The organism is Streptomyces sp. NPDC042201 (assembly GCF_055582185.1).
This window is the reverse complement of the sequence record NZ_JBVJDS010000022.1, coordinates 1-57671: the sequence shown is the minus strand read 5'-3', so window position 1 is coordinate 57671 and position 57671 is coordinate 1. Positions and strand designations below refer to the sequence as shown.

47 protein-coding genes and 6 pseudogenes (1 of these 53 running past the window's edge) are annotated in these 57671 nt (G+C 67.9%); 13 read left to right on the top strand and 40 right to left on the bottom strand.

Going from position 1 to position 57671, the window contains the following annotated elements; all coding sequences use genetic code 11:
- From ACZ6MZ_RS33795 to ACZ6MZ_RS33785, 3 genes are all read right to left on the bottom strand, one after another.
- Positions 1-1296 carry the 5' portion of a flavin-containing monooxygenase gene (locus ACZ6MZ_RS33795; RefSeq protein ID WP_469356398.1) on the bottom strand. The gene continues 531 nt to the left of window position 1, outside the view, so only the first 1296 of its 1827 coding nucleotides appear in the window; the start codon lies at positions 1294-1296; the stop codon falls past the left edge of the window.
- 208 nt (positions 1297-1504) lie between these two features.
- Positions 1505-2209 carry a response regulator transcription factor gene (locus tag ACZ6MZ_RS33790; protein WP_469356426.1) on the bottom strand — a complete coding sequence of 235 codons (705 nt, stop codon included), beginning with the start codon at positions 2207-2209 and terminating at the stop codon, positions 1505-1507.
- Positions 2210-2316: 107 nt separating this feature from the next.
- Positions 2317-2850 (bottom strand): MarR family winged helix-turn-helix transcriptional regulator, encoded by a 534-nt coding sequence (locus ACZ6MZ_RS33785; protein WP_469356396.1) that lies wholly within the window; start codon positions 2848-2850, stop codon positions 2317-2319.
- Positions 2851-3007: 157 nt separating this feature from the next.
- Here ACZ6MZ_RS33785 and ACZ6MZ_RS33780 point away from each other — a divergent pair, with 157 nt between their 5' ends.
- Positions 3008-4447, top strand: coding sequence for an MFS transporter (locus ACZ6MZ_RS33780; protein ID WP_469356394.1), 1440 nt, complete (start codon positions 3008-3010; stop codon positions 4445-4447).
- A gap of 217 nt (positions 4448-4664) precedes the next feature.
- Here ACZ6MZ_RS33780 and ACZ6MZ_RS33775 read toward each other — a convergent pair whose 3' ends face one another.
- Positions 4665-5864, bottom strand: coding sequence for an ROK family transcriptional regulator (locus ACZ6MZ_RS33775; protein WP_469356392.1), 1200 nt, complete (start codon positions 5862-5864; stop codon positions 4665-4667).
- Positions 5865-6029: 165 nt separating this feature from the next.
- Here ACZ6MZ_RS33775 and ACZ6MZ_RS33770 point away from each other — a divergent pair, with 165 nt between their 5' ends.
- The 6 genes from ACZ6MZ_RS33770 to ACZ6MZ_RS33745 are packed head-to-tail and all read left to right on the top strand — an operon-like array spanning position 6030 to position 14860.
- Positions 6030-7520, top strand: coding sequence for a sugar ABC transporter ATP-binding protein (locus tag ACZ6MZ_RS33770; protein WP_469356390.1), 1491 nt, complete (start codon positions 6030-6032; stop codon positions 7518-7520).
- Positions 7517-8533: an ABC transporter permease gene (locus tag ACZ6MZ_RS33765; protein WP_469356388.1), complete on the top strand. Its 1017-nt coding sequence runs from the start codon at positions 7517-7519 to the stop codon at positions 8531-8533. Before ACZ6MZ_RS33770 ends, ACZ6MZ_RS33765 begins: the two co-directional genes overlap by 4 nt.
- Positions 8534-8553: 20 nt before the next feature.
- Positions 8554-9558 carry an ABC transporter permease gene (locus tag ACZ6MZ_RS33760; protein WP_469356386.1) on the top strand — a complete coding sequence of 335 codons (1005 nt, stop codon included), beginning with the start codon at positions 8554-8556 and terminating at the stop codon, positions 9556-9558.
- The gene (locus ACZ6MZ_RS33755) at positions 9555-10796 is read left to right on the top strand and encodes a substrate-binding domain-containing protein (RefSeq protein ID WP_469356384.1); all 1242 of its coding nucleotides are present in this window, start codon (positions 9555-9557) and stop codon (positions 10794-10796) included. The genes ACZ6MZ_RS33760 and ACZ6MZ_RS33755 overlap by 4 nt, the downstream gene beginning before the upstream one ends.
- Before the next feature lie 31 nt (positions 10797-10827).
- Positions 10828-11694 (top strand): sugar phosphate isomerase/epimerase family protein, encoded by an 867-nt coding sequence (locus ACZ6MZ_RS33750; RefSeq protein WP_469356382.1) that lies wholly within the window; start codon positions 10828-10830, stop codon positions 11692-11694.
- A 46-nt stretch (positions 11695-11740) separates the two neighbouring features.
- Positions 11741-14860, top strand: coding sequence for a ThuA domain-containing protein (locus tag ACZ6MZ_RS33745; protein ID WP_469356380.1), 3120 nt, complete (start codon positions 11741-11743; stop codon positions 14858-14860).
- A 75-nt stretch (positions 14861-14935) separates the two neighbouring features.
- Here ACZ6MZ_RS33745 and ACZ6MZ_RS33740 read toward each other — a convergent pair whose 3' ends face one another.
- The 14 genes and pseudogenes from ACZ6MZ_RS33740 to ACZ6MZ_RS33675 all read right to left on the bottom strand — a co-directional run bounded on the left by ACZ6MZ_RS33740 (position 14936) and on the right by ACZ6MZ_RS33675 (position 31333).
- Positions 14936-15808, bottom strand: coding sequence for a hypothetical protein (locus ACZ6MZ_RS33740; protein WP_469356378.1), 873 nt, complete (start codon positions 15806-15808; stop codon positions 14936-14938).
- A gap of 458 nt (positions 15809-16266) precedes the next feature.
- Positions 16267-16554, bottom strand: coding sequence for a DUF7848 domain-containing protein (locus ACZ6MZ_RS33735; RefSeq protein ID WP_469356376.1), 288 nt, complete (start codon positions 16552-16554; stop codon positions 16267-16269).
- Positions 16547-16897, bottom strand: a complete 351-nt coding sequence (locus ACZ6MZ_RS33730; RefSeq protein WP_469356374.1) for a hypothetical protein — start codon at positions 16895-16897, stop codon at positions 16547-16549. Before ACZ6MZ_RS33730 ends, ACZ6MZ_RS33735 begins: the two co-directional genes overlap by 8 nt.
- Before the next feature lie 143 nt (positions 16898-17040).
- The gene (locus ACZ6MZ_RS33725) at positions 17041-17391 is read right to left on the bottom strand and encodes a hypothetical protein (protein WP_469356372.1); all 351 of its coding nucleotides are present in this window, start codon (positions 17389-17391) and stop codon (positions 17041-17043) included.
- 69 nt (positions 17392-17460) lie between these two features.
- A complete protein-coding gene (locus tag ACZ6MZ_RS33720; RefSeq protein ID WP_469356370.1) occupies positions 17461-17625 on the bottom strand; it encodes a hypothetical protein in 165 nt (54 codons plus the stop codon).
- Positions 17626-17762: 137 nt separating this feature from the next.
- Positions 17763-17909 (bottom strand): hypothetical protein, encoded by a 147-nt coding sequence (locus ACZ6MZ_RS33715; RefSeq protein WP_469356429.1) that lies wholly within the window; start codon positions 17907-17909, stop codon positions 17763-17765.
- A pseudogene (locus ACZ6MZ_RS33710) lies at positions 17910-17990 on the bottom strand (helix-turn-helix domain-containing protein); the annotation flags it as partial.
- A 718-nt stretch (positions 17991-18708) separates the two neighbouring features.
- Positions 18709-19269 carry a hypothetical protein gene (locus ACZ6MZ_RS33705; RefSeq protein ID WP_469356368.1) on the bottom strand — a complete coding sequence of 187 codons (561 nt, stop codon included), beginning with the start codon at positions 19267-19269 and terminating at the stop codon, positions 18709-18711.
- A 352-nt stretch (positions 19270-19621) separates the two neighbouring features.
- Positions 19622-19786, bottom strand: coding sequence for a hypothetical protein (locus tag ACZ6MZ_RS33700; RefSeq protein WP_469356366.1), 165 nt, complete (start codon positions 19784-19786; stop codon positions 19622-19624).
- The gene (locus ACZ6MZ_RS33695) at positions 19787-20077 is read right to left on the bottom strand and encodes a hypothetical protein (protein ID WP_469356364.1); all 291 of its coding nucleotides are present in this window, start codon (positions 20075-20077) and stop codon (positions 19787-19789) included.
- Positions 20078-20331: 254 nt separating this feature from the next.
- A complete protein-coding gene (locus tag ACZ6MZ_RS33690; RefSeq protein ID WP_469356362.1) occupies positions 20332-20823 on the bottom strand; it encodes an SUKH-4 family immunity protein in 492 nt (163 codons plus the stop codon).
- Positions 20824-20890: 67 nt separating this feature from the next.
- On the bottom strand, positions 20891-27385 hold the full coding sequence (locus ACZ6MZ_RS33685; RefSeq protein WP_469356425.1) for an RHS repeat-associated core domain-containing protein: 6495 nt from the start codon (positions 27383-27385) through the stop codon (positions 20891-20893).
- A gap of 274 nt (positions 27386-27659) precedes the next feature.
- Positions 27660-30137: a laminin G domain-containing protein gene (locus tag ACZ6MZ_RS33680; protein ID WP_469356360.1), complete on the bottom strand. Its 2478-nt coding sequence runs from the start codon at positions 30135-30137 to the stop codon at positions 27660-27662.
- Positions 30138-30208: 71 nt separating this feature from the next.
- Positions 30209-31333: a hypothetical protein gene (locus ACZ6MZ_RS33675; protein ID WP_469356358.1), complete on the bottom strand. Its 1125-nt coding sequence runs from the start codon at positions 31331-31333 to the stop codon at positions 30209-30211.
- Between the two features lie 983 nt (positions 31334-32316).
- Here ACZ6MZ_RS33675 and ACZ6MZ_RS33670 point away from each other — a divergent pair.
- The gene (locus ACZ6MZ_RS33670) at positions 32317-33372 is read left to right on the top strand and encodes an alpha/beta fold hydrolase (protein WP_469356356.1); all 1056 of its coding nucleotides are present in this window, start codon (positions 32317-32319) and stop codon (positions 33370-33372) included.
- 82 nt (positions 33373-33454) lie between these two features.
- Here the strand turns inward: ACZ6MZ_RS33670 and gap are convergent, their stop codons facing one another.
- The 3 genes and pseudogenes from gap to ACZ6MZ_RS33655 form a co-directional block, all read right to left on the bottom strand.
- Positions 33455-34453 (bottom strand): type I glyceraldehyde-3-phosphate dehydrogenase, encoded by a 999-nt coding sequence (gap, locus tag ACZ6MZ_RS33665; protein WP_469356355.1) that lies wholly within the window; start codon positions 34451-34453, stop codon positions 33455-33457.
- Positions 34454-34555: 102 nt separating this feature from the next.
- Complete coding sequence (locus ACZ6MZ_RS33660; RefSeq protein WP_469356353.1) at positions 34556-35512, bottom strand: GlxA family transcriptional regulator; 957 nt, start codon at positions 35510-35512, stop codon at positions 34556-34558.
- A gap of 142 nt (positions 35513-35654) precedes the next feature.
- A pseudogene (locus tag ACZ6MZ_RS33655) lies at positions 35655-36386 on the bottom strand (barstar family protein); the annotation flags it as partial.
- Between the two features lie 227 nt (positions 36387-36613).
- Between ACZ6MZ_RS33655 and ACZ6MZ_RS33650 the strand changes: the two are divergent.
- Positions 36614-36769, top strand: coding sequence for a hypothetical protein (locus ACZ6MZ_RS33650; protein WP_469356351.1), 156 nt, complete (start codon positions 36614-36616; stop codon positions 36767-36769).
- A complete protein-coding gene (locus ACZ6MZ_RS33645) occupies positions 36757-37278 on the top strand; it encodes a TOPRIM nucleotidyl transferase/hydrolase domain-containing protein (protein WP_469356349.1) in 522 nt (173 codons plus the stop codon). Before ACZ6MZ_RS33650 ends, ACZ6MZ_RS33645 begins: the two co-directional genes overlap by 13 nt.
- Here ACZ6MZ_RS33645 and ACZ6MZ_RS33640 read toward each other — a convergent pair.
- The 4 genes from ACZ6MZ_RS33640 to ACZ6MZ_RS33625 form a co-directional block, all read right to left on the bottom strand.
- Positions 37205-38008 (bottom strand): SAM-dependent methyltransferase, encoded by an 804-nt coding sequence (locus tag ACZ6MZ_RS33640; RefSeq protein ID WP_469356347.1) that lies wholly within the window; start codon positions 38006-38008, stop codon positions 37205-37207. The two genes, ACZ6MZ_RS33645 and ACZ6MZ_RS33640, sit on opposite strands and share 74 nt — an antisense overlap.
- 279 nt (positions 38009-38287) lie before the next feature.
- Positions 38288-38428, bottom strand: coding sequence for a hypothetical protein (locus ACZ6MZ_RS33635; RefSeq protein WP_469356345.1), 141 nt, complete (start codon positions 38426-38428; stop codon positions 38288-38290).
- Positions 38419-38787: a hypothetical protein gene (locus ACZ6MZ_RS33630; protein ID WP_469356343.1), complete on the bottom strand. Its 369-nt coding sequence runs from the start codon at positions 38785-38787 to the stop codon at positions 38419-38421. Before ACZ6MZ_RS33630 ends, ACZ6MZ_RS33635 begins: the two co-directional genes overlap by 10 nt.
- 5 nt (positions 38788-38792) lie before the next feature.
- A complete protein-coding gene (locus ACZ6MZ_RS33625) occupies positions 38793-39065 on the bottom strand; it encodes a hypothetical protein (RefSeq protein WP_469356341.1) in 273 nt (90 codons plus the stop codon).
- Positions 39066-39385: 320 nt separating this feature from the next.
- Here ACZ6MZ_RS33625 and ACZ6MZ_RS33620 point away from each other — a divergent pair.
- A pseudogene (locus ACZ6MZ_RS33620) lies at positions 39386-39625 on the top strand (telomere-associated protein Tap); the annotation flags it as partial.
- A 60-nt stretch (positions 39626-39685) separates the two neighbouring features.
- Here ACZ6MZ_RS33620 and ACZ6MZ_RS33615 read toward each other — a convergent pair.
- From ACZ6MZ_RS33615 to ACZ6MZ_RS33575, 9 genes and pseudogenes are all read right to left on the bottom strand, one after another.
- Positions 39686-40660, bottom strand: a complete 975-nt coding sequence (locus tag ACZ6MZ_RS33615; RefSeq protein ID WP_469356340.1) for a TIGR03560 family F420-dependent LLM class oxidoreductase — start codon at positions 40658-40660, stop codon at positions 39686-39688.
- 361 nt (positions 40661-41021) lie between these two features.
- Positions 41022-41615 (bottom strand): hypothetical protein, encoded by a 594-nt coding sequence (locus ACZ6MZ_RS33610; protein WP_469356338.1) that lies wholly within the window; start codon positions 41613-41615, stop codon positions 41022-41024.
- Between the two features lie 20 nt (positions 41616-41635).
- On the bottom strand, positions 41636-42052 hold the full coding sequence (locus ACZ6MZ_RS33605; protein ID WP_469356336.1) for a hypothetical protein: 417 nt from the start codon (positions 42050-42052) through the stop codon (positions 41636-41638).
- The gene (locus ACZ6MZ_RS33600) at positions 42052-42258 is read right to left on the bottom strand and encodes a hypothetical protein (RefSeq protein ID WP_469356334.1); all 207 of its coding nucleotides are present in this window, start codon (positions 42256-42258) and stop codon (positions 42052-42054) included. The genes ACZ6MZ_RS33605 and ACZ6MZ_RS33600 overlap by 1 nt, the downstream gene beginning before the upstream one ends.
- Positions 42259-42957: 699 nt before the next feature.
- The gene (locus tag ACZ6MZ_RS33595; protein ID WP_469356332.1) at positions 42958-45273 is read right to left on the bottom strand and encodes a glycogen debranching protein; all 2316 of its coding nucleotides are present in this window, start codon (positions 45271-45273) and stop codon (positions 42958-42960) included.
- Positions 45274-45683: 410 nt separating this feature from the next.
- Positions 45684-45860 (bottom strand): annotated as a pseudogene (locus ACZ6MZ_RS33590) (integrase core domain-containing protein); the annotation flags it as partial.
- Positions 45861-45891: 31 nt separating this feature from the next.
- Positions 45892-46173 carry a DNA-binding protein gene (locus ACZ6MZ_RS33585; RefSeq protein WP_469356331.1) on the bottom strand — a complete coding sequence of 94 codons (282 nt, stop codon included), beginning with the start codon at positions 46171-46173 and terminating at the stop codon, positions 45892-45894.
- Positions 46173-47309 (bottom strand): IS256 family transposase, encoded by a 1137-nt coding sequence (locus ACZ6MZ_RS33580; protein WP_469356329.1) that lies wholly within the window; start codon positions 47307-47309, stop codon positions 46173-46175. The genes ACZ6MZ_RS33585 and ACZ6MZ_RS33580 overlap by 1 nt, the downstream gene beginning before the upstream one ends.
- Before the next feature lie 465 nt (positions 47310-47774).
- Entirely contained in the window at positions 47775-48965 is a 1191-nt protein-coding gene (locus ACZ6MZ_RS33575) for a cytochrome P450 (protein WP_469356327.1), read from the bottom strand.
- A gap of 62 nt (positions 48966-49027) precedes the next feature.
- Here ACZ6MZ_RS33575 and ACZ6MZ_RS33570 point away from each other — a divergent pair.
- Positions 49028-49599: pseudogene (locus tag ACZ6MZ_RS33570) on the top strand (transposase family protein).
- A gap of 118 nt (positions 49600-49717) precedes the next feature.
- Here ACZ6MZ_RS33570 and ACZ6MZ_RS33565 read toward each other — a convergent pair.
- From ACZ6MZ_RS33565 to ACZ6MZ_RS33550, 4 genes are read right to left on the bottom strand one after another with little or no spacing between them, the layout of a single operon-like run.
- Entirely contained in the window at positions 49718-50827 is a 1110-nt protein-coding gene (locus tag ACZ6MZ_RS33565; protein WP_469356325.1) for a TIGR03857 family LLM class F420-dependent oxidoreductase, read from the bottom strand.
- A complete protein-coding gene (locus ACZ6MZ_RS33560) occupies positions 50824-51882 on the bottom strand; it encodes a prenyltransferase/squalene oxidase repeat-containing protein (protein ID WP_469356323.1) in 1059 nt (352 codons plus the stop codon). Before ACZ6MZ_RS33560 ends, ACZ6MZ_RS33565 begins: the two co-directional genes overlap by 4 nt.
- A complete protein-coding gene (locus ACZ6MZ_RS33555; protein WP_469356321.1) occupies positions 51879-53267 on the bottom strand; it encodes a cytochrome P450 in 1389 nt (462 codons plus the stop codon). Before ACZ6MZ_RS33555 ends, ACZ6MZ_RS33560 begins: the two co-directional genes overlap by 4 nt.
- A 37-nt stretch (positions 53268-53304) precedes the next feature.
- Positions 53305-54564, bottom strand: coding sequence for a cytochrome P450 (locus ACZ6MZ_RS33550; RefSeq protein WP_469356319.1), 1260 nt, complete (start codon positions 54562-54564; stop codon positions 53305-53307).
- A 1312-nt stretch (positions 54565-55876) separates the two neighbouring features.
- On the opposite strand from ACZ6MZ_RS33550, the gene ACZ6MZ_RS33545 reads away from it, so the two are divergent.
- A complete protein-coding gene (locus tag ACZ6MZ_RS33545; protein ID WP_469356317.1) occupies positions 55877-56164 on the top strand; it encodes a hypothetical protein in 288 nt (95 codons plus the stop codon).
- A gap of 65 nt (positions 56165-56229) precedes the next feature.
- Here the strand turns inward: ACZ6MZ_RS33545 and ACZ6MZ_RS33540 are convergent, their stop codons facing one another.
- Both ACZ6MZ_RS33540 and ACZ6MZ_RS33535 read right to left on the bottom strand, forming a co-directional pair.
- Positions 56230-57183: a TauD/TfdA dioxygenase family protein gene (locus ACZ6MZ_RS33540; RefSeq protein ID WP_389789742.1), complete on the bottom strand. Its 954-nt coding sequence runs from the start codon at positions 57181-57183 to the stop codon at positions 56230-56232.
- Positions 57184-57327: 144 nt separating this feature from the next.
- Positions 57328-57522: pseudogene (locus ACZ6MZ_RS33535) on the bottom strand (IS701 family transposase); the annotation flags it as partial.
- Positions 57523-57671: the final 149 nt, after the last annotated feature.

Here is a 57671-nt window from a genome sequence, read left to right as displayed (position 1 = left end):
GCCCTCGGTGATGCGCTCGACACCGCGCCCGGCCGTGTCGACCAGCGTGACATTGGCCCGGTTGAACGTGGGCAGGTAGGTGTCGCTGAACGTGGGGCGCTTGCACATGTAGCGGTACCAGGGCTTGAGTGCCTCCGCCGTTGCCCGGTCCTCGACGACGGCGTCCACCCGGGCACGTATCTCGTTCATCTTCTTGAAGTCGGCCAGCTCGGCCAACTCGGCCACGCGGCCTCGCTGCTCGGGCGACAGCTCCTCGCCGCCGCTGCTCGGCATGAGGCTCTGGAGCAGACGGGCACTGGTGGTCCAGCGGTCGGACACCATGTCCTCGTCCGCGCCGCCGCCGGCGACCTGGGCGAGGAAGTTGTCCCGGCGGCGCCGCTGCCAGCCGGGCGTCAGCGCCCCGGCCCACTCGGGATCCGTGGGGCGGTTGTCGCGTACGTCGACCGAGGACGGCGTGCGCTGGAACACGTAGAGGTGCTGGGCGTCGCGCCCCAGGTGCGGCACGCACTGGATGGCGGTCGCGCCGGTGCCGACGACGGCGACACGCTTGTCAGCGAGCTTGTGCAGACCGCCGTCCGCGTCACCGCCGGTGTACTCGTAGTCCCAGCGGCTCGTGTGGAACGTGTGCCCGCGGAAGGTCTCGATGCCTGGGATGCCGGGGAGCTTCGGCCGGCTGAACGGTCCGCTGGAGACCACCACGTAGCGCGCCCTCATACGGTCGCCGCGGTCGGTGCGGAGGGTCCACTCGCACGCGGTCTCGTCCCAGCGGAGTTCGGTCACCTCCGTCCGGAAGCAGACGTCACGGTAGAGATCGAACTGCCGCCCGATCGCCCGCGCGTGCTGCCTGATCTCCTCGCCCGGCGCGTACTTCATCCTCGGCACATGGCCGACCTCTTCGAGCAGCGGCAGATAGATGTACGACTCGATGTCACAGTGGATCCCCGGATACCGGTTCCAGTACCAGGTTCCGCCGAAGTCCCCGGCCTTCTCGATCACCCGGATGTCCCGCATACCCGCCTGACGCAGCCGGGCGCCGGCGACCAGGCCGCCGAACCCGCCACCGATGATCGCGACCTCGACCCGGTCGTCGAGGGGCTCCCGGTCGGGCACGGGCTCCGCGTACGGGTCGTCGACGTAGTAGCCGAACTCTCCGGTGGTACGGCGGTACTGCTTGCTGCCATCGGGGCGGATCCGGCGGTCGCGCTCGGCCCGGTACCGCTCGCGCAGGGCGGCCGGGTCGAATCCGAGTGCCTCCGGGTCCGCGCCGTCCGCCGTACCTGCCGGTGTCTCGGCCATATCACTCCTCGGTGGGGACTCCGCCGGAGCGGAGATCGGGGAAGGGGGCCGGAGGCCTCCGTGCCTGGACACCGATACAACCGGAGCGGACTGACACCATCCGGCCGGATACCTGACAACAAGCTGACGTGACGACGATCACACGCGCGATACGGCGTCGGTGATACCCAGGTCCACCAACGCGCGGGCCGGTCGGCGGCCGGACCGGTCAGCGGCCGAGCCGGTAGCCGAAACCCCTGCGGGTATGGATCAGCGGCGGTTCCTTGCGGTCGACCTTGCGCCGGAGGCGGGAGACGAGCTTCTCGATGGCGTTGTCGGCGCGGCCGTCGCCCCAGACGTGGCGGCAGATCTGTTCCTTCGAGAGGACTTGGTCCGCGTTGACCAGCAGATGACGCAGCAGCCGGTACTCCGCGGGAGTGAGATCGAGCGCCCGCGGCCCGCGCCACGCCTGGCAGATGTCGTCGTTCAGGACGAGGTCGCCGTAGTACGGCCCCCGCCGCACCGGGCCGCGGCCACGGCCGCGCAATAACACCTTCGCCCTGGCCAGGACCTCGGCGATCCGGAACGGCATGGTGACGTAGTCCTCCTGGCCGGGCCCCAGTTCGGGAACGAGGTGGTCCAGGTACTCGCACACGGTCAGGAAGAGCACCGGCGGGCGGTCGGCGTCGGGGCGGCGCCCGCGGGCGAGAGCGTTCAGGTCCGGCAGCGTCGCGTCGAGGACCACCAGGTCGAAGCGGTGTCCCGCGATCCGCGCAAGGCCCTCCGTACCGGTGCGCGCCGTTCCGACCCGATAACCCGCCAGCTCCATGGTGGTCGAGAGCAGTTCGGCGATTCCCTGGTCCCCGACGACGAGCAGGACGTGCTGCCCGGCCCCACGAACCGCCGACGGTTTCTCGCCGATGCTCCCGCGCATCTCGTACACCTCGCACATCCCGTACATCGAAGGACCACGTCGCGTAAGGCTCACACTTCACGTCCGCACGGCAGAGCCGAGACCTCGGGCACCCGGAGCCGTGGGTGTCAGGCGGGGCGCCGCGGCTGGGCGTCCTCTTCCTGTTCCTGGGCGGCGCCGGCCTCGGCTTCGGCGTAGCCGAGGAAGTCGTCGACCATCCGATGGAACAGGGTGGCGAGTTGCTGGAGGTCCTGCGGCGACCAGGCCGCCAGGGCCGCCCGCATTCCCTGGTAGCTCGCCTCGCGGATGCGGTCGACCACCTCCTGCCCGGCCGGGGTGAGCTCGATGCGCTGCGCGCGGCGGTCGTCCGGGTCCGGGACGCGGGTCACGTACCCCGACCGCTCCAGCTGCTGCACCTGCCGGGTGACATGGGACGCCTCGACGGCCAACCGGGCCGCCAGCGCACTGGGGCGCAGGGGTTCGGAATCGGCGATCCGCCGCAGCAACGCCACGGCCGCACGGTCCAGTGACACTCCGGCCTGGGTCATGAGGCGGTCGTGCTGCCGGACGCGGCTGGACAGATAGGCGATGCGGCTCAGCGCCCGCTCGATCTCGATCACGTCGGTCGAACCCGGGGTAACCGCCGGCGGTGGGGTGGGCATGTATGCACCTTAACATCTACTTGCGTAAGTCAAGCAATTTTACATTCACTTGATTGACTCAATTAACTCGCACATGCTTGCCTGACTCAAGCAAATCACCGTCCCGCCGCGCTCGGGACCGGCCGGACCTCTCTTCCAGCACCGCAGGAGTTCTCTCATGACAGACACCACCACCACGGTGGCCGAGCGGGGCGCGACCGGTTCGCCCACGGCGACGCCCAGACCGGGCCTCACGCTGGTCGCCCTGGGCGTTGCCGGACTGGTCGTATCCCTCCAGCAGACGCTCGTCCTGCCGCTGCTGCCCCGGCTGATGCAGACCTTCGACACATCGGTGTCCTCGGTCGCCTGGGTGTTCACCGCGACACTGCTGGCCGGAGCGGTCGCCACCCCGCTGCTGTCCCGGTTCGGCGACATGTACGGCAAGAAAAAGATGATCACACTGACGATGGCGTTGCTCATCGTCGGCTCGGTGGTCTGCGCGCTCTCCGACTCACTCAGCATGATGATCGCGGGCCGCGCGCTCCAGGGCGCGGCCGCGGCGGTGATCCCGCTGGCCATCGGCATGATCCGGGACACCTTCCCGCGCGAGAAGGTCACCTCGGCGATCGGTGTCGTCAGTGCCACCCTGGGCGTGGGCGGCGCCTTCGGCATGCTCGTCACCGGCGTCGTCGCCGACAACACCGACAGCCACCACCCGGTGTTCTGGATCTCCGCCGTGATGGCCGGGATCGGCCTGGTGTTCGTCGTCATGTTCACCACGGAGGCGGGCAAGCGCACCGGCGGCAGGCCCGACCTGCTCGGCGCCGCCACCCTGGCCGCCTGGCTGGTCATGCTGCTGCTGGCCATCAGTCAGGGCAACGCGTGGGGCTGGACCGACACACGGATCATCGGCCTTTTCGTAGGAATCGCCGTCCTGCTCCCGCTCTGGGTCTTCCTTCAGCTGCGCTCCCGCGACCCGCTGGTCCGGATGGGCCTGCTGGTGGGGCCCAAGTCGCTCCAGGCGAACGTGGCCTCCCTGCTGCTCGGCTTCGCGATGTTCGCCGGCTTCACCCTCGTCTCCAACTTCATCCAGACGCCTGAGGACAAGGTCGGCTACGGGCTGAGCGGCTCGGTGCTGGACGTCGGCCTGTACATGCTGCCCAGCACGGTGACCATGCTTCTTTTCTCCGCGCTGGCCGGACGGTTCGAGGCCCGGCTCGGCGCGGCGTGGACCCTGGCCATCGGCTCGTCCATCGGCGGACTCAGCTATGTCTGGCTGGCTCTCAACCACGGCAGCGCCGCGGACGTCATGATCTTCAGCGCCATCCAGGGCGTCGGCTTCGGCATCGCGTACGCGGCGCTGGGCACCCTCGCCGTACAACACGTTCCGATGGAGCAGAGCGGAATCGCCAGCGGTATCAACTCCCTCGTCCGCACCGTCGGCGGCAGCGTGGCCAGCGCGGCGACGGCGTCCATCCTCACCGCCAACGTCATTCAGAACACGTCCGTACCGACGGTGGACGCCTACGTGCTCTGCTTCGTCATCGCCGGCATCACCGCGGTCCTGGGCGCGGTCACCGCCGCCTCGCACGGCCTCAGGTACCGCACGTCCGGCTGACCGCGTTCCCGCACCGAGGCCCCGGCACCGACCGCCGCGGCCCACGCAGACCGGGGCCGCCGAGAGCGGAGACCGGCCCCGCCGCGCCAGACCCGTGGGGACGGGGTACGGCGCGGTCCCGGGCCCGGCGGCAGGTCTTCCGAGATCTCCGCCGGGCCCCCGAGGACCCACCGCGCCTGCCCGTCGCAGGGCGGTCGCCTCCGGCCTCTTGACCGGATCAGGCCGTCGCCCGCGCCAGCCGGCGGTCCACCTGGGAGGGTGACAGGGCGTGCTCGGTCGCGAGAATCCCCGCCCCGATGACCGCGGCGTTCTCGCCCGTACGGCTCGGCTCGATCCGCAGCACCCGGGTGGCCAGCGGATGCGAGCGCCGGTACACCGCCTCCCGTACCCCGGCCAGGAGTTGGTCGTGCACGGCGGCCAGGGCGCCACCGAGCACCACCGTGTCCGGATTGAAGAAGTTCACCAGTCCCGCCAGGACCTCGCCGACCGCGCGGCCCGCCTCACGCACCATCCGTACGGCGTCCCGGTTGCCGGAGGCCACCAGCCGCACCACATCGCTGCCCGAGGCCGCGTCCAGCCCCAGACCGGCCAGTTTCGCCGCGAGCGCCGCGCCGCCCGCCACCGCCTCCAGACAGCCGGTGTTGCCGCACCGGCACGACTCCGCCTGGTCCCCGACCTGGATGTGTCCGATGTCGCCGGCGCTGCCCTGAGCGCCGCGGTGGAGCCGGCCGTCGGCCACGATGCCGCAGCCGATGCCCGTACCGACCTTGATGTAGAGGAGGTAGCGGGTGTCGGGAAACGCCCGACGCTGCTCGGCCAGCGCCATCACGTTCACGTCGTTGTCGACCAGCGCCCGCACCCCGAAGCGCGAGGCGAAGAAGTCCGGGATCGGATACTGGTGCCAGCCCGGCATGATCGGCGGATCGATGGGGCGGCCGGTCGAGAACTCGACAGGTCCCGGCACCCCGACCCCGATCGAACGCAGCGTCCGTGGATCCCGTCCCGTCTCCTTCAGCAACGCCTGCAGTGCCCGCTCCACCCGGCGCAGGACCGATTCCGGGCCGTCCGCGATCGACAGCGGCTCCTTGTGCGCGGCCAGCACCGCTCCCCCGATGTCCGTCAGCGCCACCGCGCAGTGCGAGGCGCCGAGGTCGACGCCGGCCACCAGGTGCTCGGCGGTGCGCAGTTGGAGCCGGCGCGGCGGGCGGCCTCCGGTCGAGTCGCCGGGGGCGGGAGCCGATTCGTCGACCAGGCCGTGCGCGATCAGGGCGTCCACCCGCTGGGAGACCGTGGAGCGGGCCAGTCCGGTGATCCGCGCGATGTCCGCGCGCGTCGTCACCGCTCCTGAACTGATCAGCGCCAGCACCTCGCCCGGCGAGTGGGTGGCGGAACCGCTGTGATCCGACGGCGCAGACATGACAGTCACCCTAGGTACGACTTTCGCTGCTCACAAGGCGTTCTAAGTTCGCCGGTCGACGCAAGTTACCGTCAACTCCCTTATATACGTGCCCTCTTGGACCCTTGACAGGTCAAAGGCCAGTCACGACTCTGCACTGCAGACCGCTGACCGAGGAGTTGGCCGATGCTGACGATGCAAGGCGTGTCCAAGAGCTTCCTGGGGGTGCGGGTGCTCCACGACGTGGGGCTCGACCTCGAACGGGGCGAAGTCCATGCCCTGGTGGGCGAGAACGGCGCCGGCAAGTCCACCCTGATGAAGATCCTCGCCGGCGAGTACGTCCCCGATTCCGGCACCATCACGCTCGACGGCACAGCGCACGCCTTCACCCACCCGGCGCAGGCTCAGGCCGCCGGAATCGGCATCATCCACCAGGAGTTCGCGCTCCTTCCCCACCGCACGGTCGCCGAGAACGTCTTCCTCGGCCGTGAACCGGTCCGCCACGGACTCGTGAACCGCACAGCCATGGAGCGCCGCACCGGTGAACTCCTGGACGGGATCGACGAGACCGGCATCACCCCGCGCACCCTGGTCAGGGACCTCTCCGTGGCGCGGCAGCAGACCGTCGAGATCGCCAAGGCTCTCGCCTCCGACGTCCGGGTCCTCGTCATGGACGAACCCACCGCGCCCCTGGCCGGCCATGAGAGCGAACTCCTCGCGGCGCTCGTGCGCCGGCTCACCGCGCGCGGCCTCGGAATTCTCTACATCTCCCACCGCCTGCCGGAGGTCTTCGACCTCTCGCAGCGCATCACCGTCCTCAAGGACGGCCGCCGCGTCAGCACCCTGCGCACCGCTGAAACCGACGCCGACCAGGTGGTCCGGGGCATGGTCGGCCGGGAGCTGACCGCCTACTACCCGCCGCGCGCCCGCCCGGAGGAGATCGGAGCGGAGCGGCTCACGGTCACCGGCGGCGGCAATGCCCGCATCCGTGACATCGACCTGACCCTGCGGGCGGGAGAGGTCGTCGGCGTGGCAGGACTCCAGGGATCCGGGCGGACGTCCCTCGCGCGTGCCCTGTTCGGTGCGGCCCCCTTCACCACGGGCGGCATGACCGTCGGCGGCAGGCCGCTGCGGCCCCGCCGCCCGCGCACCGCCATCCGCGCCGGCATCGCGCTGGTCACCGAGGACCGCAAGACGGAGGGCCTCGCGCTGCACCAGTCCGTACGGGACAACACGCTGCTCGTCACCCGGGCCGTCTCCCCGCGCGGCGGACCGCCGACGGGCAGGGAGATCACGGCGCTCCTCGATCGCGTACGCCTCCAGGCGCGCGGCGAGGACCAGCAGGCGCTGTATCTCTCGGGCGGCAACCAGCAGAAGGTCGTCATCGCCAAGTGGCTCGCGGCCCGGCCCCGCGTACTCCTGTTCGACGAGCCGACCCGCGGCGTCGACGTCGGCGCCAAGGCCGCCATCCACACCCTCGTACGTGAACTCGCCCGTGAAGGACTCGCCGTACTGATCATCTCCTCGGAACTGCCCGAGCTGATCGGCATGAGCGACCGGCTCCTCGTGATGTCCGAGGGCCGCCTCGTGGGCGAATTACCCGCCGGCGTGCAGGAGGAGAGCATCATGCGACTCGCCACCAGCGGCCGCCGGGGCGGCCGGGAGGCCGCCGCGTGACCGCGACCGGACCCCCGCCGCTCGCGCCGCCCCGAACCCGCGTCCGCCTCCACGGGGTCCGGCTCGGCGACCCCGTCGTCGGTGTCTGGCTCGCGGCGCTGACCGTCACCGTCCTCGGCTGGATCGTGGTCGCCGCCCGTGGCGGGGAGTTCCTCACCGCCACCAACGTGGTCACGATCCTGCAGAACAGTGTCGCGCTCGGCCTCGTCGCCGTCGGCCAGTCAGCCGTCATCCTCACCGGCTCCCTGGACCTGTCGGTCGCCTACCTCATCAGCCTCGGCACACTCGTCGCCGCCGAGACCATGGCGAGCGGCGGCGTCGTGACGGCCGTGATCGCCGTCCTCGCGCTGTCGGCCGCGGTCGGGCTCGCCAACGGACTGGTCGTCACCGGCCTGAAGGTCAACGCGTTCATCGCGACGCTGGGGACGGCGTTCATCCTGCGCGGCTGGATCGAGGACAACTACACCGGCCCCGCCGGGAAGGTACCGGCCTCCTTCCAGCACCTCGGCTACGACCGTATCGGCCCGGTCCCCGTCTCGGTGTTCCTCCTCGCGGCGGTGGCCGGCGCGGTGTGGTTCCTCACCCGCCGTACCCGCCTGGGCCATCACATGTACGCGACCGGCGGCGACGAACACGCCGCCAGGCTCTCGGGCGTCCGCACCCGCCGTACCGTCGTCATCGCGCACATCATCTGCTCCCTGTGCGTCGGTGCGGCCGCGCTCTTCCTCGCGGCACGCCTCGGCGCGGGAGCGCCCTGGGCGGGTACGGAGGCCCGCTACGACCTCGAGTCGATCGCCGCCGTGGTCCTCGGTGGCACCGCGCTGGCCGGCGGCCGCGGCGGAGTGGCGGGGACGCTCGGCGGTGTCCTGGTCCTCGCCGTCCTGGACAGCGTCTTCAACCAGCTCGCCGTCGACCCGTTCTTCAAGAACGTGGTCCGCGGGGTCGTCATCATCGCGGCCGTCGCCGTCTACGCCAGGCCCCGCCGTGCCGCGAAGGCGAGGCCGACCGCATGACCGAAGGGAAGGGCGACCGTATGACCACGGCAACCGTCACCCGCGGCAAGCGCGTTGTACGGGCGCTGGGCACCGGCGCCCCCGTGTATGTCCTGCTCGCCGTGCTGCTCGCCGCGCTGGCCCTCACCGATCCGGGATTCTACGAACCCGACCGCTTCCTCTCCTTCGTCAAACGCGCCGCGCCCCTGGTGATCCTCGCCGCCGGCCAGTATCTGGTCATCGTCTGCGGCGAGTTCGACCTTTCCGTAGGGGCGATCGTGACCGCGGGTGTCGTGGTCGCCGCCGAGCTGTACGGCTCGTTCCCCGACGCCCCCTGGCCGCTCGTCACCGCCGTGCTGCTCGTCGCGGGCGGGGTGGCCGGACTCGTCAACGGGCTCATCACCACGGCCCTGCGGGTGCCGTCGTTCATCACCACCCTCGGCATGATGCTGATCCTCGAAGGCGCGGTCTTCTTCTGGACCGGCGGCTCCCCGCAGGGCGCCCTGCCGGCCGCCTTCCGCCAGCTCGGGCGCGGCGCCGCGTTCGGCTGGCTGCCGTCCGCAGTGATCGTCTGCCTCGTCGCCGGCGCCGCCGCCGTACTGCTGATGCGCTCGGACTTCGGCCGTACGCTCGTCGCCACCGGCGACAGCGAACGCGCCGCGGCCCTCGCCGGGGTGCGGGTCGCCCGGGCCCGGACCATCGCCTTCATCCTCTCCGGGACCGCCGCGGCGCTCGCCGCCGTCCTGGTCGGCGGCTTCTCGGGCGTCTCCGCCCAGGCGGGCAGGGGCTACGAGTTCGAGGCCATCACGGCCGTGGTCCTCGGCGGCGTGGTGCTCGGCGGCGGGCGGGGCTCCGTCGTCGCCGCCATGGCCGGCGCCTTCTCGCTGCAGGCGCTGTTCACCCTGCTCAACCTCCAGGGCGTCTCCGGCGCGCTGGAGTCCACCGTCCAAGGATGCATCGTCATTGCCGCCGTCGGGCTGGGAGCCGCCGACTGGTCCCGGCTGCGCCGCCGACGTACCAACCCCTCGGGAGGACAACCCTTATGACAGCGATCCGCCCCCTGCGCAGAAGCCCGCTCCGCGGCCGCGCTCTCACCTCGGCCGCCGCCCTGCTCGCGGCGGGTCTCCTCGCGTCCTGTACGAGCGACACGCCACCGGACTCGCCGGGCGCCCCCGGCAGCGCCTCGGCGACGGGGGACGGGACGGGCACCGGCAAGCAGTCCAAGTTCTTCGAACAGGGCGAGTACGAGCGTCAGTTGGCCCTCGCGAAGGAGCAGCCGCAGGGCCCCGCGGGCAAGCCGTGGGAACAGATGCTCAGCCCCGAGCTCACCGACACCACGCGGTACAAGAAGGAGAAGGCCGGCGGTGTCCACCTCTGCTTCTCCAACGCCGGTGTCTTCAACCCCTGGCGCCAGGTCGGCCTGAAGAACATGAAGGCGGAGGTCGGACTGCACAAGGAGATCACCGAGTTCACCGTCCTCGACGCCCAGGGCAAGGACGACAAGCAGATCTCCGACATACAGGAGCTCACCGGCAAGGGCTGCGACGCCCTGATCGTCTCCCCGAACACCACCGCCACGCTCACCCCCGCCGTCGAGCAGGCCTGCGTCGAGGTGCCGGTCATCGTCTTCGACCGCGGGGTGGAGACGGACTGCGCGGTGACGTTCATCAACCCGGTCGGAGGCTACGGATACGGGGCGGTCGCCGCGGACTTCCTCGTCGAGAAGGTCAAGCCCGGGGGCAAGATCCTCGCCCTGCGCATCTCGCCCGGTGTGGACGTGCTCGAAACCCGTTGGTCGGCTGCGGCGGTCGCCTTCGACAAGAGCGGACTCGATGTCGTCGACGTGAAGTTCACCGACGGTGACCCGGCCAAGACCAAGTCGGTCGTCACCGACGCGCTGACCCGGCACGGCAGCCTCGACGGCGTGTGGATGGACTCCGGCGCGACCGCCGTGGCCGCGGTGGAGGCGTTCGAGGACGCGGGTCAGGACGTACCGCCCCTCACCGGTGAGGACCAGCAGGACTTCCTGCAGGCGTGGAAGGAGAAGAAGCTCACCGCCATCGCCCCGACGTACCCGACCTTCCAGTGGCGCACCCCGGTCATAGCCGCTCTGAGGATCCTCCAGGGGCAGCAGGTCCCCAAGGAGTGGAAGCTCCCGCAGCCCTCCGTCACCGAGGACAACCTCGACGAGTACCTCAGGCCGGGCATGCCGCCCCTGCACTACGCGATGTGCGGCTGCGCGGATCTGCCCGGGTTCCCCGAGGACTGGGGAGGCAAGGGATGACGCGGTTCCCGCACGGCCCGGGAGGCGAGGGATGACACGCTTCCCGCTCGGCGCCAATCCGTGGATCTGGCACTCCCCCGTCGACGGCGCCGCCCTGGCCGAGGTCCTTCCGAAGCTGGCCGGCTGGGGTTTCGACTGCGTGGAACTGCCGCTGGAGCAGACCGGGGACTGGGATCCTGCGGCCACCGCCAGGGTGCTGGAGGCGACCGGGCTCGCCCCGGCGGCCGTGATCGCGGTCATGCCGCCCGACCGGAATCTCGTACGGACAGAGCCGGGCACCGTGCGGGCCACGCAGGACTATCTCCTGCGGTGCGTCGACGCGGCCCACGCGGTGGCGGCCCCCGTCGTCGCCGGCCCGGTGTACACGGCTGTCGGACGCACCTGGCGTATGACCGCCGCGGAACGAGCCACCGACTGCGCGGAGTTCAGGGAGAACATCGCGCCCGTGGTCGACCACGCGCGCGCCGCGGGGGTACGGATCGGGGTCGAGCCGCTCAACCGGTACGAGACCGGTCTGCTCAACACCGTAGGCCAGACCCTCACGGCCCTGGAGGGCCTCGACGCCTCGGTCATCGGGGTCGCCCTCGACACCTACCACCAGAACATCGAGGAGCGCGGTCTGCCCGGTGCCGTCCGCGAGGCCGGCTCCCGCATCGTCCACGTCCAGGTGTGTGCCAACGACCGTGGCACTCCCGGCGCCGACCATCTCGACTGGGCCGGGTTTCTCACCGCGCTGGACGGGAGCGGCTACCGGGGCGCCCTGTGCATCGAGTCGTTCACCGCGCACAACAACACGATCGCCGTCGCCGCGTCCGTCTGGCGCCCCCTCGCCCCCACTCAGGACGGGATCGCCACCGAGGGCCTCGCCTTCCTCCGCCAGGCTCTCGACACCCCCTGATCGGTACCGCACCCGCGCACCGAACTCCCCCCAGAGAGGACCGGTAATGAGCCGTCATGCTCGCGGTATAAGAAGGGCGGTCGTCGCCTCGGCGAGCGCGTTACTGCTCGGGCTCGCCGCGCTTCCCGCCGGCGCCGCCACCGCCGCCAGTGCCGAACCCGCCTTCCGTGCCCTGCTCTTCACCCGCGCCGTGGGTTACGTCCACGATTCCATCCCCGCGGGCATCAAGATGTTCGAGGAAGAGGCGGCCGAGAACAACTTCGAGATCGTCCAGAGCGCCGACCCGGCCGTCTTCGACGACGAGACGCTGAAAGACTTCGACGCCGTCGTCATGCTGCAGAACTCCGGCATGGTCTGGGACACCGACGCGCAGCGCGAGGCGATGGAGACGTACGTACGCAGTGGGAAGGGCGTCGTCGCCCTCCACAACACCCTCGACATGGGCGTCGAGGAACAGTTCCCGTGGTGGGACGAGACCATCAACGGCGGCGTCCACATGCCGGCCCACTCACCCGGCGTGCTTCAGGGGACAGCCAAGGTCGCCGACCGCGTCCACCCCTCCACCAAGGGCCTGCCCGAGCGCTGGGAGCGCCCGGAGGAGTGGTACAACTTCGACCGCAATCCCCGCGGCGATGTGCACGTCCTGGTCACCGCGGACGAGACGACGTACAACCCGGGCGGCTCCGCGATGGGCGCCGACCACCCCATCTCCTGGTGCCGCAGCACCCAGGGCGGCAAGGTCTGGGCCACCGCGATGGGGCATGACACCCCGGCCTACAGCGAGGCGTTCTTCCGGGACCATGTCATCGGCGGACTGAAGTGGGCTGCGGGCAACGAGCCGGGCGACTGCGGCGGCACCGTCTGGAGCGGCTACGAGAAGGTCACCCTCGACGACAACACCGCCGACCCGATGGAACTCGACGTCGCCAAGGACGGCCGCGTCTACTACGTCCAGCGCAGCGGCGAAGTGAAGATCTTCGACCCGGAGGCCCACTCCACCGTCACCGCGGGCAAGCTCGACGTCTACACCGGCGGCGAGGACGGCCTGATCGGTATGGAGCTGGACCCGGACTTCGGCACGAACGGCTGGATCTACCTGTACCACTCCCCCGCCGGAGCCACGAACGACGTCAACCGTCTCTCCCGCTTCACCATCAACGGCGGCACACTCGACCCGGCCAGCGAGAAGAAGCTCCTTGACGTCCCCGCCTACCGGGACCGCACCTTCCCCGAACCCGGACACACCGGCGGCGCCGTCGAGTTCGGCCCGGACGGCACCCTCTATCTCGGGGTCGGCGACGACGTACCGCCCAACCTCGACCCCGACTGGCAGGGCTACGCGCCGATCGACTGGCGTGCGGGCAAGGAGATGCTCGACGCCGCACGTACCGCGGGCAACACCAACGACCTGCGCGGCAAGATCCTGCGCATCAAGCCCACCACGGACGGCGGCTACACCATCCCCGAGGGCAACCTCTTCACGCCGGGCACCGAGAAGACCCGCCCCGAGATCTACGCGATGGGCTTCCGCAACCCGTTCCGCTTCACCGTCGACCCGAAGACCGGATACGTCCACGTCTCCGACTACGGCCCCGACCGCGGAGCCCCCGCCACCGACAGGGGGCCGGAGGGCCTCGTCGAGTACAACGTCATCAAGAAGCCGGGCAACTTCGGCTGGCCGTTCTGCCACGGTAACAACCAGGCGTACGCCCCGTACAACCCGGACACCAAGGAAGTCGGCGCCAAGTTCGACTGCGCGAACCCGACGAACCCCTCCCCCAACAACAGCGGGCTCACCGACCTGCCGGCCCTCACACAGCCGGAGATCTGGTACGGGTACGACACCTCCGAGGAGTTCCCCGAGATGGGCTCCGGCGGCTCAGCCCCGATGAGCGGCCCGGTCTACCGCTACGACAGCGAGAACCCCTCCACCACGAAGTTCCCCGCCTACTTCGAGGGAGCCGGCTTCTTCTACGAGTGGGCGCGCAACTACGTCAAAGAGGTCCGGTTCGACACGGACTCGAAGCTCCTCAAGATCAACGACTTCCTGTCCTCGGTGCGGTTCAACAAACCGATGGACATGACCTTCGGCCCCGACGGCTCGCTGTACGTCCTCGAATGGGGCAGCTCCTTTGGCGGCGGCAACAACGACTCGGGCCTGTACCGCGTCGACTACGCCCAGGGGCAGCGCATCCCGGTCGCCAAGGCCACGGCCTCCGCCACGAACGGGCCCCTGCCACTCGAAGTCGCCTTCTCCAGCGCGGGCAGCACGGACCCGGACGGCGACGCGCTGTCCTACGCCTGGGACTTCGACGGCGACGGCACGTACGACTCCACCGAGGCGGCCCCCACCCACACGTACACCACCGCGGGGGACTTCACCGCCCAGCTCGAGGTCACCGACTCCACCGGCAAGTCGGGCTACGCCAACATCCCGGTCACCGCGGGCAACACCGCGCCGAAGGTGACCATCGACTTCCCGGTCAACGGCAAGCTCATCACGTTCGGCGACACGATTCCCTACAAGGTCACGGTCACCGATCCGGAGGACGGGCCGGTCGACTGCTCCAAGGTCACCGTCAACCCGGCCCTCGGCCACGACGACCACGAGCACCCGACCACCGACCTCCCGGGCTGCGAAGGCACCGTCGACACCGGCGATCTGGGCGGTCACCCCGAGGGCGCGGACCTCACGTACGTACTCAACGCGAAGTACACGGACGGGGGCGCCACGGGAACCTCCGCTCTCACCGGCTACGGCCGCGCCGTCCTGCAGCCCGAGCACAAGCAGGCCGAGTACTACGACGCGCAGTCCGGCACGCGTGTGGTCGCGCAGGCCGGCGCCGAGAACGGCGAGCGCATCGGCGACGTCAGCGACGGCGACTGGATCGCCTTCGACCCGATGAGCGTCGAGGGCATCGGCGGCGTCAGCTACACGCTGTCGTCCCCGTACGGCGTCGGCGCGATCGAACTCCGGGCGGACGCACCCGACGGCCCGCTCCTCGCCACCACCCCCGTCCCCAACACCGGTGGCTGGGACACCTACCGGTCCACCCCGTCCGTCCCGGTCGAGGCGCTCGCGGGCACCCACCGGCTGTATCTGGTCTTCACGTCCCCGCAGGACAATTCGTTCGACGTGGACGCGGTCGGATTCATCAGCTCCTAAGGGCTGTCAGCCGTACCGCACGCGCCGCGCGCCCGGCGCACTCACCGGGCGCGCGGCGCACGTCCTGGGTGTCGGTCACCCGGCTGATCCTTTCCGCTCCTCGTACGGCACCGGCCGGCCGGTGAACGCGTCCAGGAGGACACGGTCGCCGACCGGCCGGTCAAGCTTCACCGTCACCTCCTCGGCACGCATGTCGGAGGTGCAGGGACCGTCCTTCGTCCCGACCACGGACGCGGACAGCACCACGCTGCCGCCCGTCTCCAGCACGTCCACGGCGGGGCCGTCGTCACAGGATCCGTGCGTGGCGACCACGGTGACGGACCGGCCGTCCCCGGCCACCTCGACCAGCCCGCCGAGCGGCGCCAGCTCGTCGGTGGGCAGCTTCCCGGCCGGCTTGACCGGCGACTTGGGGGCCGTCGACGGGCTGAGGGCGACCCGCTTGAGCGGGGTGTCGTAACCGTCCAGGGTGAACAGCCAGGCCGGGACGGTCGCCGGGCCACGGCTGGTGGCCACGGTCATCTCGCCCAGCTTCGCCCCGGTCACGGTGAGATGCGGCCCGTCGTTGCCGCCGCGGGCCACGCTGTCGTACGCCTTCTCCGCCCCCATCAGCGGCAACGCGAGCGAGCCTCCGCTCGCCCACTTCACCTGCCCGTCCTTCCGCGGGGTGGCGGGAAGTTCGCCGCGCAGGACGAAGTTCTGAGTTGTGTAGGCGCGCTTGTCGGCGTCGTTGCGGAAGGCGTTCTCGGGCAGCTGGACCGCGTCCCCCATCGGGTAGTAGCCCTGGCCCCACACCTCGGCGGCCCGAGAGCCGTCCCAAGCGTCGGCGACCTGCCGGGCGCGGGCCTCCCGGTCCTTGTCGCTGTCGCAGCCGGCGACGGCGCCGGTCCCGGCGATGAACAGGACGAGCAGGGCGAGCAGATTGACGGCGCGCGCGGGTTTCGTACGCATGAGTCCCCCCAGGACTGATGTGACAAGTGGCGGTTGTACGGCGAAGGTGAAGACCGTGCCGCCCCTGTGACGTGCCGCCCCCGGGCCGGGTTCCGCGACAGGGATTCCTCCCCGCCAGGGGTCCACCTGGTCTGCCCGCCGTCACACCGCCGACCGGCGTGCGAGGTCTTCCAGCCTCAGCCCCGCCGCGTACGCACCACGGCCGACGGCCGCGTACCGGCGGGGGAGCAGCCGTAGGGCGCCAAAGGATCCGCGCGAAAAGCACCGGAACGGCCGAACCGGAGCGGAATGAGCACTTTCGCCCCTAAAGTGGTTCTGCTCGACGGCTGCACCGCTCTTCTGGCCTGGCACGCGCCCGCCCTGCGGAGCCGTGCGGGGGAATCCGTGGTTGTCGCCGTCGCTACTACCCTCAGGAGCCCGGTCCTGCTGCCGCTGGCGCGGTGTCGGCGCAGGAACCTTTACTGCCAAGCGCCAGGCTCGGCGCGGAGTCTGGCGCGGACGGTCTGCTCGCACTGCTGATGGCCGGTCTGGGCGCAGTTCCTGGCGATCCAGCGGGTCAGTTCGTCCAGGGTGTGGAGGGTGCCGGATTCAGTGCCGCAGTTGTGTTCTTCGCCGGTGACGCAGAGTGCCTCGTAGACGGGCGGCGCCATGGGGTCGGCGACGGTGGTCACTTGGTACTCGCGGAACCGGAAGTGTCCACGCGTAACGCCCCGGTCGGGTGCTTCGGTGGTCGCTGGGTCAGGCATCGTCGGCCGCCTCGTTCGGGTCGGGGACGCGCCGGCCACGTGAGTCGGCGACCCGGAGGGCGTCGGTGAGGGCTTCGGTCAGTCGGCAGGCCAGCCAGCGGCATTCGGTGCCCGAGACCGTCTTCGCGCCGGGGACGAGGATGTCTTGGGCGTATGTCAGCAGTTCCTCGCCCATGTCCAGCTGTACGGTTTCGATGCTGTCGGCGAGGCTGGAGAGGTAGCCCGTGGCGTCGGTGCTGAGGTAGCCGGGTTTCCCCTCGGGCATGGCCCACGGGAGCAGCCGGGGGCCTGTTATTCCCGAGGACGCGTCGTACAACTGCCTGCGCCATGCGGTCCGCGTCACTCCTGGGCAGGTTCACCGTGCACCCCCGGCCTGGGTCGCTGATAGGGATACGGAGACCGTAGATGCCTGACCAACCGTCACTCCGTGTACACAACAGCCCAGTTGGGCACGGATCGTGCGCGAAGTGCCACGCTGCGTGGTAGCTATCCGACGACTCCCAGGTAGGCGGCCATCCGCTGGTGCCGCAGCCATTGGGGGGATGCTCGGCGTACTCCCGCCAGCTCGTCCATCGCCGCTGTGAGGTCGCCGGTGCGGGCATGGGCGCGGGCGACGTCCATGCCGTGGCGGTTCCAGTTGTCGTCGCTGGCCCGTCCGGTGTTCTTGGGTGACATGGCGTCCTGGCTGGACTTACGGACGACGGTGCGGGCGTCGCCCAGGATCATGGCGTCTTCCACGTCCTTCATACCAACGGTCAGCGGTCCGACGGTGGTCCAGTGCCGGAAGAACGATCCGGTGTGTTCCCGTCCCACGGCGGCTGCCGCCGTGTTCGCCACGCGGTAGTACTGGCGGGCCTCTTGGGGGCGGTTGTTGCAGCCTGCGGCAGCTGCGGGTCGCAGGGCCAGCTAGCCCCATGCCGCACATTCATCCGGGGTCGCCCGGGACAGCCTCGGCTCGATCACATCGGCGGTCCGGGCGGCGAGCTGTTCGGCCTCGGCGCGGGCCAGGACCGCCTGGCGGTACTCTTCACCGCTGTCGAAGTAGGCAACCGCGCTGTTGGCGTCCCGCAAGAGTGCGAGTAGTTGGGAGGCGACGTTCTTGTAGTTGTCGGAATGGTACAGCGCCGCCCCGTCCTGCACGGCCCGGCGGAAGCGGCACAGGTTCGATTCCTCCTCGACCCCCTCGCCGGCCAGGTCGTCGGCGATGCCTACGGGCGGGTCAGGGCGGCACGGAGCTGGACCAGGTTGACCCGGTTCGCGTCCTCCGCGCGGCCGACCGGCTCAGGGGCGTCCGGTGCCAGGAGCGTCGCGGTGGTGACGCCCAGGGCGCGGGCGAGGATATGCAAGCTCTCCATGCGGACGGTGCCACCCTGCTCGACCTTGCGTACAGTGCCCGGTGACACGCCTGCCGCTTGGGCCAGTTCCTCCTGACTCATCCCAGATCGGCGCCGATACATGCCGACGTTGTCAGCCAGTTCCGTAGTCATCCCGTTTACCACGTCCAGCGCCACGGTACGCCGGACGGGCGCATCAACCGGTGGCTATCCAGCAGATACCCACCCCGGAGCGATCACCCGCCCCGACGCGGCACACACCATCGCCTTGCCGGGCTCCGGCAGCATCCGGGCCTGAGTGGGAGGGATCCCTCGTCGGTCGGGCAGTTTCGCCGTACCAGGGTTCCCCGGGGGCCGCCGAGGCTCAACCCGTGACGCTCGCGCCCCGGCCTTGGCGGCCTCGGGGAACCCTGGTACGCCTCCGGGACCGGACAACCCACATCGGCGTGACCGCGACGGTGTACGCCCACGTCCGGCTCCGCCTCCAGCGCGACGCCATCGTCCTCCTCGGCAACGCCCTCCGTGACCCCTCGAGCCCGCCACCCGAGCCGACGACGGCGACGACCCGCCGCTTTGTGCAGCACCCGTCCGCTGACGTTGCCGTCAACTACTGCCGTCAAGAGACACGAAGAGTCTCGCCGACACTACAGCCGTGTCTCGCGATCTCGTTTGTCGCGGGTGGCGTAGTGGCAGCGTTGCGCACGGGTCTGGTGGGTGCGGCGCCAGTGCGACTGGGTGATCACGATCTTCGATGGGAGGGGAGCGGTGGCCCAGCGGAGACAGTTGAGGAGGCGGCGGATCTCCTCGGCGGTGTAGCGGATCAGCTTTTCAACGATCCCCGTTGATCCCCCTTTTGAGGTATTCCGGCCGGATCTGTTGATGCGGGCAGCCCGGCTTCCCCGTCGGGTTCTTCGAGGTCGCGGGAGCGGGTGTCGGTGATGGTCAGGAAGGCAAGGACGGCCATGGACAGGGTGATATGACGGTGCCAGGCGTCCCCGGTACGGACCTCGTAGTGGTCGAGACCGCAGTCGGACTTCCCGGTCTCGAAACAATCTTCGATGCTCCAGTGCAGCCCCATCACGCGGACGATCTCTCCGATCGGGGTGCCGGCCTTGGCATGGACGGCAAAGTAGGCGATCTGGGCGGGGTCGGTGATCGAACGCCGCACCAGCAGCAGGTGTACGTAGCCGCGGCGGGGTCCGCCCTCGGGGCCGCCGGGCCAGGTCACTTCGGCCAGTGCCCAGTCGTAGGAGCGCAGCCCCTTGGCACCCGCTCCGCACGAGCGGCGTTCGAAGAGAAGCGGGACGGCGGCGGCGAACGCGTCGACGCGCAGGTTTCCTGTGCCGTGGGTGTGCACGGTCTCGTCGACGGGGACGGCCATGACGTAGGCGATCCGGCGGCGCTCGAGGGCGGCGCGGAGTCTGCGGTCCTGGCCCTACGCGCTGTCGGCGGCCACCCAGCCGAAGGGCACCTCGCCCGGCGGCATCGCTCGATCATGCGTCGTCCCAGGTCCGAGTCCAGGTGGCTGAACGCGGCGACTTTGAGCCGGCGGATCTCGTCGCGGTGGTGGGCGTGGTCGCGGGTGCGGTGCCCGAGCGGGATGTCCCGCCAGGGCAGCTTCCTGACCTGGGCGTACAGGCCAGGATGGTTCCTCTTCACGATAGCCACGTAGTGAGCGCCGCAGCCGATCAGATAGGCCCCGTGATCATGCTGGGCGAGCAGGGCATCGGTGGTCACGACCGAGTTCTGTAGATCCAGTCGTCCAGCAGGGGTGCGAAGGAGGGGATCTCGTTGCTCTTGGAGGCGACCTGCCGCTGGGCCAGGACCACGCCGTGGTGGCCCATCGCTGCCAGCAGCTGGATCGCCGTGGCAGTCTTGGTCCGCGAACCGCGTACCACCTAGCCGTCGACCGCGATCACCCGCCGCACCGGCCCCGCCTTCGGCTCTGGCTCGGCCGGGGGTGGCGTTCTGGCCTGCAGAAACGCGCCGATCGCCGCGTCCAGTGCATCGCCGTCCACGCGCTGCAGCAGTCGCCGCACCGTTGCCGCGTGCGGCACCGGTCGCAGACCGGTGAATGGATCGGCCGCGAAGTCGAGGACACCCAGCGCATGCTGCGAGGCATCCGTGATCCACTCGCGATCGCGATGAGCGAGCGGGCTCCGGTCAGCACCGCCGAGACGGCGGCGCACAGCAATGCGACCGCCGGATACCGCAGTCCTCGCACATCGCGGGGATCGGCGACCAGGATCAGGAAACGCCGCAGGTCAGCGACATCGCGTGAGGTGAGGGAATCCGTCATGTAGCCCAGTTGCTCCAGCACGGAAGGGATGGGCAGTGATGTTCGGGCAGGCACGGTCTCGCTCGGTTCTCATGGGTCTCGACAACCACATGATCACCAGCACCGCGCCTGCTCTGCTCTCCGGGGTTCCTTGCCGGCAAGCCTTTAACTAAAGTCACCAGATTTAATAGACCACATAAGTTCGTACCAGTAATTATCGTGCACTTCGTAAGCTTCCGGATCAATGCGGCGCACCATATTTTCGAAGCCGGCTGCGGCAACGTCCCAACTTTCGCCAGCTTCATCTTCATCAAAAGGGTAAAGCTCAATCAGCCCACCCATGCACAAGGCGAAACGCTCTAGCGTGGTATTAACTACCCTCACACCCTCCACTCCGCGAGCGGATTCCACTACATGCCCGGTGCCGGGATCCCATAGGATGCTACCGAACAGCCCAAGGGTGCCAAACTTGACGAGTCGACCACGTGGCTCAATTGAAGAAAATTCCAGAAATTCGAGAGGTTGATACAGCTCCCCGATTGATCCGTTCGGCACGTCAAGTGAAGCTGGCACGGAGGCCTCCCCTACGGGTTCGCGGAAGTTCAGTGCAATCACCGCATATTCGGAATTGAATTCACTGGCATTTTCACTATTCATTGCATACTTCCAAGGATATAAATGAGGGTGGCGCTCGACTCAAGGTCGAGCGCCACCCTACTCGGCCTTATGGGGAGTCGAAGAGGGAGCGTACCGCATCCTTCAGGTCGGCGTTAGTCTTGTCACGGATAGCCTCCGTTGTGGCACGATCAGAGCCGTTCCATTTATAGCTCCAGGTGACCGAAGGCACGTCCTTGACAAGGCCCTGACACTTTGCCGCACAAGGCTCCCGTTCGGAATAGAGTTCAACAATCTTCCTCTTTCCAGCTTGCGCAAACAAGTCTTCTTCCGAATGGACATTCTTATTGGATTTACCGACGATCACACTACCGTCGTCCAATCGGGCGGCCGCATAGTTGGTCAACCCACGGTTCCTGTCGATAAGCCGCTGCAAACGCACCGACTGACCCAGGTCGGTCTTCCCGTAGCCTACTTTTCCCGACTTCGGCGCTGTGCCTGGCCTGTGCAGAAATATTGCGGCGAGCGCGCCAGGTACGAGGTAGGAGTCGGATTCGACATCGACGCCCTCCTTCGCAGCCCATGCGTCATACTGGGTACCTAGATCACAGCCGCCTGCGGCTTGATTGTCTCCCCAGCAATCCGTATTAAGCGGCGTATAGAACAATTCGAGAGCATAGGCCAAATTCCTCAGCGTACCCAAGAAGGCAGCAGTGAGGATGCTGGCTCCAGTCCCCCCGTACCCCTGAGTCCCACCGCCGTCGCCCTGACCCGTACTAGTAGGCGCTGTCGATCCGGTCCCTGAATCCATGTTGCTGGTGGTTCCGGTGCTGCCAGTTTCAGCAGTACCTGAAGTATCTCTGGGGACATAGTCTCCCCATTCAAAATCGTCATAGTACGTAGGGCCCTTACCGCCTGAGCCGTCGTCCGTCTTCAGCCCAGTGGGGTCGGATGCTGTGACCGGCGTGTTGTTGGCATAGGCGTAGCCGTTGAGGGACTGGTGTTGATCCAGGGCGAGGATCGGATCGACGCTGATGAACTGGCCGATGCCCGGGTCGTATTCGCGGGCGCCGACGTGGGTCAGACCGGTTGAGGTGTCCGCCGGCTTGCCGAGGAATGCCTTGTCGTCGGGCCACGTGGTGGGTTTGGTGCCGCGGGGCGCGCCGAAGGGGGTGGTGTAGCGCTTGGTGACAGCCTGCGTGGTGGCGTCGATCACAAGGCTGGTGGTGCCGTGATGGTCACCGGCGAGGAAGCTGAGCTTGGTGCCCGCAGTGCCCACCGTCGCGGTGCGGACGGCGATGGCCTGGCCGGCGGCCGTGTAGTAGCGGGTTCCGGAGACCGTCTTCGTGCTGCCCTTGACTGTGAGACGGACTTCCGTCGCACCGAGGTAGAGGACAGTGTCACCGTCTCCGGTGGCACGGCGGATGAGGAGTTCGCCGTCGGCGTCGTAGAGATAGCTGGTGTTGAGAGCGGGCTTGGATCCGGCAGCGGGTTCCGTCGTGGAGGCGAGTTTGCCCTCCGCGTTCCAGCCCAGGGTCTGTGCGGCCTGGGTGCCGGGTCTGCTGGTGGTGTTGCCGGATTTGTCGTACGCGTACGTGGCGGCCCTGGCGCCGGTGGTCCTCGCGAGGGAGTGCGGCTGCCCGGCCGCGGTGCCGTACTCGTACGTGGTGGTGGTGTTGCCGGTGGTGGCGTGGTTGGTCTCGGTCTTTCGCTGACCGGCGCTGTTGTAGGTGTAGCTGGTCCAGTAGGGAGCGGCGCCGTCGACGTTGGCGGTGGTGCGGCCGGTCGTGACGCAGTCTGCGGTCTTGGGTGTCCAGGCTTCGGTGAGGCGGCGGTAGCCGTCGTAGGTGAAGCACTGGTAGTCGGGCTTGGTAGTGCCACCGAGGGTGGTGCCGTCGAGAATCTGGGTGACGTTTCCGGCCAGGTCCTGGGTGAAGTTGAGGTCTTGCAGCATGTACGGGTGGGTCTCGTCCGTCACGCTGCTCTTGGTGAGGCGGCCGGTGCCTGCCTCGTATCTGTTGTTGATGTAGGCGTTCTTGGCGCCCGCGCCACCGGTTCCCAAGGTGAGTTGTTCGACCTGTCCGATGGCCGAGTAGGTGACGCCGAGGAGGTAGCCGCTGATACCGCTGAGGCCGGTGGTCAGACCGACGGAGTTGTACGTGGGCTGGACGTACTCCGACGGGAGTCCGGCGGCGGCGGGTTCCTGGGTGAAATTGACCGTGCCGTCCAGGCGGTAGTCAGTACCGAGGGTGGTCGTCGCGGAGACTGCTCCAGAGGTGACGAGCGGATCGTCACTCGGGATCGTCAGGCTCGTACTCGTGGCACGGCCGAGGGTGTCGTAGACAGCGACTTGCTTCGTGTACGCCTTGCCTGTGGTGCCGCCGACGTAGCGGATGGAGGCGTCGGGCTTGCCTTTGAGGAGGGTGTCATAGGTCCAGCGGGAGAGCTTGTTCGCGTCTGTTCGGGATGTCTGCCAGAGGTCCGTCTTACGGCCGAGTTCGTCGTACCCGTACAGCAGCGTCCCGTTGTCCGCATCCTTGGTGAGGTCGACCTGGTCGCTGTCGGTGTATTCGGTAGTGGCGGCGCCCTTGTCGGGATCGGTGGTGCCGGTCTGACGGCCGAACAGATCGTAGGCGTAAGTCCACTTGGCGCTGTCAGGACCGGTGACCTGTGACGGCTTGCCATCGCGGGTGTAGTCGTACTTCACCGAGGTGTACGCGGTGCCCGCCGTGGCTCCGTAGTCGGAGTCGTCATGCGTGGTGCCGGCGTAGGTACGGGTCTCGGTGGTACGTCCCAGGGCATCGGTGATGGTGCGGGTGGCGTTGCCGTTCTCAACGGCGCTGGTGGCGGTCGAGTCACCCGTGTAACTCGTACTCGTCTGCCACTTCTTGACACCGAACACGTTCAGGGTGTTCGTGGTGGGCCGGGCCGCACCGTCATACGCCGTCTGGGTCAGAACGGGGGTGTGCGCGTAGGAGGTGCGGGCGTAGGTGCCGTTCGGGTCGGTGGTGTCGTCGTAGACGTCGGCGTAGGTCTCGTAGGCCAAGCCGCGGGAGTCGTATCGGGTGTCGGTCAGTATTCGGCCGCCGAGCGGAGAAGCGGTCTGCGTCTGCAAGGGGCGCAAGAGTGCGTCGGTGACGGCGTAGCTGGTCAGGTAGCTGGTGCCGTCGGCCTTGAGCGTCGCCACGGACGTCCACGGCTGACTGCCTCGGGCGAAGTTGTAGCCGTACTTCACCGAGGGGCTGTCGTTGCCCGACTTGCTTCGGTTGGGTTCCCAGGTGGCGGTGATACGTCCGAGGGCGTCGAAGGTGTTCTCGGTCTTCTTCAGGTTCGCGTCGAGGGTGCTGGTGACCGAGCCCCGTGCCGGATCGACGTACGTGTAGGCCTTGTGTGCTTGCCCGTTGGAAGCCAGCTTGGGAGCCGTGACAACAGTGGAGGTCAGCGGTCCTGCGGCGGCAGGGAAGTACTGCATAGTGGTGACGTTGCCACCGGCGTCGGTAACGGTGAGAGGGCGGCCCAGCTTGGCGGTCCCCCCGTCGTACGTGGTCCTGGTCAGCCTCTGCCAGCCGCCACTGAGCGCGGGGGTGCGCTCACCGGTGCCGACGGCGGCCGGATATGCCTTGGCCCGGCCGGTCCAGGTGGAAAGGCCCAGAGTCGGTGTCTGGGAGGCGGACCAGCCGGTGGCGTCCGGGGTGTCGTAGACAACCGCTGTGTCGGAGAGGACATCGCCACGCGTCGTGGACGTGGCCGGGAGGTTCAGCTTGTCGTCGGTGATGAGGGCGCCCGTAGCGTTCAGGCAGGCTGAGCCCACCACCCTCGTGCGGGAGACAAGTGTGGTCAGCCCCTTGGCGGCATTCCGGGCGTACCAGGTGCGGGTGCAGGTCTCGTCGCCGGTCTTGGCCGCGTCGCCGGAGGCGTCGGTCTGCGTGACCATGCCGTAGGTGTCGTCGAAGGTGTACGTCGTGTGGCCGCTGCGCCAGGTGTTACTGACGGGGAGGTAGGTGTACCCGTAGGTGCGGGCGGAACGTACGAAGTACGCCTTGGTGTGGGCGTAGGACTTCTGCTGGCTGGCGGTCTGCTTGCTCCAGGCATCGTTCACCGTGACGGAGACGGGCTTGTCGCCGTTGTAGGTGATCTCCTGGCGCAGGAAACCGGCGAGCTGGTCGTGGTCGTCGGTGTCCGCGACGTCGAGGCCGGCCACGTCGATGCCTGGTACGACGACGAGGGGACCGTTGGTTCCGCCGAGCCGCTTGTCACCGCTCAGGCCCTGCATGAACCGGCGTACGGTCTTCGACTGGGTGACCTCGGCGCCGCCGGTGGTGGTCGTCACCGTACGGTAGCCGCGCCAGCTGGACCAGGTGCGCTGATCCTCGGGTGTGAAAGGGTCGTCGTTGTAGTGCCAGCCGGGGCCTTCGTAGGTGTAGAAGTTCTCGACAGCTTCGTTCTGGCCGGCCGGGTCGGAGGTGGACACGGAGGTGACGTTGTACTTGTGGAACCAGTCGAGCGCCGGGTCGCCTCCGTTGATGGCCCAGTAGACCGGGTAGCAGGACAGGGAGTTGTCGTCCTCGGCCGCGGGCATCCTGCCGCCCCGTACGCACTCCGGGCCGGAAAGCGTCACCGTGGTGACAGCGCCCGTCTCGGAGATGATCTCGTTGATGCGGGGACGGCTGAACGGCAGGATGTTGTCGCCGTCGCTGTCCACCCGGTTGGGCCGCATGTGATAGTCGAACTCCACCGGCGGTACGGCGATCGGGTCACCGTTCTTCCCCGTACGTTGGAGCGTCTCCAATACCAGGGACTTGTCCGAGGGGTTCCCGATGTCCGCGCCGTCACGGAATCCCTGGGTCAGCCTGTAGCTGTCCACCGGCTTGTAATCGTCCGGCTCCAGGGCCGTGGACCAGACACTGGTGTCGACACCGGTCAGCATCTTGCGCGTGAAAAAGGCCGGCCCTGTAGCAAGACAGTCGGTCTCACTTGCCGAACAAATCGAGTCGAAGGGCACGTCCGGCCAGTTGTCCGCAGTGTCCTCGGTCAGTGAGGAACAGTCGGCGGCCGTGCAGCGCTCCTTGTGGGTGAAAGCCACCTTGCCGGACGGCGTACCGGTGAACAGCGTGTCCGAACGTTGGCCGTACTTGATCTCTTCGAGGTAGCCGCCGCGGGTGTAGGCGGCGAGCTCGGTCTTGTCGCCGTTCTTGGCATAGTTGTTCGTCTCGGCCTTGTACCAGTAGGTGGAGGCGTTGCCATGCACGTCCGTTGCCAGATCGAGGTTCCAACGCCACGCCTGGGTCTTGGCACGGCCGGAGAAGCCAGTCCCGGAGGAGTAGCCAGGCTCGCCCGAGTCGTCACCGAAGACGGGAACGGTCCAGACCGAGTTGGTGCGCTCGGCGCCGGCACCCGGCAGCTTGTTCAGACCGAAGGTGTAGACGGTGCCGTCGCCCGTAACCACCTTCCAGTACTCGCCCTTGCCATCACCTTTGCCATCGACGATGGTGTCACCGTCGTCTCCGTTGTCAGCGCCCGTCTCATGGGTCACCTGCGAGGCGTCGTCATTCTTGAGACGCCAGATGCCCTTGGCATCGTCCTTGACAAGTTCGGTGGCTTTGCCGTTCAGGACGAGGGAAGCGTTCTCGTACTTCCAGCACTGATCGAACTTGTCGTCCTGGCCGTCGTCGTCGCAGGCACCGTACTTGCGCTCAATGTAGGAGGAGGTCAGGTCGAAGCCTTCCCCGACCATGGAGCCCTGGTTGTTGGTGTTGGCGGTCCGCCCGTCGATGCTGCCCGAGTCGTAGGACAGCGAAAGGGACGGCACCGGGCCCGCCGCGGCGGGCGGCACACCGATCGGGTAGGACCAGGTGAACGATCCGGAGGACCCTCCCGCCTCCCAACTTGATGAAGCGGCAAGCGGCGTGGCCGCGTAGTCGCCCCTGGCGGACGGCGACCCGGCCGTGGCCGTCAGCGCGAACACGCTGACCGGTGCGGCCATGCTCTTCACCACTGTGCCGGACGCGTCGGCTGCGGGAGCCTTCGCCCGGGCCTCGGAAAGGTTTACCTGGGCGGCAACGGTCTGTGCGGAGACGTCGTTCTGCGAACTGACGACGGTTTGCTTACGGCATTCCGGCTTCTGCGGAGTGGTCAGCACACAGGCGGGCAGGGTCACCAGGCCGAGGCGGTCGGCCCAGTTGCCGCCCACGGCGGACGCGAACGATTGGTAGTCGACGGTGACCTGCGCGACGCCGGGCGTTTGGGCGGCGGCGGCGAACACGATCCCGGTGACGCCGGCTTCACGGGCAGTCTTCTGATCGAGGAGATTCACCGTGGCCGTGCCGGCGGCAGGGGGCGTCTTCGGCCCCTTGGCAACCTGATTCCTCTTGCCGGGGGCGAGGGCCGTGATGCTGATTGTCTTTGCCTTGACGGGCGTTGCGATGTCCTGAGTGCCCTTGGATGCCTTCGGCCAGGACCTCCCACTCGCGCTGCTTGTCTGCTTGCTGTTGGCTGCCCGCTTCTTGGCCAAGCGGTCGCGGGCGGCGTCGGACGCATTGACGTTCTTCACCTGGCTGACACGCGGCTTTGGTGCGTCCGGACGCCCCAGCGGATCCTGGGCCATAGCGACCGGGGTCAGCGCGGCAGGCACGGACAGCGCGAGGACCAACGCGCCGACCAGTGGGATACGGAATCGTCTGGAACCGGTGGCGGGCAGCCGCCGTCCACCGTGCCGTAGGAGAGCGGCGAAGGGTCTGGACACGGACAAGTCTTCTCTCCAAGAGAGTCCGGCCGCCGGGAAAGCGAGTGGCGGCTCTTTGGCAGAACAGGGAGGTCGGGGCTGGAGCCAGGGCCTCACGGGGAAGCCCCAGGCATGCGCACGTGGCAGCCGGCGGGGGTCAGGTGCCGACTACTTCGGCGATCTGTTCGGAGTCGCGCAGAGCTCCCGCCCAGAGCCGGATATCGCTGACCCGCCCAGGCAGGTAGTTGCCCCATGCACCGAGGTAGCCCGTACCGACTGACAGTTCGTCGCTACCGACCGCTGCGGTGTAGGCCACGTCATCCCCTTGCGAAACCGCGGAGAGGTAGAGCCTGATCGTCTTGTCCTGCGCGTTGTACACCCCGGTCAGACGTGTCCCGGAGTCCAGGAGCGCGGCCTCCTTGCTGATGGCGGAGGTTCCGGTGCCATCAGCCGTCAGCCGTCCGAAGTGCCAGCGGCCGACCGGAACGGTCTTGGTCTTGATGTCACCGTTCTCATCAAGGAGCGGATCGCCGTTCTCGTCGAACTGGATCTCCACATCGGTGCCGGTCTTCTCGAACCACAGACTCCACGAAGAACCCGTAGCGGTGCGCTGACCGAGGATCTGTGCCCTGTAGCCGTCAGGCTTCGTCAGTACCTTTGCCGAATCGACGGCTGCTTGTGTAGTGACCGTGAACGATCCCGAGTCGTCCACCACCGGCCCGGGTGTGGTTCCGGCCCCGATGCTCCCGTCCAGTACAAGCTCATCGTTGTCCAGCGAGGCACCTGCGGAGAGCGTGAGTGGACGTCCATAACCGGAGAGTGTGTCGTTGAGGACCGTACCTGTGGCACCAGCGGGATCCCACGCGGCAACGAGTTCAGCCATCGGCTGGCCGGACGCGTCGCGCGGCGTCGCATCCGCCGCGATCTGGGTGCCGCTGCGGGCGTCCTGCCACACCGTGACCTCATCGATCACACCGGGGAAGTAGTCGGTGTACTGCCCGGACACCTGTACGCGGCCGATCTGGAGCGGACCGGACGCAGCCCACGCGGTCGTGTGCGCAACCGTGCCTTGCAGCTCGCCGTTGACATAGAAGCTGATGGTGTTGCCCGCCGCGTCGAATACACCGGCCAAGTGGGTCCAGACCTTCGCAACAGCAGTGTTCTTGGAGGAAACCCGCTGATAGGACCATGTCTCATTGGCAGGAGCGTCCGCACTCGCCCCCCGGAAGGTCCACTTCTGGGCGGAGTGCTCGTAGCCGATCAGAAACGGGCTGCGATTCACACCGTTCTGACCCATGACCGTGGCGTCACGGGTGGGTACATCCATACGGACCCACGCGGCAAGCGTGTAGGAGGCGCGGGTGTCGACGACGGCACCCGCAGTTGCGGCGTACCCCGTGCTGCCGTCCAACTTGAGACCGTTGTCGGGGCCCTTCACTTCCGGTGCGGTGTCCGTGGCCGGGGTCAGGGTGATCTCTCCGCGGCGTCCCTGGTCCGTACGGGTTGCCCCGCCGGTCAGTGTCGCGTTGTCCCTCAGCGCGGGGTCGGTCGTGGAGGAGTCGACGGCCACTCCGGACGTCTCTTGAAAGTTCCAGTGCCCGACCGGTCCGTCGCTCTCCTTGACCACGAACTCGACCTTGCTCTCTTCGCCCCACCCGATCGCATCCTTCGCCTCGACAGTCAGAGTGACTGTGCCCGATGTCGGCGGAACAGGAGAGATGTTCACTGTCCCACCGGTCACAGGCGCTGAGAACTCGGTGTCTGTGGACAGCTTGTAGTGATAGGCGCTGTTGGTGTCACCCGGCGCGGGGCCGAGAGTGAACGAGCCCGCCATGCCCGGCTTGCCCTTCGGGACACAGTCATTGTCCGTGCACGGCGTGTACGGGCCGTTGAACGTGATGAGCGGTGACTTCGGCGCCTCAGTGTCGACCTTGAAGTAGCACCAGCCGGTCGTCGAAGCGTTCGACGGGCCCGCCAGCCACTCCGAGCCGTAGTACGACCTGGTCCAGGCCCGGTATCGGTACAACCCGTTGTTCGCCAGGGCGTCGGCCGCCGCTGGCGATGCCGTGACCTTCACGTTGTCGCCGACCGGACTGGTCGGGCGCAGCATGTCGTCGATCGCCTTGGTCCAGGTGGTACCGGTCTTCTTGTCCAGTGCCATCACCACACGGAGGCTGGCTCCGGACTCGCCACCGGACTCCGTCTGCGCCGTGGCGGTGAGTGCCGGGGTGGGGTCGGTGACGATCGCCGGGGCGGTCTCGCTGGTCTTGCACGTCGGACTGGCGGACGTGACCAGTCCGATGGCGCTGGGCTTGGCAGGCTCACCGACGTACTCCACGCTCAGCACAGCGTCGTCGTCGAAACGCTTCCAGGAGATGGTGTCGGACTCGTCCTTGGCCATCAGCATGAGCGTCAGCCGGGCGATCTTCCCGTCGGCGAAGTTGCGGACCGTCGGCGTGAGGTTCTCGTCCGGCTCCGGCGCGTAGTCATGGAACTCGATCGGCGCACGGGGCTGCGACGGCGAGCAGTTGCTGCCACGGCCGGCGGATACGTTACGGTCACCCATCTGGTCGAGCTTGGCCGGACCGGGCCACTTGCTGGAACTCGAAATATTGTCCGTGCGCTCCAGGTCCACCCATCGGGCATCGCAGGAGAATGACCATGTCTCGGTCACTCGGAAGCGAGCGTCCAAGACGTGTTTGCCTTTCAGTTTCCGGGATCGAACTCGAAGTACATACGGTTCACATAACCGTTGCCGCAGTAGTACGACACCCCACCGATCACCGCCGAGCCGCACTTGCCGACGCTCATACCGTTGTCGCCGCCGGAGAAGTTCCAGAACACATCGCCGTCCGAGGAGAGGACCGTGCGCTCCGACTCATTCAGTTCGACCGACGGGTCGATGTAGAGCGGGTACTCGGCCTCCTCGGTCTTCGCGAGTAGATCCGCATCCGGCGTGACCGTCACCGATCCCTCCGAGACAGCCATGTCCAGGACTACTGACTCGTCCCCGGCACCGGGGCCGGCCAGCGGATCGCCTTCCTCGAACGGGCCTGCGGCAACGGGCTCGTCCGCGCTGCCTTCTTCGCCCGCGAGGTAGAGCGAGCGCTGTGCTGCCGCAGGACGGGAACTGTCGCCGGCGGAGTTCCACATCTGGGCCGCAGGAGAACGGAACACCGCTCGGCCGTTGCCGTCCAGAGCCTCCACTCCCCCGCCGACGCCTGAACGAACTGTCAGCTGCTCAGCGCTCAGTTGGTACTCGATATGGTCCAGGGCGGGATTCGAAGCCGCCGCAGGAGTCTCGACTTCCAGCACCTGGCGGAAGCCTTCGACGGTGGCGGTCACGATCAGGTTCACGTCCGGCAGAACGTCCTCGTATACCGCTCGCTCGCCTTCCAGCCGGGGAGCGGGAAGGCTACCGGGCCAGCCCAGCGAGACCGAGCGTCCGCCCTCGGCGATGGTGACAAGGTCCGCTCCGTCGCCGCCGGGTGAGAGCGAGAGGTCCACCGCGGCAGCCTTCGGCCCGACCGATCCGCCCTCTCGCACCATCAGAGTGGCATCCGGATCCGCCCAACCGCCTCCGGTCGCCGCCACCCTCACAGGTGCAATCGACTTCTCCAGCGTGAACGTCGTCCCGTCTGGATTCGCGAACACCGTCTCCCGCTCGGAGCGCTCCTCAACGACCTCGACGCGCTCACCCGACTCAAGTGCGGCCGCAGACGCGCGCGACTGCGCGGAGTCCGGCGCTTGGTCCGCCGGTTGACGAACAGACGCCGCAGCCTCCCAGTTCAGAGCAGGAGCCCCGGCTACGAAAGTGGTCGCGACGACCAACGCACACACAAAGTGACGCGTTCGACGCCACACCCCACAGTTCACAGACCCACCCCAACGTCCACACAGCTTCAGCAAAAGTCAGCCAAATATGGAGGTGCCGTTCAGACCAGTCAAGGGTGATGTGGATCACCAACGGGGTTGGTTGCAACAGGGAAGAGGACGGGTTTCGTCGAAGTGAGCATGCCAGTCGGCAAACGCGGAACCCCAGCACTCGCACTCAAAGGCCCGCGCAACCGGGGCTGTCAGAACGAATTCACCTCCGGCGCTCGGACCGCGACACACACGTCGCTGTGCCCCAAGCGCACGATCTTCCTTAGTGCGAAGCAGACGCAGCCTCCAGTAAGTACGCCGGAACCAGCACCACACACCGCCACGTGGCCATCACAGCCGGCATCCCAACCAGGGACGCCCCTCCTCCAGCGGTACGCACCGTGATGATCGCCTCGCTCCGCCTTTCGGCGAAGGCATCCAGCCCTCCGAGGTCGGCGGGCTGAGGCAGTAACCGGGCAACGGAGTTGGGCCGTCACGGGAGCCGCGGCATCAGGCACGTGCCCGCCGTCCATGGACGGCGGGGCGTAGTGCGACAGACAGGCGTTCCGCAGCAGTCACGCGAAACCAGCCAGGAGATCTCCACGACCAGCACGACTTCCTGCCCCTTCACAACGCGCCGGTTGTCGCACCGCCAGACGTCCGCAGCCCACAAGAGACAGTGCCGCCACGCACTCCACCACAGCCCGGATGTCCCGCCACTGCCTCGCCCTCACCGGCGCCCATGACCCACGTGCAGGTCACATGGTCGGCTTCGGGATCTCCCGTCTGTTCGACACCTTCGGCCGATAGCCTGACATATCCATTTCCGGTGATGCGGGAGGCGGTGAGGCGGGCAAGGGCCTACAAGGGGTTATCGGGGGTCGGAAAATCGGCACACCCCGAGGTGCCTGTGGCGCCCGCCTCTTCACGTCTTCACGGGACGGTTTCGGATGATCGACAGACGGACTTTCAGCAAGGTCGTCGGCACGGGAATGGCCACGGCTTCACTCGCCGGTCTCGCCTCCGCGTGCTCGACGACCACAGCTGACCGAAGCAGCCCGACAGCTCCGCCGACGAACGAGCCGGGGAAGGGCAAGCCGGGGGACTCGGCGTTCGGCCCGCTGAAGCAGATCAGGGCCGACACGCTGGATATCGGTTACGCCGAAGCGGGCTCCGCCCAGGACCCCGCGGTCATTCTGCTGCACGGCTGGCCCTACGACATTCACAGCTATGTCGAGGTAGCGCCTTTGCTGGCGGCGAAGGGTTACCGAGCTATCGTCCCGTATCTGCGTGGCCATGGCACGACACGCTTTCTTTCGAGCAGCACACCGCGGAATGCCGAGCAGTCGGTTTTCGCGCTCGACATCGTCGCCCTGATGGACGCCCTGGGGATCAAGAAGGCGATCCTCGCGGGTTACGACTGGGGATCGCGGACAGCCGACATCATCGCCGCGCTCTGGCCGGAGCGCGTGAAGGGGCTCGTCTCCGTAACCGGCTATCTCATCACGAATCTGGAGGCCAACAAGAAGCCGTTGCCGCCGAAGTCCGAGTGGGCATGGTGGTATCAGTATTACTTTTCTACCGAACGAGGCCGACTGGGCCTCGAACAAAACCGAGACGATTTGGCCAAACTCATCTGGAAGTTCAACTCACCGACCTGGAACTTCACTGATGCCACATTCGACCGCACCGCGACAGCCTTCGACAATCCGGATTACGTTCCCATCGTGATCTACAACTACCGGTGGCGGCTGGACCTGATCAAGAGTGACCCCCAGTACGCGAGTCTCGAGAAGAAACTCGCCCAAAGCCCCGTCATCACCGTGCCCACCATCACCCTCGACGGCGAGGTGGACCCCTTCACCCCTCCCGGCAACGGCTCCTCGTACCGCGACAAGTTCACGGGCACGTACGCGCACCGGACCTTGAAGGGAATCGGCCACAACGTGCCGCAAGAAGCCCCCGCGGCCTTCGCCCAGGCCGTCATCGACGTCGACACGTTGTGACCGGCGACGGCTGGAGCACGGGCGACTTCCTGCGCATCGGGCGGGGCGGCCTCCGGCGGTGGGGCCGCCCCCGGGCGTTCGGTCAGACGGTGGCGAGGAGTTCGAGCGTGTCGATCACACGGTTCGAGAAGCCCCACTCGTTGTCGTACCAGGCGACCACCTTGACGTGGCGGCCGTCGACGCGAGTAAGGGCCGAGTCGAAGATCGACGAGGCCGGATTGCCTGTGATGTCGGACGACACGAGCGGGTCGTCCGAGTACTCGAGGATGCCGGCGAGCGGCCCCTCCGCCGCGGCGCGGTACGCCGCCAGCACGTCGTCGCGCGTCACGTCCCGGGCGACGGTCGTGTTGAGTTCGACGATCGAGCCCACCGGAACCGGCACGCGGATCGAGTCGCCCGACAGCTTGCCGTCGAGGTTCGGCAGCACGAGGCCGATCGCCTTGGCGGCGCCCGTCGTGGTCGGCACGATGTTGACAGCGGCGGCGCGAGCGCGGCGGGCGTCGCGGTGCGGACCGTCCTGCAGGTTCTGCTCCTGCGTGTAGGCGTGGACAGTCGTCATGAAGCCGTGCTCGATGCCCGCGAGCTGGTCGAGGACCACGGCCAGCGGCGCGAGCGCGTTGGTCGTGCACGAGGCGTTCGAGATGATCGTGTGTGCGGCCGGGTCGTACGCGTCGGTGTTGACCCCGAACGCGAGCGTGACATCGGCGCCGTCCGACGGTGCGCTGACGAGCACCTTCCTCGCGCCCGCGTCGAGGTGGACACGGGCGGCCGAGGCCGAGGTGAAGCGGCCGGTCGCCTCGAGCACGACGTCGACGCCGAGCTCGGCCCACGGCAGCCGCACCGGGTCGCGCTCGGCGAGCACCGCGATGCGGCGGCCGTCGACGACGAGGTCATCCCCGTCGACGGTCACCGGGCGGCCGAGCCGGCCGGCCGTCGTGTCGTAGGCGAGCAGCCGGGCGAGGACGGCGTGCTCCGTGAGGTCGTTGACGGCGACGACCTCGAGGTCGCTGTCGCGTTCGAGCAGCGCGCGCAGCACATTGCGTCCGATGCGGCCGAATCCGTTGATGGCGATACGAGTCATGAGTGGTGTCCTTTCGGGTCGCTACCAGGTTCGCGCGCGGCGCCCGCGCGTGACGGCGGCGGGAGCGCCATGGTTCGAAAGGATCGCGCCAGGGGATGCGCGCTACTCGCCCTGGGTGAAGGTGCGCCGGTACTCACTCGGCGTCGTGCCGAGGGTGTGCCGGAAGTGCAGCCGCAGATTCGTACCGGTGCCCAGACCGACGTCGGCGGCGATCTGCTCGACGCTCCGCTCGGAACGTTCGAGCAGCTCACGGGCGACATCGATGCGGGCGCGCATGACCCACTGCATCGGGGTGTACCCCGTGTCCTTGACAAAGCGCCGGGAGAACGTGCGAGGCGACACCGCCGCATGCCGGGCGAGCGTCTCGAGGGTGAGAGGGTCGCCGAGCCGGTGCAGCGCCCACTCGCGGGTGGCGGCGAACCGCTCGCCGAGCGGCTCGGGCACGCTGCGCGGCACATACTGCGCCTGACCGCCACTGCGGTACGGGGCCGCGACCAGGCGCCGGGCCGCGTGGTTCGACGCGGCCACCCCGAGGTCGCCACGCAGAATGTGCAAACACAGGTCGAGGCCCGAGGCGGCGCCGGCCGACGTCAGCACGCTGCCCTCGTCGACGAACAGAACGTTCTCGTCGACCTCAACGAGCGGATGCTTCGCCGCGAGCGCCCGCGTGTAATGCCAGTGCGTCGTGGCGCGCTTGCCGTCGAGCAGGCCCGTGGCAGCGAGCGCGAAGGCGCCCGTCGAGATCGCGGCGAGCCGCGCGCCCAGATCGTGGGCGGCGATCAGCGCGTCAACGACGGCCTGCGGAGGGTCGTCACGGTCAGGAAACCGGTAGCCGGGGATGAAGACGATGTCAGCCCAGGCAAGCGCGTCGAGGCCGTGGGCGACGTGGTACGACAGGCCGTCGCCGCCAGTCACGAGACCGGGCGCCGCGCCACACACCCGCACCTCGTACGGCATGCTCGCGCGGGTGGTGAACACCTGCGCGGGAATGCCGACATCGAGCGGCTTCGCACCCTCAAGGACAAGGACGGCGACCCGATGCAGGCGTGAAACTGACACGGGGAACAGGGTACGCGGCGGAGTGGGGATGCGGTTCAGATACGCCGGCTGCACCGCACCCCGGCCGGGGTGCGGTCGACCGAAGGCCGGACCGCAACTCACTCCAGGGTGACGTGCATGCCGCCCCCGGCCAGGACAAGGTCAGACAGCCGCCAAAGTAGCCGCCCGGCCCGTTCTCCGCCTCGCCGAGCGCCAGTAGAGGCCCGGCGCGTCGGTGATGTGCCGGCCTTCGAGTCCGTAGGCCCGACCAGCCGGCTGGTCCCGGTGGGCGCGCCGAGGCCCGCTCTCGAACGAGATCGAACCAGGCCCCGCGGAGTCGGGTGCCGAGGCCGGACCAGGCGCTCAGGATGTCCGGCGGCCCGGCGAACCACCGCTCCCGGATGGGCCGGACGTATTCGGGAACGGGCTTGAAGAAGCCGCCGTCGAGCTCCAGGTCGATCAGACCCGTTCCCCAGACGGATGGGAGCCAGGCGCTGACCTTGGCCCACAGCAGACGTTCGGTGAGCGGCTCGCCCTGGTCGTCCCGTATTTCCGGCGCGGCCTGTTCCAGGTCCAGCGCCCGCCGGGTGCTCTCCATCAGTCCCGCCCGCAGCTGATCACCTGAACAAGCCCGCGCACGACGAGCGGGTGCGCCGCCTGCTCGCGCGGCACGACACGGGCAAATTCCCGGCAGGAGCCCAGCCACCGGTGCCCGTCACGCACTCGACGGAACCCCTGTGTCCCTCAGGCGAACCTTCGTAGTCGTCCAGAGGCCGGTGAGCACGAGACTGTCTGTCCCAAGGAACTGCCCTGGGCCTCCTGCCTCCTCCAGCAACCAGGCCTCAAGCGCCTCGTCTTCCGGCACTAACCACACTCGGTTACCCGACCAGCCGCGGGCCCGCGCGGAAGCAAGCGCGTCGCTCGTATCCGCCAGGATCAGCTCGCGCAGCTCGGCGGCGAGAGTCACCAGGTGCAGGACGGAGCGGGAGAGCCGGTCGAGCCGGATGACCTTCAAGGTGTCGCCCTCGGCGCATCAGGTGCATGACGGGGTCGAGCTTCGGCCGGGACGCCTTCGCGCCGCTCGTTTGCCGACGCTCCGGGGACCTAGGAGTCCGTCCGGCAGTGGGCGACCATCTCGGCGAGGAGTTGCTGGCCGACCGGCCCGGCCAGTCGGCCGCTGCCCGGCAGCGGCAGCGCGCCCGGCGAGGGGTACTGCGCGAGGCACTCGTTGCGGCCTTCCCAGCCGCGGCTGAGAACCAGGGCCTGTGGATGCGATAAGGCGGTTCCGGCTGGCGGTCACCGAGTGGGCGGCTGGCGGTGCGGGGGCTCCAGCAGCCGCCGCGGCCGCACACGAACTGGCTGCCAGCACCGCTTTGCGCACGGCCGTACTCGTGGAAGGGGTCAGCGACCCGGTCGCCCTCGAAGCGCCGGCTGCGCGTCACGGCCGCGCCCTGGGTGGGGAGGGCGCCGCCCTCATCCCGCTCGGAGGTGCGACCAGCATCGGCAGATTCCTGAATCTGCTGGGTCCTCAGGGGCTCAACGTCGGACTGGCTGGTCTGTGTGACGCCGGAGAGAAGGCCACTTTTCGCGCGCCCTTGAGCGAGCAGGTCTCGGCTGCGACCTCGCTCGCGCCGACATGGAGCCCCTCGGTTTCTACGTGTGCGTCGCCTGCTGATATGCGACCGACAGTCCCCATCGCCGAGGATCAGCGCGTCACTCCTTCCGGGCGACGTACCCCCACTGGTCCACGTCCGGATCCATCTGTCCCTCGGGATACCAGCGGTTGATCGGGCCGAGGCCGGGCGGAGGGATGGTCAGGCCGGCCGCCATAGCCGCCATCTCCTCGGCGGTGCTCGCTGTGTACGGGTGCGTGCCCGACGCCGCGTACTTGACGTTCGCCGCCGCGACCTCCGGTGAATCCAGCGTGGTGCACAGGACCAGGTAGCTGCCGGGAGCCAGGCGTGCCATGTAGGTCCCCACCAGCTTCGCCGCCGCGGCCGGGTCGGTGACGTGCCCGATGGTGGAGAGCAGCATCAGCGCGACCGGCTGGTCCAGGTCCAGCGTCCGCGCAGCCTGCGTCAGCACCGCGTCAGGGTCGGTCAGATCGGCGTCGACGTAGTCGGTGGCGCCCTCCGGTGTGCTGGTCAGCAGAGCCCGCGCGTGTACGAGGACGATCGGGTCGTGGTCGACGTAGACGATCCGGGCGTCCGGGGCGACGCGCTGCGCGACCTCATGGGTGTTGTCAGCCGTCGGCAGCCCCGTGCCGAGGTCGAGGAACTGGCGGACGCCGGCCTCTCCGGCCAGGTGACGGACCGTACGGCCGAGAAACGCGCGGGAGGCGCGGGCGATGTCGACCGCCGCTGGCCACTCCCGCATCATCTGCTCCGCGAGCAGCCGGTCGGCCTCGAAGTAGTCCTTACCGCCCAGCAGGCAGTTCCAGAAGCGCGCGCTGTGCGGCACATGGGGCTGAAGGTCAAGCTCCTGGTGCCGGGTCAGGTCTTCCGTCTCGTCCGTCATCGGGCGAATCCTTCCGGGAGCGGTGGGCGGGTAAAAGGCGAGCGCTGCGGGCCCAGCTCCCCCCTTGACGACGCGTGACGTCCGGGCCCCCGCATGACCCGCAGGAGGCAGTCGGGCGGGCCGGACACCCGCACACTCGGACGTTCCCCGCTCAGGCTGCGGGCGCCCGCAGCCCGGGCGGCCCGATCCAGAAGGCTGCCACAACGACAGGGGTCCTGTCCTCCGGTTCACGACAGGTAGGACAGGACCCCTGTCTGTTTTTCAGACCGGCCCCCGACGTCAGGAAGGCAACTGCTCCTGCTCCTGTTCGGTGAGATCGCGCATCAGCGCTGCGTATTCAGCGGGCCGCTGCTCGCGCAGGACCCCGAGCCGTACGCGAGCCCCCCGAGCAAAGTCTTCGGCAGCCATCTTCAGGTGCACATGCTGAACGATGTAGCGGCATCGTCGTACGGCAGTCGGCGAGGTTGCACGGCCTCTGAGTCGGTCGGAACACTGGCCGCGTCGGCAGCGGAGGGCTCGTCGTCTTCCTGCGCTGCCGGCCGGCGCTGGGCCGGTGGCCTCGCTGCACTCCGCGCTCGCTCGCCGACCGGCTTGTTGTCCGTGGACAACAAGTCCTTGCCCTCGCCTCCTGACGGCGCCTCGCCCGGTGGGGCCTCCTGAGCGGTCGGCTCCTGCTTGCCACGGTTGTTGTCCGCGGACAACAAACTGGGATCCCCGGCGCGCAGCGCCTGGAGCTGGATGCGTTCCTCGGCTTTGGCCAGGGCCGTCGCGTCCTTCAATGCCTTCAGGCGGTCCAGAAGCGCGACAGCGCGTCCAGACCGACATGCACCGCGCTGCGGAAGCACCGCTCACCGTTGACCAGGACGTGGCCGACATCGACAAGCCTGCCCTCGTGGTCCGGCCACAGCGCGAGATAGGCGGCCCGGGTCACGGCCACGCACGCGGCCGGCTGCGCTTGGCACAACTCCTCGCCGAACCAGGTCTTGTCCTCGTTCGTGGCGAAGTTACAGCGCGGATTGAGAGGTGTGGGGGAGACCTCATCCAGCCGCAGCCGCACCAGGTTCGCAGACGGGCACGTCTCCCTGCGTGACGGCCTTGGCCCGGCCTCGAGCACTTCGGCCGCGCCGCGCAGCACTGAAAGAAGCGCCGGTTCCCAGCCGTTCTGCGACGCTCATCCGCTGATCCTCCGTGCGATCGTCCGCATTGCCTCCGCCTGCTCGTAGTACGCGGCATACGCCAACAGCGGAGCCTTCATACGCACCGCCTCCCGCTGATCCTTCAGCTCCGGCACCACAGCCAGTACCGGAGGCTCTCCGATCTTCTGCCACTGCCCTCAGGGCTGTCCTACATGTTGACGACGAAGCCGAGCTGGGCGATGACGAGTGGGTGGGGCTGGACGGCGCGCTGCTGCCCAGCCCGTTCACGCCGAAGGGCGAGCCCCCGGAGGGGCCGGCCTGGTACGCGACGCCGACCGTCGCCTACGCCCAGGAGCTGGGGTACGAGGTGCGTCCGGTGGAGGCGTGGGTGCGGCGCGAGAACGGCCGCTACCTGGACGGCGGGTACAACCGGCTGCGCGACGCCTGCCTCGCCACGATGACCGACCTCGGTGTCGACGCGACGCCGGCACAGGCGTCCGGCAGTATCTCTCACTCGGCGAGACATCGGCCGGGACGGCCGCTATCGTGCCAGCCGCGGCATGATTTCGCTGGCGAAGAGTCGCATTGGCTCGGGGTCGGTGGGTTCGTGGAAGTAGAGGATGAAGTACTCGATGCCCGCCTCGATCAGCGCGCCGAAGATCTCGACGAGCTTGTCGGGGGTGCCGACCGCGCTGCCGGCGGCCAGTTCCTCGCGGCTGCGGCCGTGCAGGTGGGGTTCCAGTAGCCGGGTCACACCGGCCTGGTCGGGTGCGGTGAACACGGAAAGGGTGGCGGTCTTCAGGATCGAGGAGTAGTCACGGCCGATGCGCTCGCAGTGCTGGGCCAGTACGCCGAGCTTGTGGTGGTAGAAGCCGGGATCGGTGTGGTCGGTGAGGTTGCAGGCGTCGGCGTGCTCGGCGACGAGCCGCAGGGTGACATTCTCCCCGCTGCCGCCGATGAGCAGCGGAATGTGCGGCTTCTGCACCCCCGTGGGCACGTTGACGGCCTGTTGTACCCGGTGGAACTCTCCCTCCACGCTGGCCTTGGGTGTGCGCAGCATGGCGGTGATCACCTGTGCTGCCTCGCCGAGACGACGCAGCCGCTCTCCGGTCGACGGGTAGGGCGCGGGATAGCCGTATGCCTCGTACTCTCGCTGGTCCCAGCCCGCGCCCAAACCGAGGAAGGCACGTCCGCCGCTGGCCGCGTCGAGGGTGGCCGCCATCTTCGCCACCAGCGTGGGGTTGCGGTAGCTGTTGCAGGTGACCAGCTGTCCCAGTCGCACGCGGCTGGTCTCACGTGCCATCGCCGCGAGACTGGTCCAGCACTCGAAGGTGGTCTCCTGGGCGCCGGAGACCGGCTGCAGGTGGTCGTAAAGCCACACCGAGTCGAAGCCCAGTGTCTCGGCCTCGCGGGCGACGCCCACCATGGCGTCGAACTGCGCCACGGGGTCGGTCAGATGCGTGAGGTCCAGCCGCCAGCCCTGGGGGGCCACCGCACCCCAACGTATCGCCACCATGGCACACCCTCTTTTCTTCCATGCCTGATCAAGAGCCCAGCAGAGGCTACGCCATCGAAGGAGCCAGGTCGCAAGGCCGGGGCGCGGCCGCCGCCGACGGCAAGACCATCGCCCGAGGCACCCCGGACGCCGTCCACGACGTGGAAAACACGGGCCCGTGCCGGCGTGGCTTCGTTGGTCTCTAGGAACAGCGTTTGTCGACTGGTTCCGGAGGCAGTTGGTGATCATCCGGGGCACGGATGTCGATGCCAAATGACGGCACCGCCGTGCTCCACGACCCAGTGACGGAGGGGCCCTCGCTGATGGTTGATTTCCCGGACGACTTATCCGATCTTGAAGGCCCGGAGGAGCGGAGAATCGGCTACATCGAGTCGATGGTTGAGGTCGCAGGCGAGGATGCACGGCATGTGATGCCGTACATCACGCTCGCCCTGACAGCCATCCTCGTCACGCTCACCCAGTTGCCCTTCGAGCGGCTGGTCGGACTGCCGTTGGCCTTCCGGTGCCTCCTGTTGTTGGGCCTGCTTCTGGTGGGGGCCGGTGCCAGCTGCTTCTTCCGGGCCCCAGCCCGCCGCATCGGCAAGGGCAGCATGACGTCCCGCAGCAGCATCGCCACCTCCACTGAGGAATCCGACCCCGGCGTCAGACGGAAGGCGACCAGCGCGTGCGTGATCGCGTCCAGAGCCAGGGTCAGATCCACGGTGATCGGCTCGCTCAAGACGTCGTCGAGCACCTTCACGGGCAGCGGCTCGGTGTCCAGGACCACCACCTGCCCGGGCCGGGAGATGACCACCGGCGAGGCGCCCGACTCGACTGCCGCAGCCGAGCGCACGTAGCGCTGCCGGGCGCCACCAGGGCCGAACCACTCGTTCCGCACCCTCGCCAAGGTGGTGCGGTGCGGCAGCTTCTCCTCAAGCTCGGACCCGAACTTCTCCCGCACGTAAAGATGGATCATCCTCTCCTTGGTCGTCATGCTCAGCCTCGAAGGTGCAGCGACTCGGCATGCACCGCCCGAATCGCCTCGGCGAACTCCGGCCGGATCGACCGGTGACCGCTCAGGGCCCGCGTCCGGCGGCTGTCGGCCAGACCCACCATTCCCTCTTCCGCCCAGGCCGCGGCCATCTGCCTCAGCGTGCGTTCGCCGACCTGACCGACCCCCAGGAACTTCGCGTCCTGGGCCGGCAGGGCCGCCAGCTCGGCCACCTTCGCCTCCCGGCGTTCGGTCAGCGTCGTGCGCCGCGGGTCGACCTGCGGACGCGGCTCGGCCCAAAACGGGCTGCCGTTGCGGTAGCCGGTCTCGGTCTCCAACAGGTGGGCCAACCTGAGCCGGGCCCGCTGCTGGTTCTCCTCGTCCAGATCCTCGAATCGGGTGGCCTGCTGCTTGACGTCCATCACGGCCTTCCCACCGGATAGATCCATGCGGTGTCCCCGAACGGCTGCCGCAGGTCCACGGCCAGGGGCCGGTGCCAGAGCAGGTGAACTGCATGAGCGCGGGCAACCGCCGGCACCTCCGTCTGCTCGACCAGATCCCCGAACTGCCGCGGCTGCCGACCCAGCGCCTCCAGCAGCTCGTGCTGGAGGCCCAGCTGGTCTGCCATCGGCCGCCGCCGGGCCGACAAGGTTTCCACAGCGGTCGTCACCTGCCGGTGCCAGCCCGTCACCACGGCGTACGCCGGCCGACCTCGGCCGCCGCCCATGGCGCCGCGGCGAAGCGCACCTCATCCTCCTCCCCGATCCGACCGGCCAGGCGCGCGTCCCGTAGCCAGGCCGCCCCCAGCAGCAGCGTAAGGAAGTCGGGGATGCGAGTCCGCGCCGTCGAGTAGGGCGAACCGCAGGCGGAACGGCTGCGACAGCACCTCCTGGACCCCGCCAGCGAAGTCCAAGGCCAGCAGCAGGCGCCGCTCGGCCAGGCTCTCGAAACCGTGCTGCCGCCCGGGAGACGAGGAACTCCGGCCCTGGACGGTGCTTCTGGCCCCCTGTCCTCGAGAACCGGCGTACTGGCACGGACAACGACCTCGGCGCGCGGGCCAGATCGCGTACGGTCACGATGACCTTGGCCTTGCCCGCCTTCAAGGCTGTCGTCCAGATACGCAGCCAGTCCGGATCACCGCTCAGCCGGTAGACAGCCTCGTCGGGCACGCGTACGGCAGGAAGAGCTCATCGAGGGCGGAGGTGTACGACCACACCGGCCCGGCTTCGCATACAGCCATGTCATCCGAGGAATCCATGCCCTCAGAACACCGTACCCGCGCCGCAGGGAGATCACTGGAAATCCGTCTGACCTGCGAAGAACCTTGCTATTTCGCGATCAGGACGAGCAGTGCGCGGCCGCCGAGCCGGTAGCTGGTGCCGGCGCCCCCGATGACGGCCTCAGCACCGGGAGAAGCAACCTGGCCGGGGCCCTCGGCCCAGGCGGAGGTGTCCGTCACGCGGTACCACTGCTTGCCCGACCCTGGGGACGGGAGGGTGAAGTCGACGTCACCGGACCAGCCGTTGTAACCGACATATAGGGCGCTGCTCGAGTCGCCCAATTCGGTTCCGTCGATGCGCCACGCGAGCGCGTGGTTCGAGGGATTATCCCAGTACGCCGCATCGGGGGCGGAGCCGCCAGGGGTGTACCAGCTCATCTGGGGCATGCCGTTGACGTTGGTGTCCGAGCCGCTGTAGAAACCGGCCGGGCGCAGCGAAGGGTGTGTCTTGCGGAAGGCGATCAGGCGCTGGGCAAAGGTGCGGAAGGTGCTCTGGTCGCCGGTGTACGTGGTGCTGAGCCAGTTGGCCGACGAGTCCAGGTTGTAGGGGTTGTTGTTGCACCGTAGGGAGCGCAGGTACTCGTCGCCGCCGGTCATCATGGGCGTGCCGGCGGACAGCATCAGGAAGGCCATGCCGTTGCGGGCGGCCTTTCGCTGGTCGGCTGCGCTTGCGTTCTGGTCCCAGGAGATGTTGTCGTCCGAGCCGCCGTCGGAGGGACCGTACGGCCACGCCTGCCCGTTGTTCTTGCCGTTGCACGCGTACAGATCGGCAAGAGTGAAGCCGTCGTGGGCGACCATGAAGTTGATGGAGTTCCAGGGCGCCCGCCCGTCGTCCTGATAGAGGTCGGACGACCCGGCGAACCGGGTGGCGAGTTCGGCCGGCGTGACGTTCTGGAAGCCCATGGCGTTCTGATCGCGGCGCAGGGTGTCCCGGAATATCCCGTTCCATTCGGACCATCCGGCGGGGAAGTTGCCCACCTGGTAGGTGCCGGCGCCGATCGCCCAGGGCTCGGCGATCCAGTCTGTACCGGTGCCGCCCTGAGTAGGGCGCGCGGGCATGGTCGCAGTGATCCGGTTCAACGCTGTGTTCGGATCGGTTTTGCTGTATTGGAAGCAGCCGTGGTGACAGGTGTTGCCCAGCACCGACGCCAGATCGAAGCGGAAGCCGTCGACGCCGAGGGCGTCCTTCCAATGCGCCAGGGAGTCCATGATGAGGTCCTGGGCGACGGGATTGTAGGTGTTGTAGTTGCCGCCGACGCCCGTGTTGTCCCACGGGTTCTGCCAGTCGGATGTGAGCGAGTAGTACGTCGGGTTGTCCAGACCCCGGAGGGACAGCAGGCTGTAGGTGTTCTTGTCGGCGGCGTTCCAGGGCCCGCCCTCGGCGGTGTGGTTGTAGACAACATCTACGAGGACCTTGATGCCGACGTCGTGGTACGCCTTGACCATCGCCTTGAACTCGCGCGTGGGACCTCCAGGGCTCCGGTCGGATGCGTAACGACGGTCCGGTGCGAAGTAGTTCAGCGTCGAATAGCCCCAGTAGTTATCCCCGGCGGTGCTGTTCGGGTCGACGTCGTTGGCGTCGTTCTGGGTCTCCTGCACAGGCAGGAACTCCACCGCCGTAACGCCCAGGGCGGCCAGGTTTGCCGCCTTCAGGCCCGCCCCCTTGTAGGTGCCGCGGTCGGCTGAGGGGACGGAAGCATCGTTCTTGGTGAGGCCGCGGACATTGACTTCGTAGACGATGTCGTCCTTCAGGGCGCGGCTGGGCTTACTGCCGGTGCCTGTGGTGTCGTTGGGCAGCACGATGCCCTTGGGAGCCTGCGGTCCGCTGTCCAGGGTGCGGTACTGCGGGCCGGAGGCGTAGATGGTCTCGCTGTTCACCGCGGGGGTGCGAGGGTCATGGCTGAGTTCCCGCGTGTAGGGGTCTGTCAGAAGCTTGTTGGGGTTGAACCGGTTGCCGGCGGAGTCGACATCGGAGACGAATCCGGCGGACGACCCCTTCGTCCAGGCTGATGTGTACGGCCAGTTGGGGCCCCAGGCCCGGTAGCCGTAGTAAACCGCCCCGGTGATGCCGTACTGGTCGCGCAGCGTCGCGACGGACACGGCGACCGACCAGACGCCGCTGGTGGGGTCCTTGGTCAGCGGATAACTGACCCGCTCCTGGCTACCGGAGGCGGACGCGTACAAGTAGACGTCGATCCGGGTTGCCCGTGACGAGTAGATACGGAAGCCGATCTCCGCCCCGGTGGAGTCGTAGGCCGCTCCCAGGTTCCGCGCACCGGAGACCACGGGAGCCGACGTCTCGGCCGCAGCGGGGACACCGGGACCGGCCAGGGCCGCGCACACGACCACAGTGGCGAGCACCACACGTCGGAGCTTTCCTCGTATTCGGGCACGGACACAGATGAGGGGACGCACGGCGGCTCCTTCACGGCCGGGAGGGGCCGCAAGCGCTCCGGCCGCACTGCAACCTGCAAGCAAATCCTTGCTGTAACTTGCTGCAAGATAGCGGGCCGACCGGTCCGCGTAAAGACTGGCCTCCAGCAGAGCAACAACCGACGGCACCAGCCACCTCCACAAGTGAGACGGGGCTGACGGACCACCCCCATCTCTCCCGCCGCCAGCCGGAGTTCATGCCCACCCAGCCCGAACCAAACGATCACGTTCGGAAAGCGGACGGCGTCTCTCCACAGGCGAGTGCTCGGCGAGCGCCGTCTGTTGTGGGTATCGGGGAAGTCCGGCCAGGGGCCTTCACCCTTGATCGTGGACACCGGTTGTTATGCGGCGGTGGTCAACGTAGTTGATCGCCGTTCGTAGGTGATCGGACTGATCTGGCCAAGGCAGGAGTGCCTTCTTCGGGTGTTGTAGCGGGTCGCCCAGCGGAAGACCGCAAGCCGGGCGGCCCGGGCTCCGGGCCATCGCTTGGCGCCCTGGAGGATCTCGCGTTTCATGGTGAGCAATCGTCAAGACCTGTGGACTGGTTGGTTAGAAGAAGCCGATCGTGTCCTTGAGAAGGCGAAGGGCTTTTGCGCGGTATGTGGCGCTGTCGCGCCAGGTCTTCTCTGCCTGCACGCTGGTGATAGTGACGCCTGCCCTTCCGGCCGAGTTCTCCGCGGGCGTCAGGTGGCCGCGGGCGATGAGTGCGCCGATGCGAAAGAGAGCGATGCCCAGTTGGCGGGCGGCCTCGGGCTGGGACAGCCAGACATCGTCTGTCACCTGGGGAACCCGCAGGAGCTTGGGGTAGCGGCGCTCGTCTGGCGGTGTCATCAGGCGGCCCCCGCTTCGGAGCGTTCGACGAGGTGACCGTTCTTGAAGCGGGCGCCGTTGCGGACGAGGGCAACGAGGTGAGGTGCGGTGATCGCGCGCCAGCGGGCCTGGGCGGACTCGACGAGCTTGAACACCATCGCCAGGGCCGCGACCGGGCTGCCGGCCCCGCGGGTGACCTTGGTCCGCAGCTTCACGGTGCCGAAAGTGCTCTCGATGGGGTTTGTCGTGTGCAGGTGCACCCAATGCTCGGCGGGGAAGTCGTAGAACGCGAGGAGCTCGTCGGTCTCGTCGGTGACCTTCTTGGCCGACTTCGGCAGCGCGTTCACGACATTGCGGACCTTGCGAACCCAGCACCTCTGGTGCCTGGCCTGCGGAAATACCTCCGCCAGCGCCCGCCATGGGCCCATAGCACCATCCCCGACGACGAGTTCGGGATCGCGCATGCCGCGTCGGCGGCAGTCGCGCAGCAGATCCGCCCACGACTCGGTCGATTCACGCAGCCCCTCGGCCAGCGCGACGAGTTCCTTGCGGCCGTTGGGGCGCACGCCCATCAGGACCAGGACGCAGGAGTGGGCCCGGCCGAGGCGGACCTTGGGGTGAACGCCGTCGGCCCACACGTAGACGTAGTCGGAATCCGACAGGTCGCGGGCCTGGAAGGCGGTGTGGTCCTCGACCCACTGCTTCGTCAGCCGGGTCACCGTCGCCGGCGAGAGGCCGGTCGAGGAGCCCAGGAACTGCTCCATCGCGGGCACGAAATCCCCGGAGGACAGTCCGTGAAGGTAGAGCAGGGGCAGGACCTCGCTGACCTTCGGAGACTTCCGGCACCACGGCGCAAGGATCTTCGACGAGAACCGCTTGCGCTCACCCGTCTCCACGTCGACACGCTTGTCATTCACGCGAGGCACCTTCACCGCGACCGACCCGGCAGCGGTGGTCACCTTCCGTTCGGGATGATAACCGTTGCGGACCACCAGACTGCGACCGGCCTCGTCCCGCTCACCGGCCAACTCGGCTATGTACTGGTTGACTTCGGCCTCCAGGGCCGCGGCGAGCATCCGCCGGGCACCCTCACGGACAATGTCGTCCATCAGGGATCCGGTCTCGGTGGTTCCCTCGTCGTTGACTACGCTGAGCACGGGCGTGCCTTGCCGACCCGCGGTGCAACGCGGGTCTACTCGGTGACCATCAATCGATCACTCGGGAAGGTACGCCCTCCGCGTTCCGCGAGGCACCCCTCCCGAGGCCGATCCACAGGTCTTGAGCATTGCTCCTCCAGGTGAGCGACCGCCGCCGACAGCAGGCGAGACGCGGGCACGGCATGGTACGCGCGCCGATAGTGACAGGCGATATCGAGAAGCCCCGCCACCAGAGCAGGGTCAACCGTCCGCTCCGTAGCAACCGAAGGAACGTCTTCGCTGAGCACCCCCGCCGTCATGGCCGCCCTCCGCGACATCATCCGCGGCACGTTCCGCCTCATCAGCTGGGCCCAAGACCGCCAGCGCCCGACGCGCCCACACCACCCCCGCAGCCGCCCTCACCCTCCACCGCATCCCCTGATCAAAACGGACAATCACGGAACACTCCGGGGCCCTGGGGGCGGGTTACCAGGTGATGGGCAGTTCGTAAACCCCGTAGACCTGGTTGTCATGCCGAAACGGGATCCGCTCGATGTCGGCCGCGAGCCGCAGGGTCGGGATGCGCCGGAAGAGGGTGCTGAACGCGACCTGGAGTTCCAGCCGGGCCAGCGACTTGCCCAGGCATCGATGGGCGCCGAAGCCGAAGGCCATGTGGTGCCGGGAGTCGCGCTCGATGTCGAGGCGGTCGGGTTCCGGGAAGGCGTCGGGGTCGCGGCTGCCGGTGTCGAAGACGAAGATCAGCCCGTCGCCGGCGCGAATGCGTTCCCCGGCGATGTCGATGTCTTCGAGCGCGATCCGGTTGCGGGTGTGGATGACACTGAGGTAACGCACCAGCTCTTCGACAGCCGATGCGAGCAGCTTGGGATCGTCGGAGTCGCGCAGGAGTTCCAGTTGGGCGGGGTGTTCGAGCAGGGCGAGCGTACCGAGCGCGATCATGTTCTCGGCGGTCGCGTGGCCCGCGATCAGCAGCATCACTCCCATCTGCGCCGCTTCACTACGGGTCAGTTCCCCGGCCTTCACCCGTTCGGCCAGGTCGGACAGCAGATCGTCGGCTGGGGCGACGATCTTCTGGCCCATGAGGTCGTCCAGATAGCCGATCAGCTCGCGCCGGGCACGCCCCTGGGCCTCGACGTCCAGCGTGGCGATGATCTTGGCGTTGTTCTGGAAGAAGCCGTGGTCGCTGTAGGGAACTCCGAGCAGTTCGGAGATCACCAGCGAGGGCACGGGCAGGGCGAAGGCATCGACCAGGTCGACCGGTTTCGGTCCAGCCAGCATTGCGTCGATAGCCAAGTCAACGATCCGCTGGACGGCCGGTCGCAGCGCTTCCACTCGTTTGGCGGCGAAGGGCGCCGTCACCATGCGGCGCAGACGGGCGTGCTCGGGGCCGTCCATCACTACGAAACTCACGGGCCCGCCACCGGGAGGAAGCGGTACCAGGTGCGGGAAGCCGGGCCTGCTGATGTCGGCGCTGATCCGGGGGTCGTCGAGGAGGGCACGCTGTTCGGCGAGCCGGGTCACCAGCCAGGGGGTGCTGTCGTCCCACAGCCGAACCTTGGTGAGGGGGGCCTTCTTCTGCTGGACGATCGCGGCCGGGGGCGGGTCGAATGGGCAGCCGGCCGCCCGGGTCATCGGGAAGTGCGGCACATCGCTGGTCATGTGTCTCCTCCAAGGGGGATGGGGTTGGGGTCACGGGAGAGACCGTGTGCCTGTCAGCGCAGGTGGGAGTCAGCCTCCCCCGTTCAGAGTCTGGTGTGATCACGGCGTCGGAGCCGTCTTGGACAGCCCCGTTCACCGGGCTGAGTTCGCGTCAGTTCGGCAAGCTGATCACAGCGTTGAGGCGCGAAGGCGCCGATCCGGTCCGCAAGGGCCGACCGTGGAGCCTGCCTCTGGAGGACCGAGTCCTGCTGGTCCCCGCGTACTGGCGGACCGACCTGGCCCTGCGCCAACTGGCGCCGCTGTTCGGGGTGTCCAGGTCCGCGGCCGACCGGATCGTCGATCACCTCGGTCCGTCGCCGGCACTGCAGCCACGTGAACGGTTCCGGCGTGACGCCGTGCTCATCGTTGACGGCACTCTCGTACCGACTCGCGACCACACGGTCGCCGAGCAGTCGAAGAACTATCGGTACTCGACCAACCACCAGGTCGTCATCGACGCCGATACCCGGCTGGTCGCAGCGGTTGGCCGGCCGTTGTCGGGTAACCGCAACGACTGTGCCGACTCAAGGGCGACGGCGTCCACCACGCCATGCTCGGCATCGCCCGCCTGCACAACCTCACCCTCGCCGGCTGACGAAGAAGCAGGCAGGTCAACGAACACGTCGTAGATCATTTACGGGACAACGCTTAGGTGCATTGATCCGGAGGGTTGTTCACACGGCTGATAGGAAGCTGGTCGAGGGCGGTACGGCTCATGCCAGGCGATCCTGTGTGTCTGCCGCGGCGGGTTGTGGCCGCGATGGTGGGCGGAGTGCAGTGAAGGCGTGGATGACGGGAGCGAGCCGGTCGGGTGTGGTGCCGTGCAGGACCAGCTCGTCGGCGCCGGCGTCGAGGTAGTCCTGAAGCCGGGCGGCGCAGGTACGGGGGCTCCCGGTCGCGGTGGACTCGCTGAGCCAGTTTGCGGGTATCAGGTGGGCGGCCTCGGCGAGGTCGAGGGGGTCGAGGACGGCATCGGCGTACGTGTCGCCGAGCCGGGCGATGTGGGGGTGTCCGCGCAGTCGTCGAAGCGCGTCCAGGTCCCAGCCGTTGGTCCGGACCAGCCGTTCTCCGCCGATGGGAGCCTGGAGGTAGGTTGCCGCGCGACCCGCGATGATGTCTCTGGCCTCAGGTGTCGGGTCGGCCGCAGTGAGGACGGTGGCGTAGATGCGCACGGCGTTCGGGCTGCGGCCGCAGGCTGTCGCGGTCTGGCGGACACGGGCGGCGATCCGTGCGACTGCCTGCGGTGTGGTGAACGCCGGCAGGAGCACACCGTCGAAGTGCTCTCCGGCGAGTCGCAGGGACTGCTCACCGATCCCGGCCAGGACGACACGGGGCGGAGGTGTGGTCGGCAGCTCCCGGAGCTGAAGCCTCGGGAAGTCGCCTGCGGGGCCGTGATAGGTCACCTCTTCGCCGTTCCACAGGCGGCGCAGCATGGTTACCGTGTCGACGACCACCCGTGCCGTGGCGGTGGGCGGCACACCGAGTCCGGACAGCCAGCTGCCGCCACGCCCGAGCCCGAGCAGGAAGCGGCCTGCGGTCAGCGACTGCACGGTGGCCGCGAGTGAGGCCAGCTGTAGGGGGTGCCGGGTCTGAAAAGGGACGACTCCTGCGGCGATGCCGGGTCTTGTGGTGCATGCGGCCAGTGCGCCTGCGAGGGCGCCGAGATCCTTCGTGCCGAACTTCTCGGAGATCCACAGGTTGCTGAGGCCGAGTGCCTCTCCGGCCTGCGCCTGGGCGATGCCCGCACGCGCGTCAGGCACGCGGCCGGACAGGATGTATGCCCCCAGCGGCAAGGTAGTGGGGGTGAAAGGGGTGTCGCTCACGGCATCCTGCCGTTGTGGTTCGCGCTTACGGTGTCACGCCGCACGGCGAGCAGCGCCTTGAGGCAGAGCGCGGTGGTGACCGCGCGGCTCCCCCACACTCTGGCGTGGTTGTCGAGCCAGGGCACGGCCTCCCATGAGCCGTCAGGGAACTGGCTGCCGATCAGCAGCTGGCAGTCGTCAGAGGACACGGCGGTGCCGGCCGCGGTCAGGGCCAGCATGGCGAGGGCCCGGTTGAGGGGATCGGGCGCGGGTGCCTGTGCGAGGAAGCGTGCGGCTCGGGCGATCTCTTCTTGATGTCCGTCCAGGGCGGCGAGGTGGCGTACGGCGACGTAGGTGCTGTAGCTGGTTCCCACATACCAGGATGCCCGCCAGAAGCCCATGGGCTGTTGCTGGTCGATCAGCCAGCGGGTTGCCGGGCCGACGAGCGGGCTCAGCGGTAGGGGCCCGATGTGCTGCTCGTACAGGTGGGTGGCGTGTGCGAGGTTCGCTACCACCTCGGGGTCGCGGCCGGTGTCGTTCCGGCCTCGGCCCCAGACCCGGTTGGCCGCATCGCGTTCGCCAGGTGCGTCGAGCAGCCAGGTGTTGACGACGCCGTCGTCCCATGCGTTGCGCGCGGCGAGAGCTGTGGCGGCTCGCACGACGGCGTTGTCGGCATGGCCGGTGCGGATGAGGATGCGCAGGACTTGGGCCAGGGTGTCGGCGTCGTGCGGTAGGGGCTCGAAGCCGGGGAAGTACCGCCAGGAGACGCCGTCGCGTTGGGAGAGCAGCCAGGCGGTGTTTTCGTCGGCGAATCGCCGGCATTCCTTGTAACCGGCCTCTGCGGCGTCCAGGAGTGCCTCGGTGATGGTGGCCACGTGGTAGACGGCGCCCACGCAGCGGAACTCGGCGAACTTCCCCGCCTGTGGCAGGGGCTGGTGCTGCTGGTGGAGCTTGGTGAACTGCGCGGTGGAGTAGGAGCCCATGACGTGTGTCGCGTCCGGGTAGGACAGTTCGTGCTGTCCTATCAGGTACTCCAGTGCCCGTTCAACGGTGGCGTCAATGGTTGAGGGTGTCATCGGGTCACGGCCTCCGGTGAGGTCGACGCCTGCGGTTTCTTGCGGGAACGCAGGGCCAGTGGAATGGGCCCGGGCATCGGGATGAGTGTGGTAACGATCCGGGGCGGTTCGTCGGACACCGGGGCCAGGGTGTGCTGTTGGGCCAGGGTGGCGAGGAACACGGACGCCTCGGTGTGGGAGAAGGGGCCCCCGATACACCCTCGCGGGCCGGCGCCGAAGGGCATGTAGGCGTGGCTCGGGATCGTCTCGGCACGGGCCGGCAGCCAGCGGTCCGGGTCGAAGCGCTCCGGATCCGGGAAGAGGGCAGGGTCGCGGTGCAGGGCGAAGATGGAGAACAGCACCATCGCATCGGCCGGGAGCCGGTAGCCGCCTAGGTCGACGTCGACGAGGGGACGGCGCATCAGCATCCAGGTGGTCGGGTAAAGGCGCAGGGTCTCCTTGACGACGCGATGGGTGTACTCGAGTCGGCCCAGGTCCTCATACTGCACTGGACGGCCCCGCAGGACGTCGTCGACCTCGTCCTGCACGGCGCGTTGCGCAGCCGGGTGGGTGGCGAGCAGGTAAGCGGCCCAGCACATCGCAGCCGCCGTCGTCTCGCTGCCGGCGATGATCATGCTGGTGACCTCGTCGTAGACCTGCTCGTCCGTCATCGCCACACCGGTGTCCGCGTCCACGGCCTGCAACAGCGATGTCAGCAGGTCTGGGCGCTGCCCGAGATCGATCCGGTGCTGACGGATCATCCGGTAGATCACGGCTTGGAACCGCGGCAGCGCACGCTCGAAGGCCCGGTTGGTCGAAGTCGGCAACCGGTCCAGCAGGTCGAACGGCGCCAGGGCACGCTGGCCAAGACCCCGGAGCAACACGGGCAGGGTCTCCTGGACCTCGGCCGTGGTCTCCGGGTCAAGGTCCGTGGAGAACAAGACCCGGCCGACGATGCCGAGCGCCAGTGGGAAGGTGACCTCGTCCATCCGGACCACTTCCCCGTCCGCCCATGCGGTCACCAGCCCCTCGACCTGGTCCACCATGGTCCGGGTGTAGCCGGCGATCTCGGAGGCGCGGACTGCCGGCTGGATGAGTCGGCGCTGCCGGGCATGGAAGTCCCCCTCCGAAGTGAACAGACCGTTGCGGGCCAGAACCTGCGCCTTTTGGAACATCACCCCTTTGTGGAACTTGTCGGCATCAGTCACCAGCATCTGGCGGATCAGATCGGGGTGGTTGACCACATACACCGTGCGCGGGCCCAGCTTGAAGGTGGCCACATCCCCATAACTGCGGATCCGCTGCACAAACCCCAGCGGATCGCGGCGGATGCGAACGGCGCTGCCGATCAGCGGAACACGCGAGCGCATGGCTTTCGGTACGCGGTGCTGGGCTGTCATCGACATGAACTTCTCTCCATCCAGCCAGGGATCCGGATCTGCCTCATGGCCGCCGGTGCTCCGACCCGGCCGGAGCCGGGGTGCCCAGCCGGACAGGGAGCGCGGTGACATTACGACCGTACGAGGTGCGTCCCCATGTCACCGGCCCCTCCAAGCGCAGGTCCGGCAGGAGCGGGTAGATCTCATCGAGGACCACCTCGAGCTCCATCGAGGCCAGATGCGCCCCGACGCAGCGGTGGATCCCCGTGCCGTAGGCCAGCACGGGGGCAGCGCCACGCCGCCGTGATGAGGAATCGAAGCGCGACGGATCGAACACTCCAGGATCCTGGAACGCCCGGGGGTCGTGGTTGGCGCCGGTGATCAGCCCAAAAATCCGCGAGCCCGCAGGGAGAACCTCACCCCCCAGTTCGATGTCGCGTACGGCGACTCGCGGGATCGGGCTGTACATCGCCGGCGACTCGAACCGCAGCAGCTCCTCGACGTACGCCGCAGCCCCGCCGGGGGATCCGTCGAGGCGGTCGATGTGCTCACGACGGACCAGCGTGCGCCACAGCGCCAAGGCGATGACAAAGGCCATGGTGGGCCCACCGCCCGCGAGGATGGTGAACACCATGGCGATGATGTCGTTCTGCGAAAGGCCGCCCTCGTCATCTCTCATGTCGGCCAGTACCGTGATCAGATCGCTGCCTCCGCCGCCGCGCCGACGGGCCACCAGGTCCACCACGAAGGCGTCCAGTTCCTCACTGCTGCGATCCGCGTCGGCCAGCCGGACGTCGGTGAGCGTCGGATCGAATGGCTGCTCTATATGCCACACGCACGTGCTCAGCCAGGAGACATCCTCCGGCGACAGGTCCAGCAGCAGACTCATCATGTGCGTGGGAAGAGCCGTCGCCAGTTCGCGCAGGTCCGCCTGCTCTCCGCCGGTCAGTCTCTCCATGAGGTCTCGGACGCTTTCCGCCACGATCACCCGGGTTCGCTCTCGGAGCGCGGACACCCGCGCGGCAGTGAAGTACCGCATGTAGACCCGGTTGAGGCGGGTGTGCTCGGGCGGATTCCGCAGCCCGATGGTGTCCGCCAGCCGACGAACGCTCGGGTGGTGTTGCATTGCCCCGGACCGGAGGATGCCGGCCGCCTCTACCCGGATTTGCTCTATCGGCGCCCGGAAGAGCCGGGAGACGTCCTCGTAGCGGCTGACCAGGTACTCGCCGTCCGCTCTCCGGTACACGGGGGCGTTCTCCCGCAGCCAGGCAGCCAGAGGCAGCGGATCCGCCATCACCACCGGGTCAGACAGCACGGCGTACACGTCCGACGAGGCCAGTACGGTCCGCCAGTCCCGGCTACCGCCGGGAGTTGACGCGGCGAAGGGTGAGTTGGCTGTCATGCTCATGTCACTCCTACCGTTCTCGCATCGCCCAACGCGACGCGCACAAGGGTTGCAGGGGGAAGGGGTGCCGCTCTCCGACGTCCTCACCGGGGCAGCCCTTAGGCCCCTCGCCGAAGGAAACGTGCGTCATAGTGTGCCGGGGACCGAGGAGTCCTCATGACTCCCGCAGGAGCCGCCATCACCAAGTCAATGGCCTGGACGATCGGCCCCGCCGCCGCGGTGTAGATAGCCGCAGTGTCCGGACTTTCCGGATACCGTTCCAGTCGACGCCAGCTCCACCGTGCATGCGGCAGGGCTGTTGCGGTTACTGCGCGATTCGATCGAGCGGCCTTCCGCGCAACTCCGCGGTAACCCGTATCGACGGTTCGAGGTACTGTCCCACCCACAGCCCCAAATGATCACTGAGCTGCGCATCCACGGCTTCTGACACCAGATCAACCGAATCGGCCAGAGCCCGAACCACCTCGGCACCCAGGCGCCCGGGTTCCCAGACGGCCACCCTGCAACGGTCAACGGGCTTCATCAGGATGCATCCCTTTCACTTGAATACAGGCTGGCTCGTCGAGCGTTCGTGTCATGGATGTGGGCACCGCAGAAGGGGAAAAGCGGGACAACAGAACTGGTCACCGACATAACGCGCCGCGGCCAGAAGTCGTCAGCTCCGCAATTCCGGAAGCATGCGCGAGAGAATCAGACGTATGAGGGCCGGACCTGGTCAACCAAGGCGCTTGCTTCCGTGATTGTTCCCTTGGTGGCTCCCCGACGTCAAGAGGCGGAAGTTCCGATCTCCAGCTACTGAACCGCGCCGGACCCGGCGAGACCTTCGGCGGTGCTTGTGAGCCGGAGTTTCTTGCGTTGATTAATGGATGTTTCCCGTGCGGCACAGCAGGCAAACCAGGAGAGGTGCGGGTCACACTCACATTGACTGGCGCTTGCACTCACCCTAGCTTTGCCGGCAACTTTGCTTCACGGGGCTGGAGCAGTTGGCGGCACACTCCTATTTACCGAAGGTAGGCACCGGTAAACATAGGTCACGTATGGGAAAATGTGCTGGCGAAGAATGTGTGCGACAAAGCGTAGGCGGCGAACTGCGGTGCTTCCTTGCCGCAAAGGAGCGCAATTCAAAATTCTCCGAGCCCGTCTATATCGCCCCAACTAATTGAAAATTCCTGAGACGCGGCAAACGCCTCGGGTCGTTGTTCTGTGTGCTTGGATGGCGTATCGCCTCACAATGGGAGCCGTCACGGTCGGTACGGCCGTACGCCTTTCAGCGCGACCGGGCGTGCACAACTGGATCGACACCTGCGGCCGGGGCCAGGTGCTGATGCTGTACCGCTGGCGGGGGCTGTCGCCGCGACAGGTCCGCGCCGGCCCGGTGATCGAGCCGTCGCGCATCGTCAAGCTGGCCGAGCTGGACGCGGCCCTGCACAAGGGCTGCGCGCGGATCGACGCAGCCGGCCGCCGCGCCCAGCCGGAGCGGCGCGCCGTGGCGTTCCGGCGCCGCATCGCTCCGGCCTGACCCGCGCCAGCGTGCTCCGAGCCGGGTAGGACATCGGCACCGCCGCCGGGCATACGCTCGCCGCCTCAGTCGACGATGGTCGCCGTGCGCGGCTCGCGGCCCTGCGCAGGATCGAGGTAGCGGCCGTGGCCGTAGTCGCCGCGCAGGGTGGTGCGCTGCGCGCGGCGGCGCACGTCCAGGGGCACGCCGGCGGCGCTGTGGATCACGCGCCAGTTGTCCCAGACGATGACGTCGTCCTCCCTCCACTTGTGGAAGTAGGCGTAGCGTTCGTCCACGAGGTGGTCCGCCAGCTGGTGCAGCAGGGCATCGCTTTGCGCCGCGTCCATGCCGAGCACGTGCTTGGCGTGCATCGGCGACAGCTTGAGCACCTTGCGGCCGGTCTCCGGGTGGATGATGACCAGCGGGTGCACCACCGGCGGGAAGTCGTACTCGCGGAGTTCGGCCATGCTCTCAGGATCGGTCTTCAGGTTCACCAGGTCCGGCGGAAAGCCATAGGGGTTCTTGTCCATCTCCGGCGTGAAGTGGTAGACGACTTCGAGGTTTTCGATGCGCTCCTGCAGCTGCACCGGCAGGCGTTGCCAGGCGGCGATGCCGTCGATGAAGCCGGTTTCGCCGGCGATCGCCGCCGGCTCGATCATGCGCAGCACCGCGCCGCGCACGATCACCGGCGTGAAGGACTGGTCCCAATGCCAGCCCAGCCAGCCGGCGCGCTCGGCGCCGTTGACGCGCATCATGGGGCCCTTCCCCTTGCCCTTTTCGGGATCGTATTTCAGCTCCATCAGATAGGGATTGTCGTCGACGTTGAGGTCGGGCGTCGCCGAAGACTCAAGCTTGCCGAAGCAGCGGCTCAGCCGCAGGTGTGCCTCGGCCGAGCGGCAGCCGCGGAACAGCAGGATGCCGCCACGAATCCAGGCGTCCAGCAGCGCCTGCCGCGTCGCCTCGTCGAAATCTCGCTCCAGGTCCAGGCCATGAACTTCCAGGCCGATGTACGGTGACAGCGGTATAGTGGCGATCGGCATGCGCGCTCCCCCTCGAATAATAATTCATCATCGAAACATTAATCGCATCGCGACGGCACGGCCGACGCGCGTCAAGGCGCTACTTATTGCATTATCTTAGTACTCCAGCGGGATTTCGCGTTCTGGGCTGGTTCTGCGTTGGTAGAACCCCTCGGGGGTGCGATGGCCAGCGTATTCGGCAAGCTGCCAGCCGTTCTTCCGTGCCACTGGACCCAGCAGACCGCGGACGTAGTCCCGCATCCGCCACCGCAGATCCACCCGGCCGAACAGACCCGCCACCCTGCCCAGCACCAACTCCAACTCGGCAGCCCACACGTCTACTTCAACAGTTCCCGCCACACCCCACACAACAAACAGCCCCAGCCCAGGACACGAAATCCCGCTGGAGTACTAAGACCGTGTCCTATGTGGTTAGGCGGATGAGTCGTTTGTAGCAGCAGAGTGTGGCGGCGAGGCCGAGGAAGGCCAGGTAGTTGCGGGGTTGGCGT

Bases quoted from the DNA above. Each gene is read 5' to 3' on its own strand.
- ACZ6MZ_RS33790 (WP_469356426.1), bottom strand. From the start codon at position 2,209: ATGCGCGGGAGCATCGGCGAGAAACCGTCGGCGGTTCGTGGGGCCGGG.
- ACZ6MZ_RS33785 (WP_469356396.1), bottom strand. From the start codon at position 2,850: ATGCCCACCCCACCGCCGGCGGTTACCCCGGGTTCGACCGACGTGATC.
- ACZ6MZ_RS33780 (WP_469356394.1), top strand. From the start codon at position 3,008: ATGACAGACACCACCACCACGGTGGCCGAGCGGGGCGCGACCGGTTCG.
- ACZ6MZ_RS33775 (WP_469356392.1), bottom strand. From the start codon at position 5,864: ATGTCTGCGCCGTCGGATCACAGCGGTTCCGCCACCCACTCGCCGGGC.
- ACZ6MZ_RS33770 (WP_469356390.1), top strand. From the start codon at position 6,030: ATGCTGACGATGCAAGGCGTGTCCAAGAGCTTCCTGGGGGTGCGGGTG.
- ACZ6MZ_RS33760 (WP_469356386.1), top strand. From the start codon at position 8,554: ATGACCACGGCAACCGTCACCCGCGGCAAGCGCGTTGTACGGGCGCTG.
- ACZ6MZ_RS33755 (WP_469356384.1), top strand. From the start codon at position 9,555: ATGACAGCGATCCGCCCCCTGCGCAGAAGCCCGCTCCGCGGCCGCGCT.
- ACZ6MZ_RS33750 (WP_469356382.1), top strand. From the start codon at position 10,828: ATGACACGCTTCCCGCTCGGCGCCAATCCGTGGATCTGGCACTCCCCC.
- ACZ6MZ_RS33745 (WP_469356380.1), top strand. From the start codon at position 11,741: ATGAGCCGTCATGCTCGCGGTATAAGAAGGGCGGTCGTCGCCTCGGCG.
- ACZ6MZ_RS33740 (WP_469356378.1), bottom strand. From the start codon at position 15,808: ATGCGTACGAAACCCGCGCGCGCCGTCAATCTGCTCGCCCTGCTCGTC.
- ACZ6MZ_RS33735 (WP_469356376.1), bottom strand. From the start codon at position 16,554: ATGCCTGACCCAGCGACCACCGAAGCACCCGACCGGGGCGTTACGCGT.
- ACZ6MZ_RS33715 (WP_469356429.1), bottom strand. From the start codon at position 17,909: ATGGAGAGCTTGCATATCCTCGCCCGCGCCCTGGGCGTCACCACCGCG.
- ACZ6MZ_RS33705 (WP_469356368.1), bottom strand. From the start codon at position 19,269: ATGGCCGTCCCCGTCGACGAGACCGTGCACACCCACGGCACAGGAAAC.
- ACZ6MZ_RS33690 (WP_469356362.1), bottom strand. From the start codon at position 20,823: ATGAATAGTGAAAATGCCAGTGAATTCAATTCCGAATATGCGGTGATT.
- ACZ6MZ_RS33685 (WP_469356425.1), bottom strand. From the start codon at position 27,385: ATGGCCCAGGATCCGCTGGGGCGTCCGGACGCACCAAAGCCGCGTGTC.
- ACZ6MZ_RS33670 (WP_469356356.1), top strand. From the start codon at position 32,317: ATGATCGACAGACGGACTTTCAGCAAGGTCGTCGGCACGGGAATGGCC.
- gap (WP_469356355.1), bottom strand. From the start codon at position 34,453: ATGACTCGTATCGCCATCAACGGATTCGGCCGCATCGGACGCAATGTG.
- ACZ6MZ_RS33640 (WP_469356347.1), bottom strand. From the start codon at position 38,008: ATGACGGACGAGACGGAAGACCTGACCCGGCACCAGGAGCTTGACCTT.
- ACZ6MZ_RS33615 (WP_469356340.1), bottom strand. From the start codon at position 40,660: ATGGTGGCGATACGTTGGGGTGCGGTGGCCCCCCAGGGCTGGCGGCTG.
- ACZ6MZ_RS33610 (WP_469356338.1), bottom strand. From the start codon at position 41,615: ATGATCCATCTTTACGTGCGGGAGAAGTTCGGGTCCGAGCTTGAGGAG.
- ACZ6MZ_RS33605 (WP_469356336.1), bottom strand. From the start codon at position 42,052: ATGGACGTCAAGCAGCAGGCCACCCGATTCGAGGATCTGGACGAGGAG.
- ACZ6MZ_RS33600 (WP_469356334.1), bottom strand. From the start codon at position 42,258: ATGGCAGACCAGCTGGGCCTCCAGCACGAGCTGCTGGAGGCGCTGGGT.
- ACZ6MZ_RS33585 (WP_469356331.1), bottom strand. From the start codon at position 46,173: ATGACACCGCCAGACGAGCGCCGCTACCCCAAGCTCCTGCGGGTTCCC.
- ACZ6MZ_RS33575 (WP_469356327.1), bottom strand. From the start codon at position 48,965: ATGACCAGCGATGTGCCGCACTTCCCGATGACCCGGGCGGCCGGCTGC.
- ACZ6MZ_RS33560 (WP_469356323.1), bottom strand. From the start codon at position 51,882: ATGACACCCTCAACCATTGACGCCACCGTTGAACGGGCACTGGAGTAC.
- ACZ6MZ_RS33555 (WP_469356321.1), bottom strand. From the start codon at position 53,267: ATGTCGATGACAGCCCAGCACCGCGTACCGAAAGCCATGCGCTCGCGT.
- ACZ6MZ_RS33545 (WP_469356317.1), top strand. From the start codon at position 55,877: ATGGGAGCCGTCACGGTCGGTACGGCCGTACGCCTTTCAGCGCGACCG.
- ACZ6MZ_RS33540 (WP_389789742.1), bottom strand. From the start codon at position 57,183: ATGCCGATCGCCACTATACCGCTGTCACCGTACATCGGCCTGGAAGTT.